52 protein-coding genes and 1 riboswitch are annotated in these 50630 nt (G+C 43.2%); of the genes, 18 read left to right on the top strand and 34 right to left on the bottom strand.

Annotation, left to right across the window (positions count from 1 at the left end):
- Positions 1–291 precede the first annotated feature (291 nt).
- Positions 292–1155 carry a nucleotidyltransferase-like protein gene (locus ACQKL0_RS19375; RefSeq protein ID WP_427689120.1) on the bottom strand — a complete coding sequence of 288 codons (864 nt, stop codon included), beginning with the start codon at positions 1153–1155 and terminating at the stop codon, positions 292–294.
- Positions 1156–1344: 189 nt separating this feature from the next.
- Between ACQKL0_RS19375 and ACQKL0_RS19370 the strand changes: the two genes are divergently transcribed.
- Positions 1345–1698, top strand: coding sequence for a YgzB family protein (locus ACQKL0_RS19370; RefSeq protein ID WP_402871365.1), 354 nt, complete (start codon positions 1345–1347; stop codon positions 1696–1698).
- Positions 1699–1765: 67 nt separating this feature from the next.
- On the opposite strand, the gene perR is transcribed toward ACQKL0_RS19370, so the two are convergent.
- The 5 genes from perR to ACQKL0_RS19345 form a co-directional block, all read right to left on the bottom strand.
- Positions 1766–2209: a peroxide-responsive transcriptional repressor PerR gene (perR, locus tag ACQKL0_RS19365; protein WP_402871367.1), complete on the bottom strand. Its 444-nt coding sequence runs from the start codon at positions 2207–2209 to the stop codon at positions 1766–1768.
- Positions 2210–2353: 144 nt separating this feature from the next.
- Complete coding sequence (locus ACQKL0_RS19360) at positions 2354–3298, bottom strand: D-2-hydroxyacid dehydrogenase (RefSeq protein ID WP_427689118.1); 945 nt, start codon at positions 3296–3298, stop codon at positions 2354–2356.
- 145 nt (positions 3299–3443) lie between these two features.
- Complete coding sequence (locus ACQKL0_RS19355; protein WP_427689116.1) at positions 3444–4553, bottom strand: aminopeptidase; 1110 nt, start codon at positions 4551–4553, stop codon at positions 3444–3446.
- Between the two features lie 11 nt (positions 4554–4564).
- Positions 4565–5035: a thioredoxin-dependent thiol peroxidase gene (gene bcp, locus ACQKL0_RS19350; protein WP_402871374.1), complete on the bottom strand. Its 471-nt coding sequence runs from the start codon at positions 5033–5035 to the stop codon at positions 4565–4567.
- A 62-nt stretch (positions 5036–5097) separates the two neighbouring features.
- Positions 5098–5520, bottom strand: coding sequence for a potassium channel family protein (locus ACQKL0_RS19345; protein ID WP_402871377.1), 423 nt, complete (start codon positions 5518–5520; stop codon positions 5098–5100).
- 282 nt (positions 5521–5802) lie between these two features.
- Positions 5803–6000: riboswitch (cobalamin riboswitch) on the top strand.
- A 140-nt stretch (positions 6001–6140) separates the two neighbouring features.
- Between ACQKL0_RS19345 and metE the strand changes: the two genes are divergently transcribed.
- Together metE and ACQKL0_RS19335 are read left to right on the top strand one after the other, a co-directional pair.
- Positions 6141–8447, top strand: coding sequence for a 5-methyltetrahydropteroyltriglutamate--homocysteine S-methyltransferase (metE, locus tag ACQKL0_RS19340; RefSeq protein ID WP_427689115.1), 2307 nt, complete (start codon positions 6141–6143; stop codon positions 8445–8447).
- Positions 8440–8916: an acyl-CoA thioesterase gene (locus ACQKL0_RS19335; RefSeq protein ID WP_427689113.1), complete on the top strand. Its 477-nt coding sequence runs from the start codon at positions 8440–8442 to the stop codon at positions 8914–8916. The genes metE and ACQKL0_RS19335 overlap by 8 nt, the downstream gene beginning before the upstream one ends.
- Positions 8917–8957: 41 nt before the next feature.
- On the opposite strand, the gene ACQKL0_RS19330 is transcribed toward ACQKL0_RS19335, so the two are convergent.
- Genes ACQKL0_RS19330 through ACQKL0_RS19320 form a run of 3 tightly spaced genes read right to left on the bottom strand, consistent with a single transcriptional unit; the run spans position 8958 to position 11588 of the window.
- Positions 8958–9743, bottom strand: a complete 786-nt coding sequence (locus ACQKL0_RS19330) for an ABC transporter permease (protein WP_402871385.1) — start codon at positions 9741–9743, stop codon at positions 8958–8960.
- A 4-nt stretch (positions 9744–9747) separates the two neighbouring features.
- The gene (locus tag ACQKL0_RS19325) at positions 9748–10539 is read right to left on the bottom strand and encodes an ABC transporter permease (RefSeq protein ID WP_402871388.1); all 792 of its coding nucleotides are present in this window, start codon (positions 10537–10539) and stop codon (positions 9748–9750) included.
- Between the two features lie 41 nt (positions 10540–10580).
- A complete protein-coding gene (locus tag ACQKL0_RS19320; RefSeq protein WP_427689111.1) occupies positions 10581–11588 on the bottom strand; it encodes an ABC transporter ATP-binding protein in 1008 nt (335 codons plus the stop codon).
- A gap of 150 nt (positions 11589–11738) precedes the next feature.
- Here ACQKL0_RS19320 and ACQKL0_RS19315 point away from each other — a divergent pair, with 150 nt between their 5' ends.
- Positions 11739–12059, top strand: coding sequence for a hypothetical protein (locus ACQKL0_RS19315; protein WP_427689109.1), 321 nt, complete (start codon positions 11739–11741; stop codon positions 12057–12059).
- A gap of 50 nt (positions 12060–12109) precedes the next feature.
- On the opposite strand, the gene chbG is transcribed toward ACQKL0_RS19315, so the two are convergent.
- Complete coding sequence (gene chbG / locus ACQKL0_RS19310; RefSeq protein WP_427689107.1) at positions 12110–12856, bottom strand: chitin disaccharide deacetylase; 747 nt, start codon at positions 12854–12856, stop codon at positions 12110–12112.
- Positions 12857–13074: 218 nt separating this feature from the next.
- On the opposite strand from chbG, the gene ACQKL0_RS19305 reads away from it, so the two are divergent.
- The 4 genes from ACQKL0_RS19305 to ACQKL0_RS19290 all read left to right on the top strand — a co-directional run bounded on the left by ACQKL0_RS19305 (position 13075) and on the right by ACQKL0_RS19290 (position 21763).
- Complete coding sequence (locus ACQKL0_RS19305; protein WP_402959298.1) at positions 13075–14364, top strand: glutamate-1-semialdehyde 2,1-aminomutase; 1290 nt, start codon at positions 13075–13077, stop codon at positions 14362–14364.
- A gap of 345 nt (positions 14365–14709) precedes the next feature.
- The gene (locus ACQKL0_RS19300) at positions 14710–19182 is read left to right on the top strand and encodes a glutamate synthase-related protein (protein ID WP_427689105.1); all 4473 of its coding nucleotides are present in this window, start codon (positions 14710–14712) and stop codon (positions 19180–19182) included.
- 301 nt (positions 19183–19483) lie between these two features.
- Positions 19484–20575 (top strand): FUSC family protein, encoded by a 1092-nt coding sequence (locus tag ACQKL0_RS19295; protein WP_402871399.1) that lies wholly within the window; start codon positions 19484–19486, stop codon positions 20573–20575.
- A gap of 267 nt (positions 20576–20842) precedes the next feature.
- The gene (locus tag ACQKL0_RS19290; protein ID WP_427689103.1) at positions 20843–21763 is read left to right on the top strand and encodes an EamA family transporter; all 921 of its coding nucleotides are present in this window, start codon (positions 20843–20845) and stop codon (positions 21761–21763) included.
- Positions 21764–22261: 498 nt separating this feature from the next.
- Here the strand turns inward: ACQKL0_RS19290 and ACQKL0_RS19285 are convergent, their stop codons facing one another.
- From ACQKL0_RS19285 to fabL, 5 genes are all read right to left on the bottom strand, one after another.
- Complete coding sequence (locus ACQKL0_RS19285) at positions 22262–24007, bottom strand: ABC transporter ATP-binding protein (RefSeq protein ID WP_427689101.1); 1746 nt, start codon at positions 24005–24007, stop codon at positions 22262–22264.
- A gap of 115 nt (positions 24008–24122) precedes the next feature.
- Positions 24123–24653 carry a nucleoside tri-diphosphate phosphatase gene (gene ntdP / locus ACQKL0_RS19280; protein ID WP_402871408.1) on the bottom strand — a complete coding sequence of 177 codons (531 nt, stop codon included), beginning with the start codon at positions 24651–24653 and terminating at the stop codon, positions 24123–24125.
- A 226-nt stretch (positions 24654–24879) separates the two neighbouring features.
- Complete coding sequence (locus ACQKL0_RS19275) at positions 24880–25134, bottom strand: YgaB family protein (RefSeq protein ID WP_427689099.1); 255 nt, start codon at positions 25132–25134, stop codon at positions 24880–24882.
- A 273-nt stretch (positions 25135–25407) separates the two neighbouring features.
- Positions 25408–25584, bottom strand: a complete 177-nt coding sequence (locus tag ACQKL0_RS19270; protein ID WP_402988854.1) for a gamma-type small acid-soluble spore protein — start codon at positions 25582–25584, stop codon at positions 25408–25410.
- A 70-nt stretch (positions 25585–25654) separates the two neighbouring features.
- Positions 25655–26404 (bottom strand): enoyl-[acyl-carrier-protein] reductase FabL, encoded by a 750-nt coding sequence (gene fabL / locus ACQKL0_RS19265; protein WP_402988857.1) that lies wholly within the window; start codon positions 26402–26404, stop codon positions 25655–25657.
- Positions 26405–26468: 64 nt separating this feature from the next.
- On the opposite strand from fabL, the gene ACQKL0_RS19260 reads away from it, so the two are divergent.
- Positions 26469–26693, top strand: coding sequence for a hypothetical protein (locus ACQKL0_RS19260; protein WP_427689097.1), 225 nt, complete (start codon positions 26469–26471; stop codon positions 26691–26693).
- Between the two features lie 185 nt (positions 26694–26878).
- Here ACQKL0_RS19260 and mutY read toward each other — a convergent pair whose 3' ends face one another.
- A complete protein-coding gene (gene mutY, locus ACQKL0_RS19255) occupies positions 26879–27991 on the bottom strand; it encodes an A/G-specific adenine glycosylase (protein WP_402871422.1) in 1113 nt (370 codons plus the stop codon).
- Between the two features lie 201 nt (positions 27992–28192).
- Here mutY and ACQKL0_RS19250 point away from each other — a divergent pair, with 201 nt between their 5' ends.
- Complete coding sequence (locus ACQKL0_RS19250; protein WP_402871425.1) at positions 28193–29170, top strand: metal-dependent hydrolase; 978 nt, start codon at positions 28193–28195, stop codon at positions 29168–29170.
- Positions 29171–29231: 61 nt separating this feature from the next.
- On the opposite strand, the gene ACQKL0_RS19245 is transcribed toward ACQKL0_RS19250, so the two are convergent.
- Positions 29232–29498 (bottom strand): YfhJ family protein, encoded by a 267-nt coding sequence (locus ACQKL0_RS19245; protein WP_402871428.1) that lies wholly within the window; start codon positions 29496–29498, stop codon positions 29232–29234.
- Positions 29499–29611: 113 nt separating this feature from the next.
- Between ACQKL0_RS19245 and ACQKL0_RS19240 the strand changes: the two genes are divergently transcribed.
- The gene (locus ACQKL0_RS19240) at positions 29612–29767 is read left to right on the top strand and encodes a small, acid-soluble spore protein K (protein ID WP_402871431.1); all 156 of its coding nucleotides are present in this window, start codon (positions 29612–29614) and stop codon (positions 29765–29767) included.
- 42 nt (positions 29768–29809) lie between these two features.
- Here ACQKL0_RS19240 and ACQKL0_RS19235 read toward each other — a convergent pair whose 3' ends face one another.
- Both ACQKL0_RS19235 and recX read right to left on the bottom strand, forming a co-directional pair.
- A complete protein-coding gene (locus ACQKL0_RS19235) occupies positions 29810–30121 on the bottom strand; it encodes a YfhH family protein (protein WP_402871434.1) in 312 nt (103 codons plus the stop codon).
- A gap of 73 nt (positions 30122–30194) precedes the next feature.
- Positions 30195–30992 (bottom strand): recombination regulator RecX, encoded by a 798-nt coding sequence (recX, locus tag ACQKL0_RS19230; RefSeq protein ID WP_402871436.1) that lies wholly within the window; start codon positions 30990–30992, stop codon positions 30195–30197.
- 124 nt (positions 30993–31116) lie between these two features.
- Here recX and ACQKL0_RS19225 point away from each other — a divergent pair, with 124 nt between their 5' ends.
- The 3 genes from ACQKL0_RS19225 to ACQKL0_RS19215 all read left to right on the top strand — a co-directional run bounded on the left by ACQKL0_RS19225 (position 31117) and on the right by ACQKL0_RS19215 (position 32500).
- On the top strand, positions 31117–32025 hold the full coding sequence (locus tag ACQKL0_RS19225) for a TIGR01777 family oxidoreductase (protein WP_427689122.1): 909 nt from the start codon (positions 31117–31119) through the stop codon (positions 32023–32025).
- Between the two features lie 53 nt (positions 32026–32078).
- Positions 32079–32201, top strand: coding sequence for a YfhE family protein (locus tag ACQKL0_RS19220; protein WP_402871438.1), 123 nt, complete (start codon positions 32079–32081; stop codon positions 32199–32201).
- Positions 32202–32314: 113 nt separating this feature from the next.
- Positions 32315–32500 carry a YfhD family protein gene (locus tag ACQKL0_RS19215; protein ID WP_402871439.1) on the top strand — a complete coding sequence of 62 codons (186 nt, stop codon included), beginning with the start codon at positions 32315–32317 and terminating at the stop codon, positions 32498–32500.
- A gap of 258 nt (positions 32501–32758) precedes the next feature.
- Here the strand turns inward: ACQKL0_RS19215 and ACQKL0_RS19210 are convergent, their stop codons facing one another.
- The 6 genes from ACQKL0_RS19210 to ACQKL0_RS19185 form a co-directional block, all read right to left on the bottom strand.
- A complete protein-coding gene (locus tag ACQKL0_RS19210) occupies positions 32759–32950 on the bottom strand; it encodes a hypothetical protein (RefSeq protein ID WP_402871442.1) in 192 nt (63 codons plus the stop codon).
- Positions 32951–33032: 82 nt separating this feature from the next.
- On the bottom strand, positions 33033–34598 hold the full coding sequence (locus tag ACQKL0_RS19205; RefSeq protein WP_427689095.1) for a fatty acid--CoA ligase: 1566 nt from the start codon (positions 34596–34598) through the stop codon (positions 33033–33035).
- 90 nt (positions 34599–34688) lie between these two features.
- Positions 34689–35846, bottom strand: coding sequence for a thiolase family protein (locus ACQKL0_RS19200; RefSeq protein ID WP_427689094.1), 1158 nt, complete (start codon positions 35844–35846; stop codon positions 34689–34691).
- Positions 35847–35871: 25 nt separating this feature from the next.
- Positions 35872–37017, bottom strand: coding sequence for an acyl-CoA dehydrogenase family protein (locus ACQKL0_RS19195; protein WP_402988866.1), 1146 nt, complete (start codon positions 37015–37017; stop codon positions 35872–35874).
- A gap of 54 nt (positions 37018–37071) precedes the next feature.
- The gene (locus tag ACQKL0_RS19190; protein ID WP_427689091.1) at positions 37072–37839 is read right to left on the bottom strand and encodes a 3-hydroxyacyl-CoA dehydrogenase; all 768 of its coding nucleotides are present in this window, start codon (positions 37837–37839) and stop codon (positions 37072–37074) included.
- 32 nt (positions 37840–37871) lie between these two features.
- Positions 37872–38252 (bottom strand): MerR family transcriptional regulator, encoded by a 381-nt coding sequence (locus tag ACQKL0_RS19185; RefSeq protein WP_402871455.1) that lies wholly within the window; start codon positions 38250–38252, stop codon positions 37872–37874.
- A 162-nt stretch (positions 38253–38414) separates the two neighbouring features.
- Between ACQKL0_RS19185 and ACQKL0_RS19180 the strand changes: the two genes are divergently transcribed.
- The 3 genes from ACQKL0_RS19180 to ACQKL0_RS19170 all read left to right on the top strand — a co-directional run bounded on the left by ACQKL0_RS19180 (position 38415) and on the right by ACQKL0_RS19170 (position 40422).
- Positions 38415–38840: a universal stress protein gene (locus ACQKL0_RS19180; RefSeq protein ID WP_402871457.1), complete on the top strand. Its 426-nt coding sequence runs from the start codon at positions 38415–38417 to the stop codon at positions 38838–38840.
- A gap of 160 nt (positions 38841–39000) precedes the next feature.
- A complete protein-coding gene (gene cidR, locus ACQKL0_RS19175) occupies positions 39001–39885 on the top strand; it encodes a cidABC operon transcriptional activator CidR (RefSeq protein WP_402871459.1) in 885 nt (294 codons plus the stop codon).
- A 165-nt stretch (positions 39886–40050) separates the two neighbouring features.
- Positions 40051–40422, top strand: coding sequence for a hypothetical protein (locus ACQKL0_RS19170; protein WP_402959312.1), 372 nt, complete (start codon positions 40051–40053; stop codon positions 40420–40422).
- A 65-nt stretch (positions 40423–40487) separates the two neighbouring features.
- On the opposite strand, the gene ACQKL0_RS19165 is transcribed toward ACQKL0_RS19170, so the two are convergent.
- The 6 genes from ACQKL0_RS19165 to ACQKL0_RS19140 form a co-directional block, all read right to left on the bottom strand.
- Entirely contained in the window at positions 40488–41210 is a 723-nt protein-coding gene (locus ACQKL0_RS19165; protein WP_402871463.1) for an amino acid ABC transporter ATP-binding protein, read from the bottom strand.
- Positions 41207–41863: an amino acid ABC transporter permease gene (locus tag ACQKL0_RS19160; protein ID WP_427689089.1), complete on the bottom strand. Its 657-nt coding sequence runs from the start codon at positions 41861–41863 to the stop codon at positions 41207–41209. Before ACQKL0_RS19160 ends, ACQKL0_RS19165 begins: the two co-directional genes overlap by 4 nt.
- Before the next feature lie 76 nt (positions 41864–41939).
- A complete protein-coding gene (locus tag ACQKL0_RS19155) occupies positions 41940–42758 on the bottom strand; it encodes a basic amino acid ABC transporter substrate-binding protein (protein WP_402871468.1) in 819 nt (272 codons plus the stop codon).
- A gap of 306 nt (positions 42759–43064) precedes the next feature.
- Positions 43065–44093 (bottom strand): AI-2E family transporter, encoded by a 1029-nt coding sequence (locus ACQKL0_RS19150; protein ID WP_402871469.1) that lies wholly within the window; start codon positions 44091–44093, stop codon positions 43065–43067.
- A gap of 206 nt (positions 44094–44299) precedes the next feature.
- Positions 44300–44533, bottom strand: coding sequence for an excisionase family DNA-binding protein (locus ACQKL0_RS19145; protein WP_402871471.1), 234 nt, complete (start codon positions 44531–44533; stop codon positions 44300–44302).
- Between the two features lie 131 nt (positions 44534–44664).
- Complete coding sequence (locus ACQKL0_RS19140; protein WP_402959316.1) at positions 44665–45669, bottom strand: Ig-like domain-containing protein; 1005 nt, start codon at positions 45667–45669, stop codon at positions 44665–44667.
- 265 nt (positions 45670–45934) lie between these two features.
- Between ACQKL0_RS19140 and ACQKL0_RS19135 the strand changes: the two genes are divergently transcribed.
- The gene (locus tag ACQKL0_RS19135; RefSeq protein ID WP_427689087.1) at positions 45935–46855 is read left to right on the top strand and encodes a hypothetical protein; all 921 of its coding nucleotides are present in this window, start codon (positions 45935–45937) and stop codon (positions 46853–46855) included.
- 146 nt (positions 46856–47001) lie between these two features.
- Here ACQKL0_RS19135 and ACQKL0_RS19130 read toward each other — a convergent pair whose 3' ends face one another.
- From ACQKL0_RS19130 to ACQKL0_RS19120, 3 genes are all read right to left on the bottom strand, one after another.
- The gene (locus ACQKL0_RS19130; protein WP_427689085.1) at positions 47002–47856 is read right to left on the bottom strand and encodes a transglutaminase family protein; all 855 of its coding nucleotides are present in this window, start codon (positions 47854–47856) and stop codon (positions 47002–47004) included.
- Between the two features lie 73 nt (positions 47857–47929).
- On the bottom strand, positions 47930–48892 hold the full coding sequence (locus ACQKL0_RS19125) for an alpha-E domain-containing protein (RefSeq protein ID WP_427689083.1): 963 nt from the start codon (positions 48890–48892) through the stop codon (positions 47930–47932).
- Entirely contained in the window at positions 48885–50342 is a 1458-nt protein-coding gene (locus ACQKL0_RS19120; protein ID WP_427689081.1) for a circularly permuted type 2 ATP-grasp protein, read from the bottom strand. Before ACQKL0_RS19120 ends, ACQKL0_RS19125 begins: the two co-directional genes overlap by 8 nt.
- Between the last annotated feature and the right edge of the window lie 288 nt (positions 50343–50630).

Genomic DNA, 50630 nt, shown 5'->3' with positions numbered 1-50630 from the left:
AAATGTTTGACTTGCTCATTTTGCTTTTTTATAGTGTGTGCTCACTCAAAATTTACGTTGGCGCTTTGTTTTGTTCAGTTTTCAAAGAGCAATTTCGTTGTCGTTTACTTCGTAAGCGACTTATACATCTTATCATGTTTTCATCTAAGTTGTCAACATGTTTTTTGATGTTTTTTTATTTCGTAAAGCTTCGTTGAAGCTGCGAAAGCTGATGTCCCGCAGCGACATGTATTAATATAACACCTATATTATTATTGGTCAATACTAAAAATGATTTTTTAGTATATTTTTTTAAACTTTATAAAATCGCTGATAAACATCGTGCCCTTTGGTCTCGACTCTAATGGTATCCACTACTTTCTTTTCAATTAAGTATTCTAAAAGAACGCCTAGATCGATTGAATAATAACTTAGTTCTGGATGCTCCATTAACTCCGCTATGGTCCAAGATCCTTCTCTAGCATTCATTATTTCCAGTAGGTGTTGAGAACCGGCATTGGTACGGGAATAAATAAGGAACTCACTAGCTAGAAAAAGAAGCTCCAACCTTTTCTCCAGGGTTTCTTCACTGCTTATCAGTTCTTCGTACAACTTATATATTTCAGGTTCCATTTGCTTCACTTGATTCCAAACCGTCACCTCTGGATGAAAACCTTGTTCTATTATTTCCAATCGGGCTAGATGATGTAGCGAGTGAACAATATGGTTATAGGCATCCAGATAATGGCCATTCTCAAAAAAGTCTTTTCCATCCCTATACCTACGAATTAACTTGGCAAATTCCATTCCCATCTTCAGCTTTCTTCCATAGAAGGGAAACTCACGGATCTCGGTTTTTAAATGCTCCAGGTATTCATTTCGGTCGAATAAAATCTTCCCATTATAAATCCAATCCACGACTTTTCGATTCGACCCTAATAAAATCCATTCCTTGACTTGCTCTTCTTTTACAACATGTAAAGCCGCTTTCTTATCTTGATAGGTATAGTGCTTTAAAAATACAGGTTCCTCTGCATCATCCACGATGACAAATAGGACATAATCAAACGTATCTGTGATGGGGCTGTTGTGCTCCCTTTTTTCTATTAACAAAATCCCTAGTGTGGACTTCAAACTTGCTCGCTCTTGATAAATCGGGCGAAGGATATCTTCCATTATAAATTCCTCCAAAACCATTTTTCTTTTTACATTCGACAATTCTCTTCAAAAATCCTGTTTTCTGAGCCTAGATGTTCCTTCCTATTTTTCCTCGGGTCAACCATAAGTCATTTGTATCCTTTATTTCTTTTTTGTTCCAACCTTAGTTTATGTTATAGTTAAAGTTATATTTTAGGAGGGTCTAACATGGCTAAATATTCTAGCAAAATCAATAAAATCCGTACGTTTGCTTTAAGTTTGATCTTCGTTGGCTTTATCGTGATGTATATCGGTCTATTCTTTAAGTCGCACCCTATCGTCATGACGCTCTTCATGGGTCTTGGACTTCTATTCATTATCGCAAGCACGGGCGTTTACTTTTGGATTGGGATGCTGTCCACAAAGTCGGTACAGGTTATCTGCCCGAACTGTGGGAAGCCTACGAAAATATTAGGTAGGGTCGATATATGTATGCATTGCAATGAAACGCTGACCCTTGATAAAAAGCTGGAAGGCGAAGAGTTCGACGAAAAATATAATCGCAAAAGCCTGAACGACTGAATGGAATGGATTTTAGTTACAGTGCTTTTGCAACAAAAAAAGTTCCAACCAAGTGGCGGAACTTTTTTTAATGTGCTTCTTTCTTTGCACAATCCGTGCATTCCCCATAGATTTCCATCCGATGGTGACTTACGTTGAATCCGGTGACCTGTGCTGCAAAGTGCTCGACCTCATCCAATGCAGGATAATCGAAGTCGACGATTTTACCACAGCTTTCGCAGATAACATGATAATGATTCGTTGTTACGAAATCAAATCTAGCTGACGAATCGCCATAGGTAAGCTCTTTGACCAATCCCACTTCACGAAACACACGCAGGTTGTTATAAACCGTAGCCACACTCATATTCGGAAACTTGCCTTCTAACGCTTTATAAATATCATCAGCAGTAGGATGCGACATGGAGTCTATCAAATACTCAAGAATTGCATGGCGTTGAGGAGTTATTCTTACACCGGTATCTTTAAGGGAATCCAACGCTTCTTTCAACTGAACTTCAGACACCGTCATCCACCTCTTTTTCTAATTAAGTATGAATTATTACATTGTAATGTTTATAAATAGTGTACTCCCCATAAGCAAGCTTTGTCAATATATCTACACCCTTAGTTTATTCCTCATTCATTTAATTATTTCCTGTTTTTCTAGTTGGTCCTAGTATCCCTTTTTAGGGTCGATGATATTAATGAAATCCTTTCCGTCTTTTAGGTAGACTTTCATGTTTTCCTCAAAGATTGAAAAGGTCCTTGGTAAATATTCGCCGCTTTTGCTTGATAGGTGCGGGGTTACCGTGACCTGCTCCATATTCCAGAATGGGTGGCCCTTCACTAGCGGTTCAGGTTCGAATACATCCAGTATCACATGAGCGAGTTCATGCTCCTGCATGGCCTCTATAAGCACGTCTTCCTTGAACAGATCTCCCCGTCCTATATTCACGAAGACGGCTGTACGTTTCATTGCCTTAAAATGTTCTTTCTTTAACAAATCCTTCGTTTCATCCGTACTAGGCAAGACGCTTACGATATAATCCGCTTTGGGCAATGCTTTCTCAAGCTCCGTAAGGGCGTATAGATGATCGATGTGTTCGACGGCTTTCCCACTACGATTCACTCCGAGGGTCGTCATTCTAAAAGCCTTGGCAAGACGTGCCACTTCCCCTCCAATTGCCCCCGTTCCTAGGATAAGCATCGTTTTTCCATTCAACTCGCCTACTTCTATCTTCCGGTCCCAGATTTCTCCCGCTTCATTCTCAATTAGTTGTCTTAATTTCTTTTCATACTGTAAAAGCATGCCGATTGTATATTCAGCCATCGGGATTTTATGGATGCCCCTAGCGTTGGTCACCATGATTCCGCGTTTCTCAATGGCGGCAAAAGGCATTAACTCCAATCCGGCACTCATGACCATGATCCATTTCACGTTCACTGCCTCTTCAATGATTTCATCGGTTAAATCTTCTCCATATGTAATAAGAACTTCGGCCTCTTGGAGCTTTTCATCCGCCCAAGTTTCTTGATAAATGAATGTCAAATCGGGAAATGCTTGTGCCATCTTCTTTTGAATGTCTTCATTCGGAATGATTGTTGAAAATACTAACATGATTATCTCTCCTTTTCTTTACATAAAAAAACACGGGCACTGAATGTCCCGCGCAACTTTCTATGAGGAGGTATTCCCTTACTAAATCATATTCAGGGGTCCTCTATTTGAGTTGGACAAACGCCTCTCCCTATTAAAAAGGGCTTTATTTTAATTGATTTGGATTCAATTCGCATAATTCCCGTGGCACGAATAAACCGTCCTTACGAACCAGTATATCATCAAAGTAGATCGCTCCGCCGCCATATTCGGGTCGCTGGATCAAGACCATGTCCCAATGAGACGATGATTGATTTCCATTATCGGCCTCTTGGTAAGCTTGACCAGTGGCAAGATGGAGGCTGCCGCTAATCTTCTCATCGAATAGGATATCACCCATCGGTTCCATGATATACGGATTGATTCCCAGGGCGAATTCCCCGATGTACCGGGATCCTTCATCCACATCGAGCAAACGATTCATTTGGTCCGACTGGGTGGAAGTAGCTTTCATGATTTTCCCCTTTTGAAACGAAAGGGTTATCCCATCAAATACCTTCCCTTGGTAGGAAGAAGGTGTATTGAAGGAGATCGTGCCATTGACACTGTCTTTTACCGGTGCCGTGAACACTTCACCATCCGGAAGATTGTTTTTACCAGCGCAAATGACAGCGGGGATATTTTTAATGGAAAAAGCCAGGTCAGTCCCCGGCGATATGATCCGGACTTGATCCGTTTGATCCATCCAATCCTTTAGAGGCTTCATGGACTTTTCCATTTTGTGATAATCCAGTGTGCACACGTTTAACAAGAAATCTTCATACTGCTCAAAGCTCATGCCGGATTTTTTTGCAGAACCAATGGTCGGATAATTCAGTAACACCCAGCGCCGGTTATTGACGAAGAACATGGTGGACGTTTTCATGGCATCCTCCTGAAGGCGATATCTCTCATGAGGGACACTCACTCCTCGCCCTTCGTTCCCATCGCCCGATATGATGATGACTGCATCCACATCTTCGTATTTCTTATAATTCCATTTCGATAAGGTATCGAGCTGTTCCTTAACATTCCCTTTTAGCAGATGACTGGTAATTTCGTCATCTTCAAGTTCCGCATAAGGATAGGCCCCCATTCTATAGGCTTCGTCAATCAGTTCCTTCAATAGGGCCTTTGCTGCAACAGGCCCACGGATCAAGACCCGCTCTTTAGCCTGCAGCCTCAGTGAATGATGAATCAGCTGCTTGGCAAGCTTGATAAGTCGCTCATCCTTCATTAGCCTGTACCTTATTTTTCTAGGTCACGAAGAGTTTCCAACGCTTCTTCGACGTGGCCCTTTACTTTGACTTTACGCCATTCTTTAACGATCGTTCCTTCCTTATCAATCAGGAAAGTCGAACGCTCAATGCCCATGTATTCCTTACCGAAGTTCTTTTTCAATTTCCATACGCCATATAATTCAGCGGCTTCTTGCTTTTCATCAGCAAGCAACAGGAAAGGCAACCCATGTTTTTCAATGAATTTTTCATGACGTGTTACCGGGTCCGGGCTAATGCCTATGATGACAGCATCAAGCTCTTCGAATTGTTCATTAGCATCACGGAAATCACAAGCCTCCGTCGTGCAACCGGGTGTCATGTCTTTTGGGTAAAAATATAATACAACGTGTTTACCCTTGAATCCTGATAGGGTAACTTGTTCTCCGTTGTTTGCTGGTAATTGAAAGTCTGGTGCTTTCTCTCCAATTTCGACCGTCATTCTAAACCCTCCATTTCTTTCATCATGGTAAGCGTACCCAATAATTGAAAGAAACACAACTTTCATTTCTTGTTCTTTCTTTCCTTCTGTTCAAAATCGATGACAGCCCTGATCACAAATGCCGCAGGAAGCGTATAGCCAATGAATGCTTGGATTGTCGCGATCATCCGGCCAATACCGATTGGGGAGATATCCCCGTATCCGACGGAGAACATCGTCATCGCACTAAAATAAAATGAAGTCTTCAGCTGCTCGGAAAAGGTCCCATCCAAGCGATTGCCCATATCAAGAATCACCGAATGATTCTGAAGCTCGTATAATAAATAAATCAGTGCAAAACCGACTAATAATGTCGCATATAAATTGCCGAGCCACAGCATATCTTCAAGAGAAAACTTCTTTGCCTCCGACTCAGAAAGAAATAAGGTCCGAATGCTCATCACCATGCAAAAGATAATCCCTACAATCAAAATATAAAAGGTCATCCCCCACGCCTCATTTCAAAAACAACCCACTTCCCTTATACATACTCTTTTGCGAGTCAATATATGCTCGTTTTAGGGGTCAGACCCTATTTCCCAGCTGCTGCACCATCAAGAAAACATAGATACAGCATGGGATCTCGTGCCACATGGTGGGGGTCAGACCCCATTTCCCGACTTTTTCCTTGTTGACCCATTTGGTCGGGATATGCTAAGATGGGTTAAGTTTTTATAATATTTTGTAAATTTTAGTGTCCGTGTTTTTCCGGACGGAGTTTTTTATGAATTTCATATGTGGAGATAGGTTCCTAAGCTTTTAGGATTAAAAGGGAAGTCCGGTGTAATTCCGGCACGGTCCCGCCACTGTAATGGGAATGTATAGCGCTTTTGTTTGATGCCACTGATCCTTTTGGATTGGGAAGGCTTTTAGCGATAAGTAAGAGTTCCCTGAGTCAGGAGACCTGCCTATTTCGACAACACTGTTTTAACCTACGGGAGATAGGGAAGTGTTAGGGACCTTATAATGGTAAGGGGTATTTTCGTGCCCCTTTAATTTGAGCATTTCTAACTTTCTCTTTTGACGGTTAGGGGTGCTTTTTTTGTTGTTATTTCATTAAAAGGAGATGGATGTGTTGAAAAGTAGTAATATAGGGTACCCACGAATCGGTGAGGATCGTGAATGGAAACGTACATTAGAGGCATATTGGGCTGGAACATTAAACGAAACGGAATTCACGGCGCAATTGGAAGCGATCCGTTTAGGTAACTTGCAAAAACAAAGAGATCAAGGCATCGATATCATCCCGGTCAACGACTTTACGTTATATGATCACATGCTCGATATGTCCGTCATGTTCGGCCTGGTGCCAGAACGCTATTCGGCTTATAAAGGCGGCATGGTCCCCCTTTCCCTTTATTATTCAATGGCCCGTGGGAACAAGGATGAAGTCGCTTCCGAAATGACGAAATGGTTCAATACAAATTATCATTATATCGTTCCAGAGCTAAAACAATCCCAACTTACGTTGACAGAAAACAAGCCGCTTGCCGCTTACCGCGAAGCCAAGGAAAAACTAGGAATCGATACGAAGCCGGTTATAGTCGGACCTTACACATTCATTTCTTTGTCAAAAGGCTATGATAAAAAAGATCTTCCGGCCATCATCCTGAGCCTGTTGCCTTTATACACAAAAATTTTGCGAGAGCTGGAACAAGAAGGCGTGAAGTGGGTGCAGGTCGATGAACCATCCCTTGTTTCTTCCCTTTCCAAAGACGAGATGAAAACTGTTACATACCTGTATGAAAAATTGAACGAAGCTGTCCCCAACCTGAACATCATGCTGCAAACATATTTTGATGCTGTAGAGCACTACCAAGAAGTGATTGACTTGCCTGTTCAAGGAATTGGCCTTGATTTGGTCCATGACAAAGGAAAAAATCTCAGCAATCTTCAAACAGTCGGCTTTCCAAAAGATAAAATACTTGGGGCCGGTGTGATTGATGGGAAAAACATTTGGCTTTCTGACTTGACGAAAAAAATCGGGTTGGTCGAGTCCATTACGAAACACGTATCCGAAGATCGGATTTGGATTCAACCTTCCTGCTCCCTGCTACACGTTCCAGTGACGGTTCGAAACGAGACAGAACTGGCCAGCAAAGTGAAAGAAGCCCTTGCCTTTGCTGATGAGAAACTAGAAGAAATCACGCTTTTAGTCAGAGGGAACAGCGAAGATCTAGAATCAATCGAAGAAAAGCTGGCGGCAAACAAAGCTGCATGGCAGACCTTAAAGAATTCAAAGGCCAGAAACCATAAAGACGTGCAAGCCTCTGTCGAACAGGCGAAGCAGCAAACCCATGGCCGAACCCTGCCATTTAAACAGCGCTATCAAAAACAACAGGCGTATTTCAACCTGCCCTTCCTTCCAACCACTACAATTGGAAGCTTTCCGCAGACCGCGGAAGTTAAACAGGCCCGCGGAAAATTCAAACGCGGTGAATGGACGGCTGATCAATATGAAGCATTCGTGAACGAGGAGATTGGTAGATGGATTGATATCCAGGAGGAAATCGGCTTGGACGTCCTTGTGCACGGGGAGTTTGAACGGACCGATATGGTCGAGTTTTTCGGCCATAAATTGGGTGGATTCGTCTTCCTTGAAAAAGGCTGGGTTCAATCTTACGGCTCCCGCTGTGTCAAACCTCCCGTTATCTATGGAGATGTCCATTTCATCGATCCGATGACGGTCAAAGAAAGTGTGTATGCACAAGCCTTGACGAAAAAAACGGTGAAGGGAATGCTGACCGGTCCCGTTACGATACTGAACTGGTCGTTCGTCCGTGACGATATTTCACGGGAAAATATCTGCTATCAATTGGCATTGGCCTTGAAACAAGAAGTAGAGGCACTGGAATCAGCAGGGATCAAAATGATCCAAGTCGATGAACCAGCCCTGCGTGAAGGCCTTCCATTGAAAAAAAGCGACCGTGATGAGTACTTAAGCTGGGCGGTCCATTCATTCCTGATTTCCACTTCGAGCGTCGAAGACACAACACAAATTCACACCCATATGTGCTATTGTGATTTCAATAGCTTCATGGATGTCATCTCTTCCCTGGACGCTGATGTGATTTCCATTGAAACGTCCCGCAGCCACGGCGAGCTCGCTTCCGCATTCGGGGAGAAAACATATGAAAAAGGAATCGGCCTTGGTGTGTATGATATTCATAGCCCTCGCGTTCCTGCAGTGGAAGAAATGGTCGATATGATCGAACGTGGCATCAAGGTACTGGATAAAGACCAATTTTGGATCAACCCTGACTGTGGCCTGAAAACAAGGGGCGTTCCAGAAACCGTCGCTTCACTGAAAAATATGGTCGAAGCCGCAACGGTTGTCCGGAATAAGCTTTTGGTCCAACAGGAAAATGACTGATTTAACAACAGGCATTCCCGTTCAACAGTCACGGACGTTTTTAACGGACCTCGTTTTTCCACCTGATACGAACCATCACAATACCATCTTTGGTGGAAAAGTGATGGCGTATGTGGATAAAATCGCCTGCATTGCAGCGATGCGCCACTGCCGGAAACCGGTCGTAACCGCTTCAAGCGACTCCTTTGACTTCCTGGCCCCCATCAAGACCGGGGATGCAATCAATTTGGAAGCCTATGTCACCTGTGCCCATCAAACGTCAATGGAGGTATTCGTAAAAGTAGAGCGTGAGAACCTGTTGACTGGTGAAAAGCAACTCACTGCCCGCGCTTTTTTAACGATGCTTGCGATAGACGAAGATGGAAAGCCCATACCGGTTCCACAGGTCCAACCGGAAACGGAAGAAGAAAAACGGCAGTACGTCCAAGCACAAGCAAGATATATCGAGAGAAAAAATAAACGCATATAAGCAAAAAAATCCCCTCAACAAAATTGTTGAAGGGATTTTTTTTAGTTTCCTGCTCCTCGGTACCTTTTCACACCCTGATTCCAAATGAAGATCGAGATCATGAAAAAGACGACCCCTATAACAGGTGTGGCGAATGCATACGCGTACCACTCTTCTTTTCTAAGAAAATAGGAAGCGGGATACACACCGACAAAGGCAAACGGCAGCACCCAAGTCAGAACAAAGCGGATGACCTTGTTATAAATGTCAACCGGATAGCGCCCATAGTTCCCGATGTTGTACATCATCGGCATGATGGACGTTTTGGCATCAGACCAGAAGCCGATGCTTGCAATCGCAACAAAGATGGCTGCATACGCGAGTGCCCCGCCGATTGCAAAGATGATGAAGAGAATCGGGTCATACCAAGTTAGTTCCAGGTTTAACGAAACACCGGAATAGAAGATGATGATCAAACCGGTCACGACACCAAATAATGATTCAAGCTCAATCCGCTCCAAGATGACTTGAAACAGGCTGTGAATCGGCCTTGTTAAAATCCGGTCCATCTCCCCTTTGACGATGTAGCGATCATTGAAATCCCAGATGTTGAAAAAGGATGAAAATAGCGCAAACGGGATAAGGAAAAAACCGTATATGAAAATGATTTCATCCCGGCTCCACCCGCTTAGGAACTCCGTATGTCCGAAGACCACTAAGATAAACACCAGATTCACGACTTGGTTCAACAAATCAGAAAGAATCTCGATGACGAAATCAGCCCGGTACTGCAATCTCGTTTTCATATATTGACTCACATATTGAAAAAACATTGATACGTAAAACATCCCATCAACCTCCCTGAATAATCAGCTGTTTTTTTGCGACTATCCATAAAACCTGGATGGGGATAACGAGAATGATGACCCAGATCAATTGCTGTAAAAGAGCCATGCCGATGTCTCCCGTTCCGTATCCATTTGTGAAAATCATACTCGGGACATAGCTGATTCCTTGAAACGGCAGGAACTTCATGATGTCCTGTGCCCAGATTGGATAAAAGCTGATAGGCAATAACAAGCCCGAAAACAAATCAACAATGACCCGTTTTGCCCGGATCAATCCGGCATTATTATATAAGAAAAATGTCGTAATTCCCGTTAGCAAGTTGATTTGCGTATTGATGATGAAGCTGAATAACAGGGAAATTCCGAAAAGCCCCCATGTTGCCGGTTCATTTGGCAAATGGATGGGGAAAATGATGGCGACGAGCAACATACCTGGAATGGAGAAGAAAAAGAAACGGAAAATCCCCTCACCCAGGCCTTGCATCGTCTTCATCCCTAAATAGTTATAAGGTCGAATCATCTCGATTGCGACCTTGCCGTCCTTGATCTCATCGGCAATCTCACGGTCAATATTATTGAAATAAAAGGCGCGCGCCATCCAGGCAACCGCCACATAGGTGGTCATCTGCATGCTGGATAGCCCTTCAATGGAACTTTTTTCTCCATATATCGCATTCCACAAGAAATAATAAGCACCAATATTGATGCTATAAATTAAAATACCGGTATAATAATCGGTTCGATACGCAAGCATCATCAAAAAACGCATGCGAATCATGGCAAGATACTTCCCCATGGTCCTCTCCCTTCTTGGTAGACACATTTTTTCTGAAAGAGTCAGACCGTGCCTTCTTCATAAATATTACGAACAATCTCTTCGATGGACGTTTCATGGATTTTGACGTCCTTGATTTTAAAATGTGAAACGACAGCGGCGACCAGTTGTGAAATATGATCACTTTCCTCTTTTAACACGGCTATGTAGGCATGATTCTTTTCATCGTGCTCCCAATTTACATGAAAGGATAACGGCAAGAATTGCAGTTCACTCAGTTCGACTGGCTCGATGAATTGGAAGTGGACCTGTTTTTCCTCTGCCCAATTATCTTTCAGGCTTTGCAGTTCCCCGTCATAAATGATTTGCCCTTCATCAAGCATGATCACCCGCTCGCACAAGGCCTCGATATCCCCCAAGTCATGCGTGGTCAGAAGGATGGTCGTGTTGTATCTTTCATTGATTTCCTTCAGAAACTCACGGATTTTCATTTTCACTAACACATCAAGACCGATCGTCGGCTCATCCAGGAAAAGCAACGGTGGGTTGTGTATCAAGGCAGCAGCCAGTTCACAACGCATCCGCTGGCCAAGGGACAGCTTACGCACCGGCTTATCGAGTAACGGCCCGATATCCAACGTCTTGATTACATGTGCCATATGATCGTTATATTGTTCATCAGACACCTTATATACTTTTTTCAGCAGCCGGAAGGATTCCTGGACGGCGATATCCCACCAAAGCTGCGATCGTTGCCCGAAGACGACCCCGATGGTCTGGGTGAACTTTTCCCGTTCTTTATGCGGATTCATGCCATTGACCATGATATCACCGGACGTCGGCTCCAAAATCCCCGTCAGCATCTTAATCGTCGTCGACTTGCCTGCCCCATTTTCCCCGATATACGCTACCATCTCACCCTTTTTTACAGTAAAATTGATATCGTTGACAGCAGGCACGATTTTATAATTTCTTGTAAGTAAGTCGCGGAAGGCCCCTTTTAATCCGGAACGGCTTGAAACCGACTTGAATTCCTTCCGCAATTGATTAACCTGAATTGCATTGCTCATTATGTTATTTTCCTCCATATTCCTTGTCCTAATCAAATAGTTTAGCCAACCTCAGCTTTTTAAACAATAAAAATGCCTGGATTCAGGATATCCTGGGTTGGGCGAATTTCGACGATGTATGTATTACCTATAAAAAGGAGACTAATCGCTATGAATATAAAAAAGTTATTGCTCACGCAAATCGAAAAAATCGTACTGGAACTACGGTATGATTTCTTGTACGAGGACGAATACGACCAACTATTGTGCCAGATCGTCCAAAGGGATTCGTCCGGCTCCATCGAAAATACCCCACTAAGCTTTCATTTACATATTAATGAAGAAATAGGAACAGGACATGTAACCTACTACCAGGCCCAAGGCGAAATCAAACGCCAAACCTTCAACATCGAAAACCCAAGCACCATCCTAGATATAATGTCCTTCATAAGTGAAACTTTGGGGTCAGACCCCATTTCCCAAACGAAATAATTCATCCAAAAAGCTGTACCCTCAAGGGTTCCAGCTCTTTGGATTGGGGGTCAGACCCTATTTCCCAACTCTTTATAGGAGACTAGTTCGATGTCACGCGCGGCTATGGCTTTTTGGATCAATGGGTCTGTCAGGATGGCCATTTCCTTTACACGTGGCAGGGCGTAGGAACTTCCGTTTAGTATCGATTCGTCTATATACCCGGGATGGCACATGATTTCGACTGTCTCGGAGGATAGACTTGTATCCAAAATATCAACTAAATGGCCTGTCGTCAGGTCCGATCCAAAGAAATCCGTTATCAATTTCTCTGTCCTTTTCACGCCTTGATAACCATGAAGTGCCCCATCCAATTTCCGAACCGGCAAGCCATGCGCTTTCGCTATCTTTTCAACGATGGGATAAACCTTCTCCAAGCCGTGAACATGGTGATGGCTATCAATGTGACTCGGTTTCATCCCCAATGATAGGAATCTCTCCATCTGGCTGTTCAATTCTTTTTCTATATCCGCAGGTTCAGCAAACTTATGCATATCCCCGCGTTGATGAAACGCACCATCCTCCCTCACCAGTGAAGGAACATCACTTCTCACTGGATAACCGCAGGTCAAAACCAAGTGAATCCCCACGCCAAGATTCGGATTTTCCTTAGCCAGCCCTGCCGCATGCTCGGCACCCGGCATATTGGCCATCAAAGTTGCCGACGTCACGACACCATTCTGAAAACATTCAATAATCCCCAAATTAATTCCCTTACAATACCCAAAATCATCTGCATTAATAATAAACTTCGTCATCCTTATCCCCCTCCCATTTCCCGTACCTACTACTATGAATATACCAGACCATGGGGGTCAGACCCTATTTCCCAAACAAAATAAAAAGCATGGAAGCTTGGTATATATGGGGTTCGGTCTGCTTGTTTGGGGGTCAGGCCCCATTTCCCAGGGATTTTAAAGTGGAAAAGTGCTATGATTAGGAGTGATTATGTTTGTATTTTTAGGAGGTTTTTAGATTGGATTTTACTAATTCGGAAATTATACATAAAGAGGCGTTGGAGCATATCGTCGGTGGGGTTAATAGTCCTTCCCGTTCTTATAAAGCCGTGGGCGGCGGTTCGCCGGTGGCCATGGATCATGCCAAAGGAGCTTATTTCTGGGATGTTGATGGCAACAAGTACATCGATTATTTGGCGGCATACGGCCCGATCATCACAGGTCATGCACACCCCCATATCACAAAGGCGATCACAAAGGCTGCAGAAACAGGTGTTTTATACGGTACGCCTACAAAGCATGAAGTCACCTTTGCCAAAATGTTAAAAGAGGCGATGCCTGGCCTTGATAAAGTCCGTTTCACCAATTCTGGTACGGAGTCCGTCATGTCCACCATCCGCGTAGCCCGCGCTTACACGGGTCGCGATAAAATCATCAAGTTTGCCGGCTGCTATCACGGTCACTCCGACCTTGTGTTGGTTGCTGCAGGTTCTGGTCCATCCACACTTGGAACACCGGATTCCGCTGGTGTCCCTAAAAGCATTGCACAGGAAGTCATCACGGTTCCTTTCAATGATATCGAGCCATTCAAAGAGGCCCTGAAAAAATGGGGCAACGAAATTGCCGGTGTCCTGGTCGAGCCGATCGTCGGCAACTTCGGCATCGTCGAACCGCACCCTGGATTCCTGGAAGATGTGATTTCCTTATCTCATGAAGCTGGAGCACTCGTCATCTTTGATGAAGTCATCACTGCATTCCGCTTCATGTACGGTGGGGCTCAGGACTTACTTGGCGTTCAACCCGATTTGACCGCTCTTGGAAAAATCATCGGTGGGGGTCTTCCAATCGGTGCTTATGGCGGCAAAAAAGAAATCATGGATACGGTCGCACCATTAGGACCTGCATATCAAGCAGGAACGATGGCCGGAAACCCTGCTTCCATGCTATCCGGTATCGCTTGCTTGGAAGTGTTGAAGGAAGAAGGCGTTTACGACGAGCTTGATCGCTTAGGGAAGCTCCTTGAAGACGGCATCCTTAAAGCCGCTCGTCAATATAATGTACCTATTACCATCAACCGCCTAAAAGGTGCTTTGACGATCTATTTCACTACAGAAACAATCGAAAACTACGAGCAAGCTGAAAATACGGACGGCGAAATGTTCGGTAAATTCTTCAAGCTGATGCTTAATCAAGGAATCAACTTGGCACCATCCAAATATGAAGCCTGGTTCTTGACAACGGCCCATACGGATGAAGATATCGCTTATACTTTAAAAGCGGTTGAACATGCATTCAAGAACTTGATTTAAGCTGGACAAAAGAATAAATATGCACCAACCATTCAACCCCAAGATGGATATCCATCTTGGGGTTTTCTCATATCGGCTAAATAAAACTTTCAAATTGGCTTTCACGGAGTTTTTTCTAAATAACACACTCTTCCACCCTATCCAATATACTGTATAAAAAATTGATTTCTGAATATTTAAATGATATGATACCAATACATTTATATCCATTTATTCTATTTTATATCATTCAGTTAAAAAGCTTGAACAGTTGTTTAAGTTTACTAATATGAACGTTTCATAAAATCAAAAGCCACAGGGGGTGAACGGCAGCAAATAAGGGTTATCCTTATTGACGCCAAACATATGAATCAACAATGGACACCTGCTACATTCAAAGAATTCTATAGAGAAGAACATGATGCCTGCGGTATCGTAGCCCGTATCGAAAAAAAGAAAATCCCCACCAATGAGAACATTTTCGCATGCATCGATGCACTGGTTAAGATGAATCACCGTTGCGGATTCATCAATGGCGAAGGCGATGGCGCCGGTATCCATATTGATATTCCACGTGCTCTTTGGAAAAAGAAACTTGAAAAGGAAAACATCGATTCCGGCATCGTCGATCAAGATGATTTCATAGTCGGTCACCTATTTTTAAGCAGAAAAACAGATGCAGGCAAATTAAAAACCGAAGTCAAAGAAAAGTTGCAGAAACGTGGGCTATCGCTCGTTTTTGAAACGGATAAAGCATACCGCTCTGAAGCTTTGGGCCCGATTGCCATCCAAGAAGATCCTGTGTTCTGGCAAATTGCCTGTTCATCCACGACTAACAATCAACAGGAACTCACCAACATCCTTTTCGAGTTGACGTCCGACATCGAAAATAGTGATTACATCCATGTCGCTTCCTTAAGCCAGCATCATGCCATCTACAAAGTAATGGGTGCCGGAGATACACTCCCTGCCTACTATCATGATCTTGCCGACCCCCTTGCAGCCTCAACCATGACACTAGGTCATAACCGTTTTTCCACCAATACTCTATCAAGTTTTTTCCGTGTGCAGCCATTCAGTGTCCTTGGGCACAACGGCGAAATCAACACCATTGCCAAATTGCGTGATGAAGCCAAAATGATTGGGGTTCCGATTGCTAAAGACGGAAGTGATTCCCAGGATTTGAATAAAACGATTGAAACATTCATCTGCCGTCACGGCTACTCTTTATTCGAGGCAATCGACCTGGTTTTTCCGCCAATCATCAACGAGATCAAGGAATACCCTGAGCATTTGCAGAACCTTTATACGTATCTAAGGGAAGCATGGGGGCATTTTGCACAAGGCCCAGCTGGAATCATCTCCCGATTCGGAGATGAAGCCGTATTCTCCGTAGACTCGTTAGGCCTACGTCCGCTTTGGAATATCGAGACGGCTTCTTCCTATATGTTCACTTCCGAGCCTGGGATCATCCCCTCTTCAGAATATACGGGAGACCCAAGACCGATGGGACCAGGGGAAAAGGTCGGGTTAAAATGGAATGGCGACCTTATTGAACTATATAACTATAAAGAATATCAAGGGAAAGTGTATGAGCGCTTCAATGAACGTTTTGTTCTTTCCGATGACCTCGTTCGCCTGCAGCCACCAATTTTCGAGAAGGTGATCACCATGACGCAGCCACAGGCCATTCATAACGGACAATATAAGGCATTCGGTTGGGAAAGGGAGCACGTTCAATTAGTCGAGCAGATGGCTGAAAAAGGTGCAGAACCCATCCGTTCATTGGGTCATGACGCACCGCTTGCCGCCCTTAATCCACAGCGGACCAACCTGTCGGATTTCATTAAGGAAAGTGTCGCCGTCGTAACCAATCCAGCCATCGACCGGGACCGGGAAACCGAGCACTTTTCCACGAGAACCATTATTGGAAGACGTCCTTCTTTATTTGAAGCAAAGAAGGCCGGTCACGTTACCGAACTTCTGACACCTTTATTAATCGAGGGACTGACAGGGTATGAATGCTCCTCCACCCTTTCACAACCAAGCTATGATCAATTTGTCCGTCACAACCAGGATCAAAAACTGGCACATTTCATTTCAAGCACGTTTACGGAAAAGGAGAGTATCCCTGAAGCGTTAAAAAGGATAACGGATGAAGCCGTAAAATCGGTCGATGCCGGGAAAACGCTGCTCATCCTCGATGATGCCCTTGCTCATCAAAACGGGAACCTATGGCTTGACCCTCATCTTGTCACGTCAGCTGTCGATCAAGCATTGGTCAATTCCGGCAAGCGCCGCGATTGCTCGATCCTGTTACGTTCTGCATCCCTAAGGTCACTGCATGATATCATCGTTGCCTATGGCCTCGGTGCCAACTTGATCAGTCCCTATTTCATGTTCCTTTCACTATCTTCCGGGGACCTGAAAGGCGTTATGAATCTATATAACTCGTTGACTAAAGGACTGGAAAAAGTGATCTCCACCATCGGGATTCATGAATTGCGCGGCTATGGCCGGCTATTCTCAAGCATTGGGTTACATGAGGAGATTGCCTCTTATTTGAATGTGGCCAATTTCTTCGGAGCAAACCATTTAGACTATGATTTTGACAAAATCAAAGAGGATAGCATCCAGCGTTCATTAGATTATGATAATGAAAAAGAACGGATGGGTAAAACCTTTCATCTATTCCCGCGGATTTGGAAATCCATCGGCGAAGTCGCTTCCACGGGAAATTATGACGCCTATCGTGAAAAGATCACGGAGCAAGAAGAATCAAACCCGACGACAATCCGTCACCTGACATCACTTAAGTTGTCAGACACACCTGTCCCAGCCGAAGATGTCAGTCTATCCATTGGCGATCAGGAGTTGCCTTTCGTCATCGCCTCCATGTCATTCGGTTCGCAAAATGAAATAGCTTTCCGAGCGTACGCAGAAGCTGCAGACCGTTTGGGCATGATCAGTATGAATGGCGAAGGCGGAGAAATTAAGGATATGCTCGGAAAATACCCGAAATCACGTGGGCAGCAGATTGCTTCCGGAAGATTCGGTGTCAACGCCGAACTCTTGAACTCTTCCAATCTCTTGGAAATTAAGATTGGGCAAGGGGCAAAACCTGGTGAAGGCGGACATCTTCCCGGTTCGAAGGTTACGGCAAAAATTGCGGAAGCACGGAATGCGACGATCGGTTCTGACTTGATCTCCCCTTCCAATAACCATGATATATATTCGATTGAAGATTTGGCCCAAATGATCCATGAGCTGAAAACGGCCAACGACAAAGCCAAGGTGGCCGTCAAGGTACCGGTTGTGCCCAATATCGGAACGATTGCCGTCGGCGTTGCCAAAGCCGGTGCCGATATCATCACGCTTTCCGGCTTTGATGGCGGAACGGGTGCAGCACGGATTCATGCCCTTGAACATGTAGGTCTGCCTGTCGAAATCGGCGTAAAAGCCGCCCATAATGCGTTGCTTGAATCCGGGATTCGGCAAAACATCGAAATCTGGGCTGACGGTGGATTGAAAAGCTCGATGGATATCCTGAAATTGATGTTGCTCGGGGCCAACCGCGTTGGTTTCGGTACCCTATCGATGATTGCCGTTGGCTGTACAACATGCCGCGGTTGTCACCTGGATACATGCCATGTCGGGATTGCCACTCAAATCGAATCGGAAGCACAGGCAAAAGAACATGGATTGCGACGCTTTGTTCCTCGAAAATTTGATTTGGCGGTTCAAGGATTGACGAATATGTTCACGGCATTCGGCCAGGAGCTCAAAACCCTGACTGGATCACTGGGTGTGAAGAACCTTCAGGATATCGTCGGCCGCTCTGATTTGCTTGAGCAAGTGAAAGGCCAACAATTGCTGGATCTGACCTATTTATTAAAGAACCTTGATATCACGCCATTCTCCAATAGGGAAAAAGAAGCTTATTTGAATGAAAGTTCCCTACAGGTGGCGGTGGGGGCGGAATATCTCGATTCACATGTTGAAGAATTACAGCAATCACGCAGTTATAGTGGCATCACTTCCGAGCAACGGGTCCTTGGTAGCCGTGTTTCGTGTCACCGCGTCCGTAACAGATTGGATGGTTCGTATAAGAATCTGCCTCCCGTTCATCTTTCCTATCAGGATGGTTCCATCCCTGGTAATGGCCTTGGTGCCTATAACACCGAGGGAATCACCATTAGCGTAAATGGAGGAGCCCAGGATGGAATCGGCAAAACGTCAATCGGTGGGAATATCGCCATTTTCAAATCACAGGGCAAAGATGGCAACCTTTACAATGGCTCTGTCGGTAAAGGTTTCGGGTATGGGGCACAGCACGGACTCCTTATCGCCCAAGGTGATGCCGATGCAAGGGCGGGAATCCGGCTTTCAGGTGCCGACATGATTATCGGTGGCCTAGTGAAAAAGCCGATTCCAGAAAATGAACATGGCAATATTGCGGTAACCTCGAACATCAAGGGATTTGCATTTGAGTATATGACAAATGGCAGAGGATTGGTTCTAGGGGATCCGGGTCCATGGATTTGTGCAGGCATGACCGGCGGTGTCGTTTATTTAAGGCTTCAGCCGGAAGTCGGCCTAACGAAAGAAGTTATCCAAAGAAGGATTGCGAAGGGTGCGAAAGTGTCGATTGAATCCCTTTCCAAAAAAGGACTTCAGGACGTGATTGAGCTCCTTGGTAAATACGTTGCCCTTTTAAAAGAGCAAGGGCAAGAAGAGGAAGCAGCCTCTCTTGGGGCCTTGCTCCATAATCCGGGAAACCACTTCCTTCAAGTTGTTCCCGTTAAGGAACAAGCAGATCCATCTGTATCAACCGAGTGATGATAAAAAAGCTAATGTCTTTTTACAGGACATTAGCTTTTTTCCATCTTTGTAACTCCCCACAGCCAGGGGAAAAAAGCACCTCATTTACATATGTCATAAAATCTTCATTTTTTCCCTTCCGTAAAAAGCTTATAATTACTTTTACGGCTGCTTCGCTCCATTACTTTTTGTTTACAACATTAAAAATTAGTGTAAAGTACTAACATATAAGTTAGAATACAACTTTACGAATATCCTGTATAAAGAAAGAGCTTCTTATCAGGAACAATAACATCACAAAGAAAGGATTTACCTATATATGAAGTTTGGTGCCCGCATTCTCAAAACAGGAATAGCGATTGTTTTAGCGCTTTATATTTCGGAACTGCTTAATCTTCCTGCTCCTGTCCTTTCTGGGATTGCTGCTATTTTTGCCATCCAGCCAACCATCTATCGTTCTTATCAGACGGTGCTGGAACAAATTCAAGGAAATATCATCGGTGCCTTAGTCGCCATTTCCTTCGTTTTATTGTTTGGTAATGATATTTTCATTATCGGATTGGCCGTAATGGTAGTCATTACGATAAATCTGAAATTGAAAATGGATAAGACGATCGTACTTTCCATCGTGACGGTTATTGCCATTATGGAAAGCCAAGAAGGAGAATTTTTAAACTTTGCATTTGTGCGTCTTTCATCCGTCTTACTTGGGATTATTGCTTCATTTATTGTCAATCTCGTTTTCATCCCGCCAAAGTATGAGGCAAAGCTATATACGCGCATAACCGATGTGACGGAAGATATTTTGAAATGGATCCGAATAAGCACTAGGCATGCTACAGAACATACCTTATTGAAAAAGGATATTAGCAGATTAAAAGAAGATTTGCTTGATTTAGAGCATATCTATTCCATGTATAAAGAAGAACGTGAATATTTCAAAAAGAAAAGTGTAGCTAAATCAAGGAAGCTTGTCGTGTATCGTCAAATGATCATCACGACGAAAAAGGCGTTTGAGACCTTGAGAAGGATTCATAAATTCGAGAATGAAATCTATCATATGCCTGAAGACTTCCAGAAGACGATTTTACATCATCTTGATTCCCTCATACGTAAGCATGAGCAGCTGATTTTATTGCATATCGAAAAAATCAAAAACATTGAGGAAATCGATGATTGGGATCAGGGTTCCCTCAGCCGCAAAGACCTTCTTGCCCTCTTCTTTGAGCAACAAAACGAAGTCGACGAAATGCATGATGACCTCGGGCATCTTTCCGCCCGCCTTGTTCCATTGATTTCTTACATCATTGAGTATGACGAACAATTGGAGCATCTCGAAAAGCTGATTGTCAGCTTCCAATCCTTCCATAAAGATGAGAATGAAGTGTCTATCCAATATGAAGAAGATTAATAGAGAGACGGTTCACTAGATAACCGTCTCTTCTTTTATGTCGGGCTCCCAACATTTTCTCTCCAATATATGTGAATAGTCTAACTATATAGAAAATATCATTCCCCATTGACATTTATTCACAAACGAATTAAGCTAAGATAACTCAACAATAATGTTTAAACTCAGCACTTGCTGAGAGACGGAATTTTAAAAGGATTTCCTTTTTTCGTTCGTCACTTGCCATCTAGGCAGGTGGCGATTTTTATTTTTTAGGGGTGAAAAAACATGCAACTTTTGAAGTATTCTATAATGGTTTTAATTGGTTCCATCTCATACGGCACATTATCCACCATGATGAAATTCGGATTCAAGGATGGTCATTCTTCCGGGGACCTAGTCGGCAGTCAATATTTGATTGGATGGCTGATCGTCGCCGTTTTGTTCCTTTTTTCGTTTAAATATAAAATTTCTTGGAAAAATGCCGGTTTGCTTGCCATTACTGGGATGATGTCCGCTTTTGTCGGAAAAGCCTACGCGGTGGCCGTTGCGGAGCTTCCGGCTTCCATTGCCGTAGTATTTTTATTTCAGTTCACCTGGATTGGTGTCCTTATTGAAAGCATCATAAACAAAAGACGTCCAGATCGAAGCAAGGTCCTGGCCATCTACTTGCTCTTTATCGGGACATTATTTGCAGGAGCCATCTTTGGCCAGCCTCTCTCTGCCCTTAGTTTGACGGGGGTATTATTCGGGCTTCTGTCTGCCTTGCTCTTTGCTCTTTACATGTTCTGCAACTCTAAGTTCGCCGTTGAAGAGCCCTCGATGAAACGTTTGTTTTTCATTGCGACAGGTGCCATGCTGACTGCGGTATTCACAACCAATCCGGTAACGCTTGCCACCAATCTTGTCGAAACCAACCTTTGGCAATTCGGTCTATTGCTCGGTACACTTGGTGTTGTGGTTCCCTTCTTTTTCTTTGCCGTCAGTATGCCGAAAGTCGGCGTCGGCCTGGGGACGATCCTATGTGCCGCAGAATTGCCTTCCGCGATGGTCGTTTCCGTCATCTTCCTTGGAGAAGGCGTAACATCCCTTCAATGGTTTGGAATGTTCTTGATTATCGTCGGAATCGCCTTGCCGGAGTATTTAAAGTATTTGTTGAAAAAGACTCATACCAAGAAAAAGCCTTTGCACGAAAAAAGGGTTTCTTAATGTAACATTCATACGAAAAAAAGAGAAGGATAGCTGAAGCAACTTTTTTTGCCTCAGCTATCCTTTTTGCCGTTTCAGTACAATGCCTTGATGGATAATAATAGACATATACATGCTAACGTAAAGAAAAGGACCGAAATTTTGAGATTCTTTCTCATATTAAATCCGTAGGCACTAAAGAAGATGGCAGCGGCTAATTTGGCAAAACCTTTGAAATAAGCATGATCTGAAAAAAGAGTACTGCTAAAAACAACGGAAATCACCAAAGTTACAAAGATTAGAATTTTAAACCACAATGACTCTCTCAGGAAATGTCTAACCATAAATTTTATCCGCTGCATGATTGTATAACTCCCCTTCGATACTCTTTATTAACTAAGTGTATGGTATTTTAACAAGTTTATTAGAATACTCTGCCCCGAAATTCATCTGCATCCTATGTATTCCACAATGATCAAAAAGACCATCCCGCAACAGCGAGATGATCTTTTTTTGATGTCAGTTATCCAATTGTTGCACCTGAAAGAGTTTATAATAATTACCTTGTTTTTGCATAAGCTCTTCGTGTGAGCCGATTTCGGTGATTTCCCCGTTATCGATATGGACAATTCGATCGGCATGCGTGATGGTGGAGAGACGGTGCGCCACGATGATCGTGGTTCGGTCCTTCGCCAATATATCAAGGGCTTCTTGAATATTATGTTCACTTTCCAGGTCAAGGGCCGATGTTGCTTCATCCAGGACAAGGATCGGTGGGTTTTTTAGAAAGACCCGGGCGATAGCTACCCGTTGCTTTTGGCCACCTGAAAGTTTCACGCCCCGCTCGCCCACTTTCGTATCATAGCCTTCTTTCAATCCCATAATGAATTCATGGGCGTTGGCTGCTTTGGCGGCTGCAAATACCTCTTCGTCAGTAGCATCGGGTTTCCCCATCAGGATATTGGCCTTCACAGATTCACTGAATAAGATGTTATCTTGCAGCACCATCCCGATTTTATCGCGCAAGCTTCGAACTTGATAGTTTCGGATATCGGTTCCGTCCAGTAAAACGGCCCCTTCCGTGACATCATAGAACCGGGAAATCAAACTGACGATGGAGGATTTTCCCCCACCACTCATGCCGACCAGTGCAATGGTTTCACCAGGCAACACATCCAGGTTGATATGTTTTAGAACAGGTGCCTCCTTCTCGTCATAAGCAAACGAGACATCCTTGAAGGTGATCCGTCCGTCCACATGCTTCAGTTCTTTTGAATCCGGTGCATCATCGATATCGTACTTCTCATCCACGAACTCGAATACCCGGTCCATGGAAGCCAATGTTTGGGTCATCGTCGTCGATGAATTGACTACGCGACGTAGAGGATTATAGAGCCTGTCTATGAACCCGACGAAGGCGACCATCGTTCCGAGTGTCAACTGCCCCTGTATGACTTGATATCCGGCAAAGCCAATCACCAGTAATGGGGCAATGTCCGTAATCGTATTCACGACGGCAAACGATTTTGCATTCCAGCTTGTATGCTTGAGTGCCTTATCGAGGAAATTTTTATTCTGCTTCGCAAACAGTTCCTGCTCGCGGTCTTCTATCGCAAAACTTTTGATGACAGACATCCCCGAGACACGCTCGTGAAGATGACTCTGCACATCGGCCAGAGCTTGTGACCGTACTCTAGTATAGATCCTAAGCTTGCCGAAGAAATGCTTGATTGAAAACGCATAAAAAGGCAGCATGAGAATCGAGACGATCGTCAGCTTCACATCCATCGTAAACATGATCACAATGACAATGGCGATGGTGGCGATATCGAGCCAAAGGTTCATCAGGCCCGTAATCACGAAATTCTTCGTTTGCTCGACATCTGTGATCATCCTTGAGATGACCTCGCCCACCCTCGTATTGGAATAATATTTAAAACTTAATTTTTGCACATGAGTGAATAAATTATTGCGAATATCATATAAAATCTTCGTTCCGGTCCATTGGGCAAAATATTGCCGGTAGTATTCAATCGGAGGCCTTATTGCCACGAAAATGAATACCATGATGCCCATCACCCACAGGAGGTGTTCGGTTTTCTCTTCTGTCGTCAGATTTCCATTAATGATGTCATCTACAACATATTTACTTAATAAAGGAATCAACAGTGGAATTCCGAATTTTAACAGACCTATGAAGACTGTCCCGATAATCTGCCATTTATATGGCTTAACGAATTGCATATATCTCTTAATGCTGCCCACGGGGTCCCTCCATTTTTTTATCTATTTTCTCTTCTTACTATACCCTATTAGCCTTGATTGTCCGACCATCTGCAAAAGAAAAAGCCTGCAATGTTAGCAGCAGGCCCCCTCACTGTTATCGATACGTTAAAAAACGTTCATACCAACTATCAATAAATTCCGCTGAGAATGGTCCTTTTCTCTGGCGAATCATATATATTAGATAGTCTACATTCTGCTTTAGTATTTTATCGATAGCTTCAGGATAATTCATTTCCTTCGAATGTCTTTCATATTCATCCTCATCCAGCAAATTAAACGTCATATCTGGGAATACTTTGATGTCCAGGTCATAATCAATGTATTTCAGTGCTTCTGGATCGTATGTGAACGGAGAACTGATATTACAGTAGTAATACACCCCGTCCTCTCTCAACATGCCAATCACATTAAACCAATACTTTGAATGAAAGTAACAAATCGCCGGTTCCCTTGTGATCCAGGTCCTACCATCAGATTCCGTCACGATCGTTCGGTCATTGGCCGCAATCACCAAGTTTTGAGTTCCCTTCAAGACGGTGGTTTCTTCCCAGATACGATGGATATGTCCATTATGTTTATAGCTTTGGATTTGGATTTTTCCTCCTTCAGCAGGAACAATCCCCATTTATCTCTCCCTACTTTCTATAGACACCTTCAACGTACTGTGCCCTATTCCGTTACAATCGTGTGGATTCGCTTATATACATTTTTCCATTTACCCTATATTCCTATATTATAGCGATTTATTAGGAAATTTAAAACAAAAGAGGCTAATCTACAGTAAAAATGTGTAAAAAGATTAAAAAAAGCAATCTTTTTCCTCATTCTCATCTGAAAATTAGCCAATGTTTTTATTGAACTGCCGCCTGCTCCTGTTGATAACATCGAATGACATCCTCCGTTTGCCGCTCGAATGTTTCATGAATCGTCTTCAATTCCATTTTTCTATGTTGAATTTCCTCTTGAACGGCGACCGCTTTATCTTCTTCCTGATTCGTAAGGAATTGTTTCTCTATATCTTGGTATCTTTCGATTTCGGATTGTACATATAAAAGTCGTTCCATCGTTTTCAACTGGGCGTTAATGAGCCGGTTAAATTCCTCCATATTTGCACCATCCTACATCTGTATTTTTCCCATAGTATGTATATTCTATTTATTTACAGTATTTCCTTTTACATTTAATTTAAAACTTATCCCTTCTCTAAATTTTAACAAAATCCCCTTTCATCTATTCGTCTGGGCAGGCAAGATTAAAACGGGACCAAGGGCGCCAAGCGTGAAGTGGAACTAACATCAATATAGGGTAGGTTCATGGCAAATGATCACAATAAAAGGCACCCTTCAAAAGAAGGATGCCTGGTCGTGGTTGGAGTTCAATTACCCTTGGCTTTTTTTGCTTTGGGATTTTTGATTTTGCTGTTTCACATCTTGTACATTTGTTTCACTCGCAAACTCTGTACCGTATTGGCCTTGGCCTTGTTGAGATTGCGCGTTTTGTTTTTTAACTTGTTGGATGTCAGTACCTGATTGTGTTTTGTTGTTGTAATTAGCCATTGATATCACCTCCACGGTAATAAGATATCCATCATCACCGTGGTCTATCCGGCTAATTTTTACCAATTACTTAGACGAGCAGGGAAATTCCGCCATCGACGATGATCGTTTGCCCACGGATCATGCTTGATTCGTCCGCTATCAAGAAGAGAATCGTGTTCACCATATCCTCCACTTCGACCATCCGTCCTGCAGGTGTTTGTTCAGCGGCTTCCGCAAGCATTTGTTCGCGGTTTGGGAATGACTTTAAGGCATCCGTATCAATGACACCGCCTGAAACCGCATTGACGCAAATGTTTCTTGAAGCCAATTCCACGGCCAAATACCTTGTCAATGCTTCGAGTGCAGCTTTTGATACTCCGACTGCGGTATAGTTTTTCAGATATCGGATCGAACCGAGTGAACTGATGCTGACAATTTTACCTCCGCCGTTCCTTTCCATTAACTTTGCCGCTTCCTGGGCACAAAATAGAAGGGCTTTCGTATTGATATCCATGGTCCAGTCCCAATGTGTTTCTTCAAGCTCCATTAAAGGACGCTGTACGCCAGATGCCGCATTATTGATGAAAACATCCAAACGCCCGTAATGGGCATCGATTTCGGCGAACATATTCTTCACTTTTGCAACATCGCCGACATTGGCCTTTACGACAAGCGCTTTCCTCCCCATGGCTTCGATTTCAGCAGCTACTTCTAATGCTTTGGACTTGCTCCGGGCATAATTAATAACAAGGTCGTACCCTTCTTTTGCAAGCCGTAATGCCGTACTTCTTCCGAGACCCTTACTGCTACCTGTAACGAGTGCTACTTTTTGTTCCATATGTTTATTCCATCCTTTCTGAGTGAACATTAAAGTATAACGAATAAAAAAGGAGTGTGTGTCTATGTATGTTGGACGAGATATGACAGAGTTGTCCATGATGGAGAAATCGGATTGGGAAAATAGCGAGCTTGCCTATTTTCATCACTCCCTTCAACAAATGGTACCTTATTTGAACCAAGAAGGACAGAGTATCCATAAGGAAATTGTTCAAGAAATCGAAAGAAGGGGCGGGCTGAAAAGGCAGGAAGCCGATTACACCCATGGCACCGAAATCGTTTCCGATTGATTGACAAACAAAAAAGATGCCGAAAACGGCATCTTTTTTATGAATGGAAACCGGAAACTGAATATATCGACGGTAAATAGGTTTTATCATCTAAATCTGAAATATATCTATTAAATAGACCTGTTTATCTTCACTAAAATAGATTTTATCGATTTTTCGACAAAATACTGCCGAGCTGAACCGTATTAGCCCCTGTCGTTATAGGCTTTCATCATCTTTTGGTGAGAGACTGGAAACGCAAATTCCTCCATCGCCTCTTTACTCACCCACTTCAGCTGATTTTCCGCTAAGATGTCATCACCGATTGGTTCCTTCACCACTCCGGTATACGTATCCATCTTCCATACCAGATGGGAAAAGACATGTTCAATTTTGACGAGCGAATCGATCAATTCCGGTTTGCTACCGTAAGTTTCAAGAAAACGCGCCTCAAAAAATTCCCGTTTATGTTGAAGGGTTGTGTGAATCTCGAAGTTCGGGTATTCCCAAAGGTTCGCAAGCAAGCCTTCCGACGCCCGCTTGTGAATGAGGAATTCACCTTTTTCATTCGTCAAAATCGCAGCCACGATCGGTACGTCACGCGACTTTTTCTTTTGGATCTTGACCGGCAGCTCTGACTGTACTCCCTCCTCAAATGCCAGGCAATGGCTTTGCACAGGGCATAACAGGCAGGCTGGCTTGCCTGGCGTGCAAATGAGTGCACCCAGTTCCATCAGGGCCTGATTGAACTCAGACGTATGATTGGGATCGATTAGCTTGCGTACGGCGACCTCGAAGGTTTTCCTCGTCTTCGGCTTAGCGATGTCTTCATAGATCATCAAGATCCGGGACAACACACGCATGACATTTCCATCGACGGCCGGTTCTGGCTTTCCATAGGCAATGCTTAGGATCGCTCCGGCCGTATAAGGTCCGACACCCTTCAGTTTCGAGATTTCCTCTGGGCTATCCGGGACAATCCCATTATAGGATGCTTGGACTTCCTGGACAGCACTATGCAGATTGCGGACCCTTGAATAATAACCAAGGCCTTCCCACGCTTTTAATACCTTTTCCTCATCGGCAACCGCGAATTCACCAAGAGTGGGGAACCAGTCCATAAACCGGTTAAAATACGGGATGACGGTATCCACCCTGGTTTGCTGCAGCATGATTTCAGAAACCCATACCCTGTATGGATCCTTATTTTCACGCCATGGCAAATCCCTTTGTTCTTCAAGGAACCAGTTGACCAAATCTTTCTGAAACGCTTCAATATTTACTTTTTCTATGGTTGGGATCATTATTTCTTTCGCCATTTTGTTCCTCCAAAGATGTTAACTCTTATTAAAAAAGGGGAATACACCATAATGGGCATTCTTTTTTAACAGGCACTCATTTCGTTTTATTGTAAGGGGCAAGGTAAGAAAGTCAAATATATTCATTTGATTGATAATATATAAATACGGTATGATGGAAAGAAGACATATTTTTCTATATTGTGGCAGGGAGGTTTTGCTTTGGATACAGGCACTCACTTTGTCATGGGGATTGCTCTTGGAGGACTTGCCACATTAGATCCTGTTATTGCGCAAAGCCCCATTACTTTCAGTGCGGTAATGGCTGGTACGGTTTTGGGTTCGCAAGCTCCTGACATCGACACCATTCTAAAATTAAAAAATAACGCTGTTTATATACGAAATCACCGGGGAATCACGCATTCGATTCCTGCCGTGTTACTTTGGCCCCTGCTTATCAGTGGCACCCTTTACATGATCATGCCTGAGACGAATTACCTTCATTTATGGCTATGGACATTTCTGGCCGTATTCCTGCATGTTTTCGTCGATATCTTCAACGCCTATGGGACACAGGCGCTACGGCCCATTTCCTCGAATTGGGTGGCACTTGGGGTCATCAATACGTTCGACCCGTTCATCTTCGGGATCCATGTTGGCGGCTTAATATTATGGGGATATGGTTTTCCCCCTGGTTATCTATTTCTGACGATGTATGCCATACTCGTTCTTTATTATCTCGCCCGTTTCAGGGAAAGAGCATTCGTAAAGAGGGCAGTCAGACAGCAGATTCCCGGTGCACGGAAAATTCTCTTATCACCAACGATGAGCTATCACCGCTGGAGAATAGCCGTGACTGCCGAAAAGCATTATTATGTGGCCCGGGCTGATCGAGGCTACGTGACGATTCTTGATACGTTTGATCGAATCCCGCTTCCTGAAAGCAAAGTTCTTGAAGCCGCCAAGCATGATATCAATTTGGCAGCCTTTCTCTCTTTTTCCCCCGTCTACAGATGGGAAATTGAGCAGAACAAGGATTATTATGAAGTCCGGTTCATCGATTTAAGGTACCGCAGCAACGGTTATTATCCTTTTGTCGCCGTTGTTCATTTAGACGATGACTTGAATATCTTGAATTCATTTACCGGCTGGATCTTTAGTGAAGCGAAACTCAAGAAGAAATTGAATATCATTTTGTAGTACCTTCATAAGAAAAAAAGGCTGATTCCGAGGGGGAAATCCCCAATGGAATCAGCTTTTTTTAATGAATTTGGTTCTGTTGATCCAGTAAATGCTTATATTTAGGATTTTTTGCAATGAATTCGTGGAATCGTTCCCCGTAGTTGTCGATCCAAGTCTGGACAACTCGTGATGTCATTTCTTCGCCCGCATATTCATGTCCCGCTTTCGCATAGGTCGCCTCGAAATCTTCCCATAATAATTCAACCCAAGTTAGAGCCTGCTCATACGTTATGTGATCATTTTTCTCGAGCAAAATCTTGGTTAATCTTTCATGGTAATCATTCATCTAAACCACCCCGTTGCCAATATTTTTACAGACTGAATCTTACTGTTCCTTACCCATACTAGTAGAGAACAGAAACACTTTTTTACTTATTCTAATGCTTGGAGGAGAAAAACTTGAGAAATAAACAAAAAGGTTTTCCTAACCAAAACAATAATAAATTCCAAGGCGAACCTCGCGCAAAGGCGAGATATGCTTCAAAACGGGCGGATGGCAGCATCAATACACATCCACAAGAACGTATGAAAGCTTCAAGCGAAAGAACGGAATAAAGATACTACCAAAAGGAATCGGGTTCGTCACGATTCCTTTTTTTATTTCAACATCGAAATGGGCAACGCTTCCTCTTTCCCACTTCCACCTAAACGGTATCCCCAGGCAAAAACGCCATTCATATAATCAATTTTGAAGTAGACACCTGGGTCGCCTTCAACTTGATAAATTTCACCTTTTTTAAAATCATCCGGATTTAACAGATAGGCTTTAGCCATGGTCACTTTCCGTTCCAATACGGAATATTCGTTGACCATTCCCAGTTGCTCGGCTTTTCTCGCCTTTTCCGTCAGTGTGGCAATTTCTTGCTGCAGCTCGTAATCCGACATCGTGCTATATCTTACCTCGCTCATATATAAGGCTCCTTAATTAATAATATGTACTTCTATATTAAACAAAATTATGCGTTTTGGCTATGCATGTACCTTAATCGACATCAGAATCGTTCAAATAGCGGTCGATCAATTCGATGGGGAACCCTTTTCGATATAGTGCCTGCTTCATCTTCTGCTTATACTCAAAGCCTTCATAGTTCCGGTAACGGCGTTGAAGTTTTTCGGCATGATGCGTAAGCGAGGTCCATTGCTCATCCTCGTCTTTTTCCACGCCCACCTCTTCCAAGGCCTCGTGTATGATGTCCCGGGGATATCCTTTACGGGCTAATGTTTGTTCCACTTTTTGCTGTAATGCCCGTTCCGAGATATTCTTTTCTTTCCTGATCGACTTTTCGGCAAGCTTTCTTGCATGCTCCACTTGAATCTCGTGGGGGTATTCCAACAAAGCTTGTTCGATCAGCTTATCCTGAATCCCTTTTTCCTTCAGCTCCTGCTTTAGCGTGATCGGCCCCTTATTGCCACCGTTCACATGCGTCCGGACATAAGCCTTGGCAAAATCGAGATCGTCGAGATAGTGAAAGCTGTACAGCTTATGTATCGCTTCTTTTATAATCGGTTCTTCGATATCCTTCTTTTTTAAATACAGGCGGACTTCTGATTCTGAACGCATGCGGTAGGATAAATAATGGAGGGCATCGGTAAACGCCTTTTGTATTTCATCATGAAACTGCACTTCGGCAAGAAGCAAATCATCGAGTACCGTGCCTTTTTTCAACTGGAACTTCAGAAGGACCTCTTCGTCCACACTGAACGCATATTTTTCATCGACAAATATATTGTAACGGTCTGTTCTTTTCTTTTGGGTCGTTATTTTCGTTATGTTCGGCATACTTTCCACCCCCTTCTTACTTTACCCGTTTCTGTGAACCTTTTCTAGACAAGCACGTCCAAAAATGAAAAAAGAACCCGAGCGTGTTACAGTGAAGGAAAGACAGAAAAAGGATGTGATTTTCATGAAAATAGCCATTGCCGGTGGAAGCGGTTTTGTCGGCTCTGCCCTTATTGACGAATTATTAAAAGAAAATCATGAATTATATATATTGACCAGGCATCCAGATAAATATGATAAGCAAGAGCATATTCATTACGTAGGCTGGCTGAGCGCAGGATCAAGCCCTGAGAGACAGTTGGAAGATCTTGATGTGTTCATCAACCTAGCCGGGGAGTCATTAAATAGCGGTCGTTGGACACAGGAACGGAAACGGACGATTGTCGAAAGCCGGGTCGAGGCTTCCAAGGAAATGAACCGGATCCTCTCCAAGCTTCCAAAAAAAATCCCGTGCCTGATCAATGCCAGCGCAGTGGGATACTATGGCATATCCGACCAGGAAACCTTTACAGAGGAATCGGATTCCATCGGGGAGGACTTTCTGGCCCGCACCGTCAAGCTATGGGAAAAAGAGGCGATGAAATCCAGCCCCTACTGCGAACGTGTCGTCCTCACAAGATTTGGCGTAATCCTGGGGGAAAAAAAAGGGGCACTCCCCATGATGACCCTTCCCTACAAACTTTTCGGCGGTGGAAAAATCGGCAAAGGTACCCAATGGCTTTCCTGGATTCATATTCAAGACGTCGCCCGTGCGGTTTCTTTTTGCATGAAGAAAAAGAATATCCAGGGACCAGTCAATTTCACAGCGCCAAACCCCGTTCAAATGGATACGTTCGGTAAAACGATTGGCGCCGTTATGAAACGGCCTCACTGGTTCCCGGTCCCTCCATTCCTTCTAAAAACCGCACTCGGCGAAATGAGCATCCTGGTCCTTGAAGGGCAAAAGGTCCTACCAAGCAAACTAATGAAGGAGGAATTCACATTCTCCTTTCCCACTCTTAAAATGGCCCTAGAAGATATTTTACATGTATGATTGAAATTATTTGGGAAAAAATAGGACTATCACATGAATTGGAGATGATCTAAATGGCGAAAAAAACGGATAAAGAAAAAAGTTTCCTAACAAGCATGCAAGAGATCACTTACTCTCGCGAATTCAAACAAGCAGATCGAGCCGGCGGTTTTACAGAAAAGAAACCCCGTCGTTAAGTTTGGCGCTTTTTTCCGTACATGATGATCTACCATTCAACACACAATAAGCTGGAGATGATTTAAATCAAAATCATTTCCAGCTTATTTACTTTCATCGAGGGGGCGCTAACATGGGTCGAAATAACATTCACCATAATCGGGATAAAAACAAACAAAAACTGCCACAGGTACCTAAAAACCTTAAAAGTGACGGAATTGATGTCGAATTTTCTACCGAACTAGCCGACCAAGATGATATGGAGGCTCAAGCGCGCGCCAATGCCGCTGACCGCCGGGCCCATAACCGTAAATCATAGCGTTTAGAGGAGGCTGCTTATTCAGCAGCCTCCTCTTATACACACCATCTTATCCACAGCCCTGTTAATATTGTGGATATTTTCTGAATATACCGATAAATAATGGGTAATACGACACCTCTTGATAATATGAAAATAATGTAAATTATGGATAACTCTGTGGATAATGTGGATAACAAGCTATATTCCTTGAATCGTAAGCTTTTTACATGTGGATAACATTTAAAAGGAGACTCCTATGACTGGAGTCTCCTTTTCTTATTCATTCACTAATTCAACTAATGAATCAATCATCACCCATTGTTGCCTTAGACGGTATTCTGTGGATTTTTCATAAACCAATTTGCTTGCGGCAGCTTGATCGCTTTCGGCATTCACTAAACTGCGTCCTTCGAGAATGGAATGTTCATCGACGACCGCATGCCATGCAATTCGAAATGACTTACTCAATTTGTTTCCCCCATTATGTTTTCTCCTGTTGTCCTTTATTTTATCGGCCATTCGCATTTTTCTTTTAAGGGGAATCCTCAAATTATTGTTCTTCCACGACGTTCTCTTCCAACTGTTTGCGAAGCATGAATTTTTGGATTTTGCCGCTGGCGTTTCGCGGCAGCTCCTCACAGAATATATATCGTCGTGGACGCTTATAGTTAGCTAGCGTTATGCTATTCCTGCACCAATCCTCTAAATCCTTCTCAGTTAACGATGGATCTTTCGCCACGATAAACGCCGTCACCGTTTCTCCCCATTTATCATCTGGTTGACCGAGCACTGCACAGTCGAGAACCCCCCGATGTTCATAGAGGGTATCTTCCACTTCACGAGGGTAAACGTTCTCGCCACCCGAAATGATCATATCATCCACCCGGTCCTTGACCCATAGAAAACCGTCTTCATCAAGGAAACCGATATCCCCGGAATGGTACCACCCTTTATGAAGCGCTTTTAGGGTCTCTGGCTCTCTTTGAAAGTACCCTTGCATGATGCAAGGTCCTTTCACGAGGATTTCCCCTGTTTCCCCAGGACCCATGGCATCATCGGGATCCGCTGGCCCATCTTCATTCGGACGGGCAATGACGATTTCATGGCCACGGCATGCCTGGCCGGCTGAACCGGCTTTCCGGATTTGGTCGTCTTCCAGCAGCAAGGTGATGGCTGGACCCATTTCGGTCATCCCGTAAGCCTGGATGAACTGGATGCCCAGTTTTTCCTGGCAAGCGAGCACAAGAGTCGGGGCCATTGGGGCTGCCCCGTACAATCCAAGCTTGAGGCTTTGAATATTATAGTTCTCCAGGTTCTCCTGAAGCAGCATGTTCCACATCGTCGGGGCTGCGAATAGTTTGGTGATTCCTTCCGCTTCGATCAGCTCAAGTGCCAGCTTAGGATTGAACTGATGCATAATCACATTCTTAGCTCCGACCTGAACGCGTGGTAAAAATGAACAGTGCAATTCAGCACAATGGAACATGGGTGCGGTAATCAAACCGACGTCTTGACTTTCATATCTCATCGCCTCTGTTAATATGGCTGACTGCTCGACCATATCCTTATGAAGATGGATCACTCCCTTAGGTCTTCCCGTCGTCCCGCTCGTATACATGATGGCATAGACATCATTTTCATCCACGGCTACATCAACCGGTGTGGAAGATGCATGGATCAGTTTTTCCTGATAACTCTTGGCATAGCTAGGAACTTTCTTATCAATGAACCAGAAAGCAATGCTTGGAAAACGTTTTTCAATCGCCGCCACGGACGATTGCAACTCCTCCTCGAAGATCAGCACCTTTGGCTTTGCATCACTGATGATGAAGGCCAGCTCTTCCGCCATCAATCGAAAGTTAATCGGATTAAAGACAGCCCCAATCTTGGCACAGGCAAAAAACGCGGTGGCCAGTTCTTCATTATTATATAAATACGTAGAAACCCGGTCTCCTTTTTGGACACCTTCTGCTTGAAGCGCAGCCGCCAGTCTATTCACCTTGTCGTTCCACTGGATGTATGTATATCGGGCATTCCTTCTCACGTCGTAGATAGCTTCTTTAATGGGGAATTTTTGAACCGTCTGATCGAATATGGTGTTAATCGTAACCGACATCTTTTTTCCTCCTCAAATACCTGCCATCATCCGGGGGATTCCTGATGATGACAGCTTTCTACTTCATCCAAACTTGACCTTCACGTGAATTTACCGATTACTCAACCTTTCGATGATTGTTGCATTGGCCATCCCATGCCCTTCACACATCGTTTGCAGTCCATAACGGCCGCCTGTCCTTTCCAGTTCATGCATCATGGATACCATCAGGCGGGCACCGCTTCCGCCAAGGGGATGTCCCAGAGCAATCGCCCCTCCGTTTGGATTCAGCTTCTGCGGGTCTGCGCCCGTTTCCTTCAACCAAGCAAGAGGTACAGGTGCAAACGCTTCGTTGACTTCAAAGATATCGATATCTTCGATGGAAAGACCTGACTTTTCCAAAGCCTTTTGCGTAGCCGGAATCGGGCCCGTCAACATCAAAGTCGGATCTGAGCCGACAACCACCCGCGTATGTACTTTAAAACGTGGTTTCAAACCAAGTTCTTCTGCCCTACTTCTCTCCATTAACAGTAAGGCCGCAGCCCCGTCGCTGATCTGGCTCGAGTTCCCGGCATGGATCAGTCCATCTTCTTTAAAAACGGTTTTCAGTCCAGATAGGACCTCTACCGTCGTTCCAGCTCTTGGTCCTTGATCTGCCGTGACGTCAATCGGGTTGCCTTCTTTATCCGTACCTGTAACGGAAATGATTTCCCGGTCAAAATATCCCTCTTTTTGCGCGCGTATTGCCCTCTCATGGCTTTCAACGGAAAATGCATCACATTCCTCGCGTGTGATTTCCCACTTTTCGGCGATTCGTTCAGCTGAGAGTCCTTGGTTGATCACCTCATAGTTGTCAACATACTTTTGGCTCGTAGTCGCCCCTTGGTAATTAAATCCCATCGGAACACGGGACATATTTTCCACACCACCCGCTACGACCACATCCATATCGCCTGATAGGATGGCTTGGGAAGCGAAGTGAACAGCCTGCTGGCTTGATCCACATTGACGGTCGATGGTCGTACCAGGCACTTCAATCGGATAACCGGCAATCAAGGCAGCCACGCGGGCAATATCTCCAGCCTGCTCCCCGGCCTGTGTTACACAGCCTAAAATGACATCTTCAACGATGGCTGGGTCAATTCCTGCTTTTTCAACCAGTTTCCTTAACACTTCTCCAGCTAATTCATCAGGACGAAAGTCCCGCAGGACCCCATTCCTTCTGCCAACCGGTGTACGGATCCCCTCAACAATAACCACTTCACGCATCTAATCGCTTCCCTTCCATTCTTTTTTAGAGGCCAAGATTCTTAGCTATGATTTTTTTCATGATTTCATTGGTTCCTGCGTAAATGCTTGCTACAGGTATATCCCGGTAGCGCCTAGCAATCTTGTATTCTTCCATATAGCCATAGCCACCGTGAAGTTGCATGCATTCCGTGGAGATTTTCCTGGCGGTTTCCGTCAATCTCCATTTCGCCATCGACACTTCAGTGACCACGTTTTCCCCTGCCATATGGTTTGCAATCAGTTGGTCCAGAAAAGCTCGGCCCATTTTGATTTCCGTTGCCATCTCGGCTATTTTAAACTGCGTGTTCTGGAACTGGCTCACCGATTTGCCGAATGCTTCACGGCTTTTCACGTATTCGATTGTATCCGCAAGCATGTCCTCCGATGCAGCTTGGGCACAGATTGCGACCACAAGGCGTTCCTGTTGCAGTTTCTCCATTAAATAGGTGAATCCCTTGCCTTCTTCACCAAGCAGGTTTTCCTTTGGCACCCGGCAATCCTCGAAAATGAGCTCTGCTGTATCCTGACAATGCAGGCCAAGCTTTTTCAACTTCCTTCCCCGTGAGAACCCGGGTGCATCTCGTTCCACTACGATCAATGAAACGCCTTTATGCTTCGGAACAGCATTTGGATCGGTTTTACAAGCTACGATAATCAAATCAGCATGGATGCCATTTGTGATGAATGTCTTTTGCCCGTTAAGAACATAATGATCTCCATCCAAAGTCGCCGTCGTTTTAATATTGGCCAAATCCGATCCTGTCCCCGGTTCCGTCATGGCGATAGCCGTAATCCTTTCCCCTGTCGTACATGCAGGAAGCCAGCGCCTTTTTTGTTCCTCGGTTCCATAGGCGGAAAGATAGGGTACCGTAATATCGCTATGAAGCCCGAAACCGATTAATCCCGAGCCCACCCTTTCCAGTTCTTCATTGATGATGACCCCAAAGCCCCAATCGACTCCTGACCCACCAAACTCTTCATCAAGATCAGGACAGAGAAAGCCTTGCTCGCCCATCTTCTCCCAGAATGACCGTGGGATGAGTCGCTCTTCTTCCCACTTTTCATAATGTGGAACCGCTTCTTTCTCTAAAAACTTCCGTAATGATTTACGGAAAATCTCGTGATCTTCTGTTAAGTAAGAATGCTTCATCTGTTCTCGCTCCTCTTTCTTTTCTCTTCTTCTATCATTACTCGGGTGTCATGGTCACCTTGGTGACATCCTGATGGCCCCGTCCAGCCGGATCGTTTCCCCATTCAGCATCGGGTTGGTTATGATGCTTTCCGTTAGCTTCGCGTATTCGTTTGGATACCCGAGCCTTGATGGGAACGGTACCGTTTTCCCAAGGGATGTCCTCGCTTCTTCCGGAAGCGAATCGAACATCGGTGTATGAAATAAGCCAGGTGCAATCGAGACGACCCGAATGCCAAAAGAAGCAAGATCCCTTGCTATCGGTAAGGTCATGCCGACGATTCCCCCTTTTGAGGCACTATAAGCAGCCTGCCCGATTTGGCCTTCAAAGGCAGCTACGGAAGCCGTATTAATGATCACGCCCCGTTCGCCCTCTTCATTCATCGGATTATGAACCATTTTCTCCGCGGCGAGACGTATGACATTAAACGTGCCGATTAAGTTGACCGTCACCACTTTTGAGAACGCTTTCAATTCATGTGTGCCTTTTCGGCTAACGACCTTCTCGGCGATGGCAATACCCGCACAATTGACGACCGTGTTAATCGTCCCAAATGTTTCGATTCCTTGGTCCAGGGCGGCTTGGACACTATCCTCTTGCGTCACATCCGTTTTAATGAACAGGACGGAATCCCCTAATTCCTCGACCAGCCTGGCCCCTTTTTCTTCCGAGAGATCAAGGATGATCGCTTTCCCGCCTTTATGGATGATGTTTCGCACCGTTGCCTCACCCAGTCCTGAAGCCCCACCTGTCACTACTGCCACTGTCTCTTGAATATTCAAGTCCTCCACCTCTTTCCCTTTGTTTTTGAAACTTATGATTCAACCTTCAAGTTATGAAGGGTTTTCTTAAAATCATGGATCATATATTCAAAATCCCGCTTCAATTCAGCAAGTTCCCTCATTCGTTCATTGATTTCTTCTAATTTCTGTCCCGCTTTTTCTATCGTTCTCTCCAGTTGCTTGACCCCTGTTCTGTCCTGCTCGAAAAGGACCACAATGTCTTTTATTTCATCTAAAGAGAACCCATACTTCTTGCCACGCATGATGATTTTAAGCTGTGCGAATTCTTTCTTTCCATATACTCTGTTCCCTGTTTCGGTCCGCCTCGGCTTTAGCATGCCTAATTCCTCATAGTAACGCAGCGTCCTCGTCGTCAATTCAAACTCTTTGGCTAACTCAGAAATCGTGTACATCCTATAACCACACTTTACAAAGGGATTATTTACCTTTATCTTACCATTGACGTTAACGTAAACTTCAACAAATATTCATAAAATTTCATGAAATCAAAAGAAAAGGGTCGTTTTACCTGTTATACTAAAGATATATTCTTGTAAATGAAGGGATGGATCAACATGATCTGCTCGAAAATACTAGTTGCCTATGACGAATCTGAATTAGCTCTCAAGTCTTTGGAAAAAGCGATTGAATTAGCCAAGCTGGATCCAGCCATTGAAATTCATGCGATACACGCTGTAACGCTACCGATTCATCCAAGTATATATGGAAACGCTTTTCAAGAAATCGAGGAATCCATGCTGAAGTATGGAGAAGAAGTCATCTCAAAAGCGGATGCGCTATTATCGGAAATTCCGAATAAAACCCAGACATTTGTCGTGGAAGGCTCCGCCATCAAAACGTTATTGGAACATGCGAAATCCCAAAACTGCGACCTTATCATCATGGGTAGCCGCGGCTTAAGCGGGTTCAAGGAATTCCTGGGAAGCGTCAGTCATTATATCGTGCAGAACTCCCCGGTACCCGTCTTATTGGTTAAGTGATTACATAGTACGACTCGTTTTCAAAAAAGCTGGGCTCCTTGAGACCAGCTTTTCTGCTAGCTTGACAATAGGATGTAAACGGCAAAGAGATTCTTATTTTACAAACCCTTATTTCTATGGGTAAAATGAAAGTACTTTGAAGAGATAAGCAGGTGAAGCGATGGATATTAAGCATTTACAATACTTCATAGAAGTGACTAATTTTAACAGTTTCACTCGGGCAGCCGATCATTTATTCATTACTCAGCCGACCATCAGTAAAATGATCAAGAACCTGGAAACCGAACTTGGGGTTGAACTTTTCGATCGTTCCCGCAAGCAACTCGCTCTGACCGATGCCGGTCGGGTCGTATTAGAGCAGGCAAAATTGATTGATAAAGCCTTTCATAACTTGGAAACAGAAATGGATAATTTATTAGGCCTTAAAAAGGGACATATACGAATCGGTTTACCCCCGATTATCGATGCCTCTTTCTTCCCCCGAATTCTTAGCCGTTTTCATGAGGATTATCCCAATATCACCTTTCAATTGGTTGAAGATGGTTCAAAAAAAATTGAAGAGTCCGTTCAAAATGACCAACTGGATATAGGCGTAATCGTCCTGCCGACCAACACCGTTCTATTTCACCATTTTGCCTTTTTAGAAGAAGACATCAAGTTGATCGTTCATCCCTCTCACCCACTTGCTTCCGAGGATGAAATCGATTTGATAGATCTTCAACATGAGTCCTTTATCTTATTCAATAAGGATTATGTTTTGCGTGACCTCATCATTTCATCTTGTAAGGAATCAGGTTTTTCTCCACACATCGTTACCGAAAGCTCTCGATGGGACTTTATAGAAGAAATGGTTTTCTGCAAGCTTGGCATCGCCCTTTTACCAGAAAGCCTCTGTCGGTTGGATAGTCGTGTTAAGACCATTAAGGTTAAAAATCCATCACTGAGCTGGAACTTGGCATTCATTTGGAGTAAGGATCAATACCTTTCATACGCCGCAAAGGAATGGCTGAAATATACAAAGGAAGCGTTGGCTAAAAAAGAGTGATCATACACCTTCAATAAGAAAATAATGTAAGCACTATCATAGATATGAGTTATCTTCATGATAACATCTAACCATTTTACTTTATTTACTTGCCGAGTTAGACTTGGTAGTGAGTAAAAAGCACTGCAATACCGATATATCGATATTTTCTGAAAGGAGATATTTATGATCACTTTATCTAGTGTCGATGAGTTACAAGCAACCGAAGAAGCGTTGGAAAAAATTAAATATTCATACCCCGAATTATTTAAAAAACTGCTTCATGTCGTTGCCTTAACACGAGCTTTCCAATTTAAATATCAATTTATGGGCACATTAATCATGGATGAAAACCCTAACGAATACACCCCTGAATTCGTTATGCCCTCCGTTATCACTTTATATAAAGAGGAAGTTCAAAAGTTAAAGAATGATCCGAATATCGAGGTTCTTCGACAAACCCTCTCCCAAAATGAAAATATTGGATATGCGAAAATCAGTATGCTAGTGCTCGGTAAAAGCCCTGAATCACTTTTAGGCGCTTCATACATTAAATAATACCCCCTGATATGTTCCTAAAAAAACCTCCCGTTTTCGGAAGGTTTTTTTTCTTTAGCTATACGTCAAAGGACTTTACTCAAAAATGCCTTCGTTCTTTCCTGCTGCGGATTGTCAAAAATCTCGCTAGGCACATTTTCCTCAACGATCAACCCTTCATCCATGAATATCACTCGATCCCCCACTTCTTTTGCAAATCCCATTTCATGTGTCACCACAACCATCGTCATGCCTTCTTTCGCCAATTGCTTCATGACTTCAAGCACTTCACCGACCATTTCCGGGTCTAGAGCGGATGTCGGTTCATCAAACAACATGATCTTTGGGCCCATAGCTAGAGACCTAGCAATGGCTACACGTTGCTTTTGCCCTCCTGACAAAGAGTCCGGATAGGCGTTCGCTTTATCCGAAAGGCCCACCTTATTAAGCAATTCCATGCCCGTCTTTGCTGCCTGTTCCTTGGAAACTTTACGCACTTTTATCGGCGCAAGCATGATATTTTCAAGAACCGTTTTATGCGGGAATAAGTTAAAATGCTGAAAGACCATGCCGACTTCCGTACGGATTTTATTGATATCGACTTTCTTATCCGTCGTATCAAGCCCCTCAATGTAAATGTGGCCACCCGTTATCGTCTCTAGCTGATTGATGCATCTTAGGAAAGTGGATTTCCCAGATCCCGACGGACCAATGACCACGACGACTTCCTGTGGGGCAACGGTTGCACTGATATTCTTCAATACCTCATTGTCACCAAATGACTTATTTAAATTTTCCACCTTGATCATTCTGTTTTCAACCTACTTTCAAGTCTATTTAGTACGAAACTTAGAACGAGCGTCAGGCAAAGATAGATGAAAGCACAGGCCAAATATGGCTCCCATACTTTAAAATACTGACTGCCCATCGCTTTTCCCCAATACATCAATTCCGGGGCAGCAATGACACAAACTAAGGAAGAATCTTTCAATAATACGATGAATTCATTACCTAGAGGAGGAATCATGCGTTTGAATGCTTGTGGAAGGACAACGGAAATCATGGATTGAGTGTGCGTCAAACCTAAAGAACGTGCCCCTTCCATTTGTCCTTTATCAATGGATTGAATTCCGGCCCTGAATATTTCAGCAATATATGCCGCTGCATTTAAAGACAGTGCAATGACTCCCGCTGCGACGGCATTCGTTTCGCCGGTAAAGAAAGGAACCACCCCAAAGTGGATCAAGAAGATCTGGACCAATAATGGTGTCCCCCGGAAAACCGTGACATAGCAGTAAAATGGAAAGGCGAGTAGTTTATTTCTTACAATCTTCCCTAATCCAATCAGCAATCCTAGAAACGTCCCGATTAGAATCGAAGAAACGGATAGACCAATCGTAAGCAACGTCCCCTTCAATAAGAAAGGCGCATATTCAAAAATAATATCCCAACGAAAACCCATTCTATGTACCTCCTAAAGTCCAAAAAAACTGCGTAACTTCACACGTAAAGTTACGCAATTTTTCTCATAATCTATATTATTGTTGTGCTTTTACCGTCTCGATATCTGGATCTGTGCCAAACTGTTTTTTATAGATTTCGGCGTACTTGCCATTATCGAGCATGGTATTGATCGCTTTATCGAAATCGGCCTTTAACTCACTGCCTTTAGGGAATAGGACTCCATAAAACTCCTCTTCAAAGCTGCTGCTGTCTTCCACGACCTTCAACTTTTGATCAGGATTATTTTTCACGTACTCTTCAACGACCGTATTATCTGCCACGACCGCTTCAGCCCCGCCCTTGAGCAATTCCTGAATCGCTAAGTTATTATTCTCGAATTTCTTGATATCTTTATGGTTTTTCCCAAGAAGGGCTTCCACCGCTTCTTGACCCGTTGTACCTGTTTGGACAGCTATCTTCTTCCCTTTCAAATCTTCTCCCGATTCCACATCACTTTTTTCGGGAACCAAGATTTTATTGGTGGAAAGGAAATAAGGAACCGAAAAATCATACGATTGTTTTCTTTCATCATTCACTGTAATTGCCGATACAGCTAAATCTGCTCTTTTTGATTCAATCTCCACAAAAATCGGATCCCAGCCTACATGCTCAATCTCGACTTTATACCCAGCTTCCTTCGCTACGGCATTGATAAAGTCAACATCGAATCCGACGATTTTATCACCTTCGAGGTATTCAAAAGGCGCATATGCCGCATCCGTCACGACTCTAAGCGTCTTTTCCTTCGGCCCTTCATCACTTGTAGTGGAAACTTCCTTTTCCTTGCCACATCCTGTCATGATCAAAAGCAAAGAAGATATCACGACCAACATGTATACAGATACCCTTTTCAACATAATCCCCTCTTTTCTCCCGTAAACTCTCACTCAAAGTAGTCTAACAATTTAGATTTGAATGATTATTCAGTATTTTTTACTTAAAAATAGTATACGTTTTTTTGAGTTTTCATGCAATAAAAAGTAAAAAAATAACTTTAGTAGAATACAAGTTTATTACAGTAAATGACAAAACCAAGTATCATAATGGACTTTGAACATGTGAACAATCGATTCATCTTCTTTTTCCATAAAAAATAGAAAATTATATTGAAAACGAATATAAAAAAATAAGCAACCACCCATTTAGAGGGTTGCTGCTTATTATGGTTCGTCCAGTGCACGGTTAGTTTCTTCATCAATATCTAACATATCCAATAGGAAGATAAAGATTGGTATCCCGATGATCAATCCCCAAATTCCAAGGAAGTGTTCGGAAAACAGTAAGATCATAAACGTGAAGAACGTAGGAAGATTTGTTTTGGCCGACATGAATTTCGGGTTCAAAATATAGCTTTCAAGCGCATGAATCACCACAATCATGATCAACACTGCAATGACCTTTGGCATGCCTCCAATACTATAGGCAATCATGCTTAGTGGAATCAAGGAAATAATGACCCCAGCCACTGGAATCAAACCAAGGAAGAAAATCATGATCCCCAAACCAATTAACTGTGGAAAACCAAGAATCCATAAGAACGCAACGGATAGAATGGCATTCGTAATGGCAATTAGGAATTGAACCTCTATGACTTTTCCGAATGAGTTAACGAACTTCACACCGAAATGTCCAATATTAATGAAGAAGGAATTGAATTTCCCCCGCTTAAACTTGGAAGTGAAGCGGATGATTTTATCCTTTTCCAACAAGAAAAACAAGCTAAGCAGTATAGAAATGAAGATTTGAAACGCCAGTTTTCCAAAGTCAGATATATAAAGATAGAGCGTATTCATCTGCTTTTGAAGATCCAGAGGTGATTCAAGTTCATTCATTAAACTAATGGCATATTGAATGACCTTGCTATCAGGCGGATGTTGAAAGAAGAATACAATCTGCGTAATCAGCTCAGTAAATTGTGTCGTAATAACCGGCAAGTACTTATAAAGGACGATAGCTAAAGAAGCAATGAACACTATATAAATGAAACTTATGACCACTTTGGAATTGATGGGCATCACTTTTTTCAGATGAAGCATGATGAATTGTTCAAGCCTTCCCATCAGGAAAGTGAAAACAAATGTGAATAAAACGATATTGACCATACTTCCGATGCTTACAAGAAATAAAAACAGCACAAGTAAGGTAATGAATCTTGAAAATCCTTCGCTTTGTAAATACTCTTTTACCACTTACCTATCTCCTATCTACCATTTTGCCGTAATCTATCTTTGTATTTATTATTTTACACGGAATGGAGGAAATCTACTACAAATACCTTCCAAAAAATAATAATTCGAAATATCTTGCCCGGACTCCCTCAAAAGCCCCGGCTTTGTATTAACTATAACCGGTACAAAAAAGGGATGCACCTATTATGCATCCCAATCAAGAAGACTTAGTCTTCGTCCTTAATGTCTAGATCTTCCGGAATCGGTTCATTCGCCAATTCTTCGACTAACATTTTATATTTCTCCAGCTGTTCAAAGTGCGTCTTGAACTGGTCCTTATAGATCAATACTACACCCTCGCCGTCATCCACCACTCTAATTTTTCCTTGTAAGATTAAACTTTCGACATATGGTATGGACACCGATAAGTAATCAGCCGTTTCCTCTACTGTTAAATACACGTTTTCGTCACTCCTACTACTATCTTTATAGCTATTATACCAGTAGTTCACTTTTTCTGCTTTTCTCCTATTGCCCAATATCCTCCGTCCATTTGAAAAGGGCCTTTCCCAGATTGAGAAAGGCCCTTCTATCATTTCACTGTCACTTTGACCGTTTTGGCATTTCCGGCCTTATCGGTTGCCACAACCGATAACTTTGTCTTTTTCTTTTGTTTTTTCATCGTCACTTTATATTTGCCATTTTTATCGGCTGTCGCCTTTCCGAGAACCTTGGATCCCACTTTAACCTGCACGGTTGCTTTGGCCTCTGTTTTACCGGAAACCGATTTACTTGAACTCGTCACTGCGCTGACTGTAAGCATTTTGGGTGCCGTCACGTCTTTTACCGTCGTTTTGACCGGGGTGGTCTGGTACTCTTTTCCACCCACGGTTCCTGTAGACCAAACAGAGACTTTGGTTCCGGCTTTTTGTTTACCAATCGTGACAGAATACTTGCCGTTCGCTTTTATCTTTGTTCCCTTTTTATTGACAACTTTATTATTGACCTTCACATATACTGTGGTATTCGGTTCAGCTTCCCCGCTTATCTTTGTATCCTTATCCCCGACCTTTTTGATGGTCGGCCCAGACATGGTTGCACCTACTGCGTATTCTTCCTGGCTTTTTAAACTCCCTGTGTCTTTCACTTTAATATAATATGTTCCCGGAGATACGGAATAGAGTTGAGTATCCGCTTGATCTACACGGTTGGAACTTTCCAGGCTCACCGCTTTATTCTTGGCATTATATAAAGAAAAGTCTAGCGAACTATTAAACTCCGTAGCAGCGACCACATATAAGAAACCATAATGCTTCACTTTGATTTTATAGTAATCTACATCGTTCGCTTTATTGAAAATCCCCAAACCAAATTGTTTCAGGCTTATTGAGTTAGACTTTTTAATCGTATTATTCGGTTCTTTTTCAATGAGATACTCACTTGCCATCTTCTTGTATGACTGATTATGTACACGCTCGAAAGGACTTTTCAGGCCTGTTCCCTTTTCAACTGAAACTGTAGCGGCTCCTACCGCCCCTAAATTAAGCGAAAATAGACTGAATACCAATGCCAGAATAAAAACAAATGATTTTTTCATAGTTCTCTCCCTTTTTAATAAAGTAAAAGATTTTCTTCTTTTCCCCTTGTCTCTACCCACATGCAAAAAGAAAATAAACCATCTTTTACCAAAATATACTAATAATTACTCTGTACGTAAAGGGACTAAACCCTGATATGTCCACCTTATTTCCTGGTTCGTGAATATCAAGGAAAATAAAATGCGTTTATACCTTATAAACCAAACCCATAAAATGTAAAATAGTGTTAATGTAGGAGTTCTATAGACTAGGAGGATTGAAAAAATGACCTTATTTTATGTCATGCTTGCAGCCATTTTCGCGATCATTGTGGTTATCCTGGTAAAACGAAGAAGCGAGCCGGTCAGAATGGAACGGTATCAGCAAGAATTCCGGAGAAGGTATGAGGAGACGTTGGACATAGGCGGGAATGCTATCGTATCGGAAGCCTTAATAGAAAAGCTAAATCAAGCCATGGAAATCGAGTATATGGAAAAGGTCAATACCGCTTTCCGTATGAAATACCCACGTTATACGCAGGGGAATCTCAACGAGTTATGGCGGGAATTAAAACGGTACTTCATCATGACGGCCGTGTTCGGTAAAATGGAAATGTTTCATGCCACCGTCGATGAACTCTGGCATATCATGCTGGATGATAAACAGAAATATGATAGGTTCTGTCGGGACTTCCTTGGCCAGATGATCCTACATCATCCCCACACAGAGCCTGTCTTTAAACCAGTGGAACGGACACTGTTCGACTTTTACTATGTCCAGCTGTTCACTATTGATTCGCCCTCGATTCTAACTTGGGGAAAGTTCTTCAAACATGATAAAGCAACCTCCTTGCTCCACGATTTCGAAACACTGGAAGTTGACCAGTTAAAGGAAAAATACATGCGAAAACCGACGAGTGTGGAAGCGGAAGAAACTTTTGATAGGTTCTCGGGCCTCATAAAAAGTGACCGCACAGAACGGAGTGTGGATTGGCAAAAACGGTACAATCAAATGGATTATGCTGCACCCGCTTACTTCATTTATGCAAGTGCGGATGCATGTGATTCGGACTTCAAGCATCTGTTTGGTGACGATCCCGCTCACGGTTCCCATTCTGGAAATGTAGGTACCGACAGTCATGGCAGTGTTCATGATAGTGGATCTGATTCCTCGAGTTGTTCTTCTTGTAGCTCGTGCTCTTCATAAAAACAGCACCACCGTTTGTTAGATGGTATCTAGGTGCTGAACAGGCTTTGTCCAATCAATAAAGTACCCGTTACCATTTCACCTTCCCAACCCATTTAAAAATGCCTCCTTTTACTCAAGGAGGCATTAATGGATATCAGTTTTGCTTATTCATGTTCCAGTTTCTTCACCTGTACTTTTACATCAAGCGTTTGGTTCCCACCTCTGTAAACTCCCTGCAACGGGCTGACGTCTGAATAGTCCCGCCCAGCGCTAAGACAAATGTGATTTTCAAGTGCCTCTACATTATTCGTGGCATCGAGTCCAATCCAGCCGATACCAGGGGCCATGAATTCAACCCACGCATGGGAGGCAGCATCACCAATCAGCTCAGAGTTTTCACCGACGTAGAGATATCCGCTTACATATCTGGCCGGAATGTTCCTGGCTCTAAGAACGCCTAGCATAATATGAGAATAATCCTGACATACGCCTTTTTTCAACTCAAATGCTTCATTAGCGGTTGTGCTTACATTCGTCGATTCTCCGTCATAGGTCATGACCTCATGAAGATACCTCATTAACTGAAGGGAGAATTCAACAGGACTTTCAATATCACCTACCGCTTGGATAACTTGATCGATTTGATGCTGATATAAGAAGGTATAGTTGGTTCCATTTAAAAAACTCTTGTAATGCTCATGAAATAATTTCGAATGAAAGATATATCTCATTTCTGGAGAATACTCGATTTGTCGAATGAATGGCGACCTTTGAATGCTGACGATGGAGGTCGTCTTCACTTCCAACTTCGTATGTTTTTGGGGGATGAAGAAACTCTCCACGTGATTCCCCCATAAATCCACATGTTCCTTTGGCATCGATACAGGTGTGATTTCATTTTTATAAGACAATAAACGCTGACATTCATCCGTCCTAGGTTTCAAACGAATGGTATTCATACTTTGGTCTACTGCTGTATCATAGTAAAAAGTATTTACATGCTCAACTTCATATTTCATGGCCATTCCTCTCCCTGATACAATGGTTTTACTGTCCTGTAAGAGGAAGGGGTTTCTCTGGGGATGCTCCCTTTCATGTTACAGGATCAGCTTCTAAGTAATACGTTCTAGAGAATAACTTTCCAAATTCCAGACACTGGCTATAAGCCGAATCAATAAAAACCCCAATCTCTTCCGTATTCAGTTTTTTGATGTCCACATCTTTGAATTCACTGATCATATTGTCAATGGCCGCATACATCTTCCAAGAATAATGGGCCACCTTTTCGCCTTCAAGTCCTTTAATCACTTCTCTGACATGTTCCATGCAATAACAGAGGGAACGAGGAAAGCTATGATCGGATATCATGAATTGCAGGACAAATTTGGGTTCCATCAAAGGTTTGAATTTCTTAGTAAAGTCCTCATATCCATTAATGAGCTGTAGACTTGTACGCCAGTCCAATTCTTGCCCTTCCAAGTCACCATATGGAACGGATTGTCGATACATCATCTGCATGACAAGAGCTGTTTTTTCAGCCCGTTCCAGCCATTTTCCTATCTTAATAAAATGATAGGGTAAATCTCGTGACATGGTAGAATCTATTATTCCAGTCGCAATCATTGAAGTGGTTTTAATACGCCTGATATAGGAATGAATCTCTTGGATGGAGTAATCCTCCCTTGCTTCGGCATTTTCTTGCTCTAAGTAAAACTCATTCCAGACCTCCCAAAGCATGTTGGGGATTCTATCTCTTGTCATCTTGGCATTTTCCCGAATATAATTGGTTATCTTCGATAGCGAATTGAAGTTATCTTCTGAAAAGGCCAAATAATGGACGACATTTTTCATCGTAATGTCTTCATAAAGAGAATCAAATTCTTCCTTATCCCCACAAATCCCGATGATCACTTCCAAATCGTGTTTGATCAGGGTTTCATGCTCGGATGCCTCTAGCATTTTTATTAACTGAACCTCAAGGATATCTGCATTACTTTCCATCCGTTCACAATTCCTTGCCATCCAAAATAAAGAATCGGCTACACGACTAAGCATGCTGCATCTCCTCCTTTAACACCCAGGTATCTTTTCCGCCCCCGCCCTGTGAGGAGTTCACAACGAGTGATCCTTCCTTTAAAGCCACTCGCGAAAGTCCGCCCGGCAGTACATGTACTTGTTCCCCCTTCATGACGAATACGCGTAAATCTACATGGCACGGGTAGAATCGGCCTTTTTGGTACGCCGGGGCCCGTGATAATTTAATGGTAGGCTGTGCTATATACTGATAAGGATTTTCAATGATTTTCTGACGGAATACTTCCCTCTCTTCCTCGGTAGCATGGGGTCCGATTAGCATATCGTAGCCACCAGAAGCCCCTACATTCTTCACGACGAGTTCATCCAACCTTTCAAGAACCCACTCCTTCTGGATTGGATCGCTTAACAGGTAGGTATCCACGTTTTTAATGATCGGTTCTTCCTTCAAATAATATCGAATCATATCCGGTACATAGGAATATATCGCTTTATCATCGGCCACACCGTTTCCAATCGCATTCAAGATGGAGACATTCCCCTCTTTATAAGCAGCAATCAATCCCGGCACCCCGAGTAACGAATCCTCACGAAACGCCTCCGGATCAAGAAAATCATCATCTATACGGCGATAGATGATATCCACCCTTTTTAATCCCCGAATGGTTTTCATGTAAACCATGTTGTCTATCACGATCAAATCTCTTCCTTCTACAAGCTGGATATTCATTTGTTGTGCTAGAAATACATGATCATAATAAGCCGAATTATACATTCCGGCTGTTAAGAGGACTGCTCTAGGTTCAGTGTTTTTCGAGATGTTATTTGGCACATGCGACAATAAGGAGTGCTGTAAATGAGCAATTTGATTTTCAAGTGTGTTGAGAGAATGTTCAGAAAAAAACTCGGGGTAAACCTGACGCATAACATAACGATTTTGATACACATACGAAAGTCCTGAAGGATTTCGTAGATTATCCTCAAGAACTCGATATTCACCATGTTCATCTTTGATTAGATCGATTCCTGCCAAGAAGATATGATTTTGTAAAGGGCTATCAACCCCGCCTACCTGTTTATAGTAGTAATACGGGCTATTTTCTACCAGATGCTTCGGAATAATATTATCTTTTAAAATTCGTTGATCATGATAGATATCATCCAAAAAGTGATTAAGTGCTTCGACTCGTTGAATCATGCCTTTTTCAATCACTCCCCATTCTTCAGCAGGGATGATAATTGGTATGAAGTCAAACGGCATGGTGCGCTCCGTTCCGCTTTCTTCCCCATACACCGTAAAAGTAATTCCCTGTCTTAAAAAACTGAATTGAGCTGTTTCATGCTTTTCCCTATACTCTTCTTCTGAAAACTGTTGAAGAATTGAATGGAAGTATCGATAGTGGTCTTTTGGCTCTCCATTTTCCTGAAGCATTTCATCGAAAAAGGAGCCCGTTTCATAAGTTTTGAACAATGCTACACGCCTCCAAAAAATGTTATGTAAAGAGTAATGACTATTTAATTACGACAAATTTCATGGGATATCCTTCTTTTCTAACAATATTTTTACTAATAATTTAGATTTTTCTAATAATTGTCGATTGGTACCGTTTACATTTCTTCCTTTATAAATTTACAAGAAAAAAACTAATAGGTTGCCCTATTAGTTCAGTTTGTAGACAAAAGGGGTTCGGAATGGTTTCATTCCGAATCCCTTTTGATATTTTCTTGGAATTTTGCTCAAGATTAAGAGCTTGGGTCT

The sequence above is a fragment of the Peribacillus sp. NPDC097264 genome, from assembly GCF_050277925.1.
GTDB lineage: Bacteria > Bacillota > Bacilli > Bacillales > DSM-1321 > Peribacillus.
The sequence above is the reverse complement of the archived record's forward strand: the minus strand, read 5'-3'. Positions and strand labels throughout refer to the sequence as shown.

What these genes read in the sequence shown, in the direction of transcription:
- ACQKL0_RS19295 (WP_402871399.1), top strand. Translation starts at nt 19,484, where the DNA reads ATGAAGTTTGGTGCCCGCATTCTCAAAACAGGAATAGCGATTGTTTTA.
- ACQKL0_RS19165 (WP_402871463.1), bottom strand. Translation starts at nt 41,210, where the DNA reads ATGATCAAGGTGGAAAATTTAAATAAGTCATTTGGTGACAATGAGGTA.
- ACQKL0_RS19320 (WP_427689111.1), bottom strand. Translation starts at nt 11,588, where the DNA reads ATGAGCAATGCAATTCAGGTTAATCAATTGCGGAAGGAATTCAAGTCG.
- ACQKL0_RS19220 (WP_402871438.1), top strand. Translation starts at nt 32,079, where the DNA reads ATGGCGAAAAAAACGGATAAAGAAAAAAGTTTCCTAACAAGCATGCAA.
- ACQKL0_RS19290 (WP_427689103.1), top strand. Translation starts at nt 20,843, where the DNA reads ATGCAACTTTTGAAGTATTCTATAATGGTTTTAATTGGTTCCATCTCA.
- ACQKL0_RS19160 (WP_427689089.1), bottom strand. Translation starts at nt 41,863, where the DNA reads ATGGGTTTTCGTTGGGATATTATTTTTGAATATGCGCCTTTCTTATTG.
- ACQKL0_RS19245 (WP_402871428.1), bottom strand. Translation starts at nt 29,498, where the DNA reads ATGAATGATTACCATGAAAGATTAACCAAGATTTTGCTCGAGAAAAAT.
- ACQKL0_RS19270 (WP_402988854.1), bottom strand. Translation starts at nt 25,584, where the DNA reads ATGGCTAATTACAACAACAAAACACAATCAGGTACTGACATCCAACAA.
- cidR (WP_402871459.1), top strand. Translation starts at nt 39,001, where the DNA reads ATGGATATTAAGCATTTACAATACTTCATAGAAGTGACTAATTTTAAC.
- ACQKL0_RS19335 (WP_427689113.1), top strand. Translation starts at nt 8,440, where the DNA reads ATGACTGATTTAACAACAGGCATTCCCGTTCAACAGTCACGGACGTTT.
- ACQKL0_RS19125 (WP_427689083.1), bottom strand. Translation starts at nt 48,892, where the DNA reads ATGCTTAGTCGTGTAGCCGATTCTTTATTTTGGATGGCAAGGAATTGT.
- ACQKL0_RS19345 (WP_402871377.1), bottom strand. Translation starts at nt 5,520, where the DNA reads ATGACCTTTTATATTTTGATTGTAGGGATTATCTTTTGCATGGTGATG.
- ACQKL0_RS19225 (WP_427689122.1), top strand. Translation starts at nt 31,117, where the DNA reads ATGAAAATAGCCATTGCCGGTGGAAGCGGTTTTGTCGGCTCTGCCCTT.
- ACQKL0_RS19355 (WP_427689116.1), bottom strand. Translation starts at nt 4,553, where the DNA reads ATGAAGGATGAGCGACTTATCAAGCTTGCCAAGCAGCTGATTCATCAT.
- ACQKL0_RS19135 (WP_427689087.1), top strand. Translation starts at nt 45,935, where the DNA reads ATGACCTTATTTTATGTCATGCTTGCAGCCATTTTCGCGATCATTGTG.
- ACQKL0_RS19195 (WP_402988866.1), bottom strand. Translation starts at nt 37,017, where the DNA reads ATGAAGCATTCTTACTTAACAGAAGATCACGAGATTTTCCGTAAATCA.
- recX (WP_402871436.1), bottom strand. Translation starts at nt 30,992, where the DNA reads ATGCCGAACATAACGAAAATAACGACCCAAAAGAAAAGAACAGACCGT.
- metE (WP_427689115.1), top strand. Translation starts at nt 6,141, where the DNA reads ATGGATGTGTTGAAAAGTAGTAATATAGGGTACCCACGAATCGGTGAG.
- ACQKL0_RS19330 (WP_402871385.1), bottom strand. Translation starts at nt 9,743, where the DNA reads ATGTTTTACGTATCAATGTTTTTTCAATATGTGAGTCAATATATGAAA.
- ACQKL0_RS19300 (WP_427689105.1), top strand. Translation starts at nt 14,710, where the DNA reads ATGAATCAACAATGGACACCTGCTACATTCAAAGAATTCTATAGAGAA.
- ACQKL0_RS19130 (WP_427689085.1), bottom strand. Translation starts at nt 47,856, where the DNA reads ATGAAATATGAAGTTGAGCATGTAAATACTTTTTACTATGATACAGCA.
- ACQKL0_RS19170 (WP_402959312.1), top strand. Translation starts at nt 40,051, where the DNA reads ATGATCACTTTATCTAGTGTCGATGAGTTACAAGCAACCGAAGAAGCG.
- ACQKL0_RS19360 (WP_427689118.1), bottom strand. Translation starts at nt 3,298, where the DNA reads ATGTTAGTATTTTCAACAATCATTCCGAATGAAGACATTCAAAAGAAG.
- ACQKL0_RS19200 (WP_427689094.1), bottom strand. Translation starts at nt 35,846, where the DNA reads ATGCGTGAAGTGGTTATTGTTGAGGGGATCCGTACACCGGTTGGCAGA.
- ACQKL0_RS19205 (WP_427689095.1), bottom strand. Translation starts at nt 34,598, where the DNA reads ATGTCGGTTACGATTAACACCATATTCGATCAGACGGTTCAAAAATTC.
- ACQKL0_RS19315 (WP_427689109.1), top strand. Translation starts at nt 11,739, where the DNA reads ATGAATATAAAAAAGTTATTGCTCACGCAAATCGAAAAAATCGTACTG.
- bcp (WP_402871374.1), bottom strand. Translation starts at nt 5,035, where the DNA reads ATGACGGTCGAAATTGGAGAGAAAGCACCAGACTTTCAATTACCAGCA.
- ACQKL0_RS19275 (WP_427689099.1), bottom strand. Translation starts at nt 25,134, where the DNA reads ATGGAGGAATTTAACCGGCTCATTAACGCCCAGTTGAAAACGATGGAA.
- ACQKL0_RS19215 (WP_402871439.1), top strand. Translation starts at nt 32,315, where the DNA reads ATGGGTCGAAATAACATTCACCATAATCGGGATAAAAACAAACAAAAA.
- ACQKL0_RS19370 (WP_402871365.1), top strand. Translation starts at nt 1,345, where the DNA reads ATGGCTAAATATTCTAGCAAAATCAATAAAATCCGTACGTTTGCTTTA.
- ACQKL0_RS19325 (WP_402871388.1), bottom strand. Translation starts at nt 10,539, where the DNA reads ATGGGGAAGTATCTTGCCATGATTCGCATGCGTTTTTTGATGATGCTT.
- ntdP (WP_402871408.1), bottom strand. Translation starts at nt 24,653, where the DNA reads ATGGGGATTGTTCCTGCTGAAGGAGGAAAAATCCAAATCCAAAGCTAT.
- mutY (WP_402871422.1), bottom strand. Translation starts at nt 27,991, where the DNA reads ATGGCGAAAGAAATAATGATCCCAACCATAGAAAAAGTAAATATTGAA.
- ACQKL0_RS19375 (WP_427689120.1), bottom strand. Translation starts at nt 1,155, where the DNA reads ATGGAAGATATCCTTCGCCCGATTTATCAAGAGCGAGCAAGTTTGAAG.
- ACQKL0_RS19140 (WP_402959316.1), bottom strand. Translation starts at nt 45,669, where the DNA reads ATGAAAAAATCATTTGTTTTTATTCTGGCATTGGTATTCAGTCTATTT.
- chbG (WP_427689107.1), bottom strand. Translation starts at nt 12,856, where the DNA reads ATGACGAAGTTTATTATTAATGCAGATGATTTTGGGTATTGTAAGGGA.
- perR (WP_402871367.1), bottom strand. Translation starts at nt 2,209, where the DNA reads ATGACGGTGTCTGAAGTTCAGTTGAAAGAAGCGTTGGATTCCCTTAAA.
- ACQKL0_RS19260 (WP_427689097.1), top strand. Translation starts at nt 26,469, where the DNA reads ATGTATGTTGGACGAGATATGACAGAGTTGTCCATGATGGAGAAATCG.
- ACQKL0_RS19185 (WP_402871455.1), bottom strand. Translation starts at nt 38,252, where the DNA reads ATGTACACGATTTCTGAGTTAGCCAAAGAGTTTGAATTGACGACGAGG.
- ACQKL0_RS19235 (WP_402871434.1), bottom strand. Translation starts at nt 30,121, where the DNA reads ATGAGCGAGGTAAGATATAGCACGATGTCGGATTACGAGCTGCAGCAA.
- ACQKL0_RS19180 (WP_402871457.1), top strand. Translation starts at nt 38,415, where the DNA reads ATGATCTGCTCGAAAATACTAGTTGCCTATGACGAATCTGAATTAGCT.
- fabL (WP_402988857.1), bottom strand. Translation starts at nt 26,404, where the DNA reads ATGGAACAAAAAGTAGCACTCGTTACAGGTAGCAGTAAGGGTCTCGGA.